Origin of the sequence: Amycolatopsis sp. NPDC024027 (assembly GCF_040638975.1) — a bacterium.
Taxonomy (GTDB): domain Bacteria; phylum Actinomycetota; class Actinomycetes; order Mycobacteriales; family Pseudonocardiaceae; genus Amycolatopsis.
The window spans coordinates 1-57,671 of sequence record NZ_JBEZYY010000037.1; the positions used below are offsets into that span (position 1 = coordinate 1).

Sequence of the window (57,671 nt, forward strand, 5' to 3'; positions counted from 1 at the left end):
AGCATTCGCCCAGCTCGCCTGCGCGGTGATCTGCTACCGCCGAGCCATCAAACTGGACCTGCTCACCCACAACAACCCCAAATGAGATGCGGTCTTAGGCAGCCGAACCTGCAGGGCTTCTTTCACTACTTGCCCGACGTCGTGCGACTCCTGTCCAGATCGACGCTGCGCCCGCTGCTCTTTCAACAATTCAGCCCGGTCGGCCGGTATGTCGAAAGCCGGACCATCCTTCCGGGATCCGCTGCCAGGCTGGTACCGGGGCAAGTCGGGCCGGACCTTCTCCTCGGCCTGCACGTGCTGCGGCTCGCCGAGCAACCGGCGCAGCAACGTCTCGATACCGGCCGGATCGATGCTGGTGACTTTGAACCACGCGACGCGGTGCAGTTCGTTCGGGATGTGCGCGTCCGACTCTCCTGGCAGCAGCACGATCACAGCCTTGCGCTGAAACTCCTGCTGATCGCGGTTGAAGATGCCTTTCAGCGCGTCCATCTCCCGCACCGCACCGGCACCCTCGTCCGGCCGGTTCTCTCCCCTCCAGCGCTCCCAGAATGCCTTGCTGCTGATCATCAGGACGGTGCCAGCCGCCTCGATGGCACGCGGACCGTACTCCGTCCAGTTCATCCCGGCATCCGTGTAGTGGAAAAGGTCCGCTTCGACCTGGACGTACTTCCCGAGCAGGTGCGCGAAGTCGTACACCATCGTCTTCCACGCCTGCGTCTGTTGGGCGGAAGCCCGGTAGTCGGCGTGCGCCCATGTGATGAACACCGGCAGCTGGTCCATGTCTCGCTTCCTATGTCCAAAGTGGATCGGTGAGCACCGTTCGCAACTGCTCGGTGTCGCCGGCGGCAACGGCCGTGGTCGCCCTCCGCAGGAGGGTCCACGGGTGGTATCGGCCATACAACGCCGCGCTTCCCGACGCGGCTTCCTGAAGGGGGAGCTCCGCGTCCGGCAGTTTCGCGATAGCAGCCAGCCTGCCGACGTTCGCCTGCCAGCAGAGCCGTTCGCCCGCGTCCAGGTCTACGACTTCGTCTGCGAGCAGGTGCATGAGCCTGCCCGCCTCCCAGCCAGGTCGTTCCGGATCCACAGGCGGCTGGCCATGCCTCGCCAGATCAGCGTCGAACCCGCCGGACTCCACGCCGCACAGGGAGTCGAGGTTGTCGAGCAGCGGCCGAACCGCGCTGGCCCGCAACGGCCGGCCTGTCGCGTTGGAACGCAGGAGCGCGTGCCTCGCTCGGGAAAGCAAAGTAGTCGGGTGTGCGGCGCCGACGGCAGATTCGCGCATGCGCACGGCGCGCGCCGCCACGCGCACATCGTTCTCGTCCGATTCACCGCTACCGGCCAGTGCCCACGCGGTGTGGAAGTCCATTGCGAGAGCGGCGTGCACTCCTCGATCTCCGAAGGCCGCCGCGAGCTCCTGGGCCAGTTTTCGAGCGGTGACAGGCGGAAGAGCAGCCACACCCGTGACCCACGCCGACTGCACTCGGCGCAGCGGAACCCACACCGACTCCGTCTCGCCGTTCGCCAGGGTGAGGCGGAGGTCGGCGAGCACCGCGTCGTTGGCGGCCGCGAATTCACCGCGGAAGACCTGCAGATCGGCGAGCATCATCCGGCGGATCATCGTCTCGCGGTCGTCCTCGCCGAGCCGGTCCGCCGCGGTTTTCCAGCTGCCGTGGACCAGCTCGAACCCTTCACCGGTAGAGCCCAGGTCGTAGGCGACCAGCCCCAGGCTGCACTGCTGGATCAGGACGCTGCTGTGCTGAGGCGAGTGCCGATCCAGGAGGAAGTCGAGCCCGCGACGGAAGCGTTCGTGCGCGGCTCGAAGAAGCCAGGTGAGGTGCTCGGTTCTGGCGACGTTGTTCCCGATGTTGTGTTCGACACTGGGATCGAGGTGATCGAGCGAAGCCTTCAGGGCGCGAGTGAACTCGGTCCTCGCGTCGACGTAGTGCCCGTTCTCCATGAGCACGAGTGCCCGGTCGTTGACGAGTTCGGTGTACTTGCCGTCGTTCCGCCCGTCCGGGAAGGACCGTTGCAACCGCAGCCCGGCGTCGAAAATTCGCAACGCCTCCTGACGCCGCGGTCCCAGCGAGACCAGGAAACCGAGGTTGTCGAGGATCTCGACGCGAACGCGCTCGCGCCACGGGACATCGTCCGCCGTTTCGGGAGCGGGACCTGGCGCTCGTCGCGGCATGATCTCCAAGGCGCGGCGGCCGTACGCCTCGGCGGCGGGCATGTCCACGTCAGAGATCAGGATCGAGTTCTCGTTGAGCCAGCGCGCCACTGACTGACTGCGCAGCCCGCGGGGGACCTGGCCCAGCTCCGCGGCCGGCACGATCTCCGCCGGCTCGAGGTCGGTGAACGTGTCCGACACATCGCCGGACCAGTCACGTACCGCAGCGTCCGCCGCCTCGTCACCGTGCATGGCGATTCCGAGCAGACGCGCCCGATACGCACCGCGTGCGTTTCCGCGCTCGTGGAGGTAGGCGGCGGGAAGCCACAACGCGTGATTCGCGTACCGCTGTGCGCGATCTGCGGAGAGCAGGCGTGGATCGCGTTCACGTTCACGCTGGACGAGCCGGGACGCCGCGACCGCCGCACTGCTCAGCCCCAGCACGCGGGACCACTGGGTCGTGTCGTCGACATCGAGTTCGCGGATCAGGTCGCCTGCCGCAGCGCCGACCTTCAGCGCGGCGTACCCGACATGGAACTCGGGATCATCCCTGACCAGTTCGGCGAGCAGCGGGTGCACGAGCAGCGTTTCCTCGTCGGCACCGGTGCGAACCAGGCTTTGTGCCCGCAGTTCCGTGACGGCGGCGTCACGTCGCGCCATGTCCCTGCACAACAGCGTGACCTCGTCATCGGGATCTTCGCGAAGCCCGGCGAGCAGTTCGGCGGGTACCGCGCCTTTGCCCGCGCACGAAAGAATCTGCAACACCGCCAGCGCGTCGGCACGGTGTTCTCGCAGGAGGCCGATGCGCACCTCCCAGGCGGAGCGGGGCGCGGAAACGCGCTCGTGATGGCGTTCCAACCACCCGCGCAGGGAGATCCCGTCGACGACAGCGGCAGCGGTCTGCTCCAGTGCGAACGGATGGCCGCTCACCCTCTCCGCGACGGCGCGTGCCAGGTCCTCGTCCTCCGCACCGGTGCGCGCCAGCAGGTAATCGACGGACTCACCAACGGTGAGCGGATCCAGCTCCACGACGTGGGCGACCGACCTCCAGCGCGCCGACTGCGAGGTGACGAGCACGTGCAGCCCCGGCCTCGACGGCAGCGACGTGGCGAACAGCGCGGGCTCCGGGGCGTCGTCCACCACGATCAGGGCCGGGCCGCGCTCGACCAGCGCGTCGAAGACGTGCGTGGGGTCATCCTCCGCCAAGCCGAGCCGTTCGGCGAGCAAGGCGACGGACGTCCGCCACGCGGTGGCGTCGTCGGCGGAGAGCCAGCCGACGACGCGATAGTTCTCCTCCAGCAGATGGCACAGCCGGACGGCCAGCGCGGACTTGCCCATCCCCGATGTGGCGACGATCGCCGCGCGCACCGGACCGCGGGTGTCGGCGAAGCGCGCTACCAGGCCTTCCACCACGGATCGTCGTGTCACGTTCTCGGCGGGGCTACCCAGCTGTGGCACGACGAACACGCGCTCGATGCGGCGAGTCTCCTCGCGGGCCTCGGCGGAGAGGTCTGCGGGGCGAGGCCACTCTCGAACGATCTCGTCGACCAGCCGGCTGACTTTGGCGGTCTGGTCTGGCTGCCCTGGCCGGACCCTGAGGTGTTCCTCGAACTCCACCGGCCGCGGAATCCACATACGGCGAAACTTCGCGTGCAGAAGGCGACGCTGCTGATCAGTGGAGGCCTTACCGTTGAGGACACTGAGAACTCGCTGCGCTGACGATCTTCGATCCGCGCGCAGTATAGCGCCGACGAATTCATCTACCGTTTCCGTGGTACATGCCGTGCGCACCAACAAACGCAGGGCTTTGATCATGGAGCTCGGCACGTCCGAAGGCCCTTCGCCCACCACGGCCAGCACGGTCGCCAGGTCCAGCGGCGCGGAGTCCACCAGCTCGGCGATCGCGTCGTCATCCACTCCCGCGGCCAGGACGCGCACGTCGAGCCTGGCAGGACCCGGTTTGCCGCCAGCGACATCGATGCGGACCGATGTGCCCGCGCCCGCCGGTTCGACACACAACCGGGCCACCGACCCGGCGAGACCGAGGATCGGCTGGCCCGTGACGAGGCTGGTGAGCGCCGTGCGCACAACGCCCAACGCGGGTTCTGGCAGCAGACCGTTCGTGGCTTTCGCGCTTTGCATCGAGTTCAATCTAACCCTTTCGCGGAGCCTTCCCTGGACAATCGCGCCCGTACGCGATCCGCATCGTCGATGCGGTGCTGCGATTGGAAGAGATCGTACGCCACGCGCAGCATTCGGTGTGCTTTCTCCGCGTCTCCCTGGCGTGCGAGGACGTCGGCCAGATGCTCGGTGCACTCGGCTTCAGCGAAGACGTTTCCGAGTTGCTTCGCCTGTCGTGCGGCTGCCGCAAAGTGCTCCACGGCCTGATCCAGGCGGCCGTCCCGGCAAGCGATGTGCCCCAGCGCGTCCAACGTGCTCGCTTGGCCGCTGACGTTGCCATGGGCGCTGTGTAGCTCCAAGGCGCGTTCACAGCATTCACGGGCAAGAACGAAGTTCTCAAGCTGTGCGTGCTGCCAGCCCTGCGCGTTGAGGGCGTGCGCCTCGCCGACGGGATTGCTCTCCGCCCTGTACAACTCCATCGCGGAGATGGCGTGCTGCAACGCCTGCTCGTGCTCACCCCGCAATGATAGGACCCGTTGCAGATCGTGGTGGGTGTGCGCCTGCCCCATCACGAATCCGGCTTCTTCTTCGAGGTTCAATGCCTGCGTAAGGCACCGCCCGGCCTCGTCAAGATCGCCCGCGCGGGTGCAGGCGCGTCCGAGTTGACGCAACGACGACGCGCGCAACCGCACGGAGCCGATTGCCATGGCCGCCTCCAGTCCGAGACGCGACGACGCCACATTCTCCGCCAGTAGACCGAGCCGGTATTGGTAGGTGTCCAGGCCGTGGGCGATGTGCCACACCGCCTCATACCACTTGCGGTCGACCGCGATCCGGTGCATGACGGCAATCAACGCGTGCTCCGCACCAAACCACGCGACCGCCTCGGGTTCATCGGTCAGGCGCAAAGGGTGGCACCCGTCAGGCAGGGCAGGAACTTCGAAGGCGTGCCGGTGCGGGTACAGCAAGATATCGGCGGTCCGGACGGTGTACGCGTAAAACGCCACCAACCTCCGCACCGCCCGCGTCGACTCCGCCCCAGACGGCAGTTCGGCGGCGTGCAGGCGCACCAGGTCGTGCATCTGGAACCTCTGCGGAACGTGCTGGCGTACCAGATTCGCCGCCTCCAGCGAGCGAAACATCGCGGCCGCGTCGCGGGGCGGCACCGCCCACAGGCACGCCGCCGCAGCGACGCTGATCTCGCCCAGCGGTGCGACACCGAGCAGTCCGAAGGCTCGTCCCAGCCGGTCGTTCAGCGACGCGGAGGACCAGGACAGCACCGCCCTCAGGCTCGCGGACTCGTCGTCGGCGTCGAAGGCGCTCAGTCTCGTCGTCTCGTCGTCCAGTTCGTCGGCGAGAACCGACATCGGGAATTCGGGGTGCGCCGCAACTCTGGCCGAGGCGATCGCCAGCGCGAGCGGTAGCCCACCGCACCTGCGCGCGATCGCCGACACGGCTTCGGACTCCCTCTTGGCGGCATGGGTCGGCAACATCCGGTTGAGCAGCGCCGAGGCGTCAGACTCGTCCATCGCCTCAAGCCGCATGACGTGGGCGCCCTGGACGCGCAATGAGGACAGCCGCATTCTCGTCGTCACCAGGACCGCGCACGACGGCGTTCCAGGCAACAGCGGTGCCACCTGATCGGTGTCCCTTGCGTTGTCCAGCACGATCATCATCCGCCGGTCCGCCACCGCGCTACGAAAGAGCGCAGCCGCGGCGTCCGGATCTGCGGGGATCGCCGCGGGCTCGACTCCGAGTACGGTGAGGAACCCCCGCAACACCGTAGCAGGCCTGGCTGGGGCGGCTTGCGGGTCGAAGCCCCTGAGGTTGGCGAAGAGTTGTCCGTCCGGGAACCGGTCTGTGTGGGAATGCGCCCAGTGGAGTGCCAGCGTCGTCTTGCCGACTCCTCCCGCGCCCTCGATGACAACCAGAGGTGGTCGTCCCTCCTCCAACACAGCCGTCAGTTCGCCGAACTCACGCTCGCGGGCCACGTGCCAGCGCGGCGCCATTGGCAGTTGTCTCGGAGTCCTGAGCGGCTGCGCACCGGCCACGTGCAGATCCCCGTGCACGACCCCCGCCTGAATCGCTGTGCCGACCTGGTCCGACCGAACCAGGTTGCGTATGTCGTCGGACATGCTTCCCCAGACAAGTGGCCCCAACCGCGCCTGACGAACTCCATCGTCGTGCCGGGTCGGGCGCGCCGCTTCGGCCTTTCAGGTCCCGTTCACCTCACATGGCTGGCCTATGTGCCTCCGTGACCACTTCATGGATCTCGTTGGCCATTTCTGGACACTCGACCTCATGGTCTCCAACGCGACGACGCCGGCCAGCGTCGCCGTCCAGCTCCTGATCGTGGGCTATGAATGCACGCAAGCCCTCGACTGGGTAGCCCTCAGACGGATCCTCGCCTGGCGCGTTGCGGCAGGCCCAGCTGTTGACAGCCTCGACGTTCGGGGTGAGCCGGTTGCGCGGGAAGCCGTCCGGCCGCTGCCACCGCCGAAGAGTGTCGACACTGACTTCGGCGTGCCTTGCCAGCTGCCGGACACCACCCACTCGATCGATGATCCAGCGCAGCAGCGTCTCCGGCGTCTTCGACTCCCCCTCCATGCCTCAAGTATCGGACCTTCCGCCGGCCCGCAACCGTCAGCAAGCGGGCGTTTACTCACCCTCTGACCCTCCGGCCGATGACCGCACCAACCGAACGGATTAGGCGACAACAAGGCCGATGAGCAGCGATTACGTTGCCGATGTGCGCTCGGTCGGTGAACGTCGAGCTTGTCCACGCAAGCCGCTTCGACCGGAGGAGACATCCCATGAAGCGCACGATCGCCTTGCTCGCCGGCTGCCTCATCGCCGCGACGCTGGGGACGCTCAGCCCGGTAGCCGCCCAGGCCACTTCGACCGAGAGGACAACCGTTCACCTCGTCAGCCGACAGGTGGCCACCACCGCGAGCGCAGCCGAAGATGCCGTGAACTGGGCCCGCGCACAGCTCGGGCAGAGCGCCTATGAAGGCCTGTGCCTGTCCTTCGTCGTCAACGCTTACCGCAACGGCGCGGGCGTCGACATCGGCAGCGCTCCGGCCGCAGTCGACTACTGGAACGCCCGCCCCGGCCAGCAGCACCCGAATGACGGCGCCGCACCGCTCGGCGCCCTGGTCTTCTGGGACGCGACTTCCGCCAACCCCTATGGCCACGTCGGTATCAGTCTCGGCGACGGCACGGTGATCTCGTCCTACGAGCATTCGGATCACACCATCCACGTCTTCGCCATCGCCGATCGCAACGGCGCGGGGTACCCATACCTCGGCTGTCTGCAGGTCGCCTAGGTTCAGGGACCCGCAGGCAAGAGCGCCGCCGTCATCCCTGTCTTCGGAGGCCGGCGGCGCTGTCGTCACTCTGGGTCGAGGACCCACACGCGATATTTCGGTATTTTCGGCCGTTCGAGTGAACTCCGCCAGTACGCGCCCAGTTGATCACCGATGGTCGACTACTGGGTATGCGACTGTCTCGGACCGGGTGTGAAAGCAAGGCGATCGCCGCCCCTGGCCCGAATTTGTCCAAGATTTGACTATAGCCGGTTCTCCGTGCTGGCAGGAAACTGTCGGCGACCCTGACGTGACGACCTCATCGACAGCGGTCAACGGTAGTGGCAAAGCTGGTGAGTGCTGAAAGGCTATCCGAGCGTGGTCGATGATCAACGCGTTTCAAAAGGCAGAAGTCCGCTCGAAAAGAAGTTCGAAATGATATATCCGGTGTTACACGCAAAAGTTCACCGGTTCGCCAGGTTTCGCGCCGGCTGGCTGGACTGCGACGAGATAACGGATACAGTGATAGAGCGACTTTGGGAGCGGGTTCACGGCCGCGGTGTCGCCGTCCGAGAACTGGAAGCGATGGCGATTGCCATCGCTTCGAACGTGGTGAAAGACGCGATCAAGAAGAAACGGCCGGTGTACACGGACGACATCGCGAGCCTCGCCACCGGGTTCGACCTCCTCGGGACAGGCGGCGACCAGGAAGGACGCCTTGACCTGCGGGACGCGATCGAGGCGCTCGAGCCCCACCTGAAGGAAGCGCTCAAACTGGTCCACATCGACGAGCTGTCCACGGTGGAGGCGGCAGCCGTCCTCGGTGTCGGCAGGGGTGTGGTGCGGCGCCGCGTCGACCGAGCGCTCGCAGAACTCCGGCGACTGCTCGAGGATCGTCCACCCGACCAGGGTCCGAGTTTTCCGCGGAAATGATTGGTGGAAGGGGAGTGCGAAGTGAGAATCTCGTGGTGGCGGTCCAAGAATGCGGATTCCGGGTATACGGGTGACCTCGAGAGCCGGCTTGCCGATCTCCGGGAGGCGATGTTCCAAGCGTCGTACGCCCGAAGCAACCCGGCTCGCCAGCGTGAATTCCTGGAAAGGCTCTTCGAAGGAACACGAGGTCAGGACTCCTTCGTCTCGGTCGTCGAGGGCCGGGACTTTCCCGATGAACTACCGGAGACTGTGCGGGTGTCCGCTTCGAACCGCGGCGCGCCGCGGTCGAAGCGCGGAGGCGTGGTCGGTGCTGTCGCCGCCGCGGTGGTCCTCCTGGTGGTGGGCGTGTGTTACGGCGTCGCGCACCTGTCGCGGTCCGGTGGAAGCAAGGAAGCGGCCGGCCAGGCCGTGACGCTGCGGGTCGGCCTGCTCAACGTCGTGGACACCGCCCCGTTCTACCGTGCGTACGATCAGGGCTATTTCAAGGACGAGCACCTCAACATCAAGATCGAGAAGTTCCAAGGCGGCCCCAACGCGATCAGTGAACTCGCCGCCAGGAAGATCGACATCGCCTTCACCACCTACCCCGGCGCCTTGACGGCGCAGGCGAGCGGGGCCGCCGATCTCAAGATCGCCGCAGCGGCCTACACGGCGCGCAACAGTCACCTCATGCTGATGGGGCTCCCCGGCGGTTCGCTCTCCCACGCCCGCGAGGCGCCGGGCAAGCGGATTGCGGTGACCGCGACGGGGTCGATCTCGGACATCGGCACGATGCTGGCTCTCCGCGACGCCGACGTCGACCCGGCGTCTGTGTCCTGGGTTCCCTTGGCCATGGACGACATGCTCGACGCGCTGAAGCGGGGGGACGTCGACGGTGCCGTCATGGCAGAGCCCTACGTGACACAAGCGGAGGAGGCCGGAGCGGTCCCGGTGCTCGACGTGACCCTGGGACGCACGGCATTGCTGCCGCTGTCCGGCTGGTTCGTGACCGCCGAGCAGGTGGAAAGTCAGGCGGAGGCCATCAAGGGGTTCCAACGCGCCTTGGCGCGCGGGGTGCGCGACGTGCAGAAGCGTGACATCAGGGACTCGGTGCTGACCAAGTACCTCAACGTGACCCCAGCCCAGGTCGACGACGTCCGCATCGGGACGTATCCGGAGTCCGTTGATCCGGTCGAAATCAAGAAGGTGGCGGACCTCATGTCGCTCAACGGCTTCCTGCACGTCCCGGTGGATGTCGGAAAGATGGTGATCCGCTGGCCGAGCACCGGCTGATTCGAGCGGGATGGCTCAATGAGCCATCCCTTTCGCTCTTGATCGATTCAATGCGGATTCGAGGAGTGGCTCGTGCCGGTATTCGTCGCTTACGCGCATGACGAACGAGGGAGAGCGCTTGCGAGAGCGCTCGTGTCGGCCCTGCGCAGCAGGAAGGTTTCAGTGGTCTGGGACAGGGACCTCAAAGAGCAGAATGTTCCATCGCAGGCAGCCTGGATGTCCACCGCGATCGCCGAAAACGTGGTGATTTGCGTCCTGTCCGAAGCTTTTGTCGAGCACTTCGGCCGGAGCTCGGATTCGTCCGTGCACCGCGGAGTACGGTTCGAAAGCTTTCTCATCATCCAGAAGTTCTACGACCACGTGCGGTCGACTCACTGTCCGATCATCCCCCTCGCCGACGAGGAGTTCGCCGCGGAATCGGCGCCGGGACTCCTGGCCGGAATTCCCATCAGCCGGCTCGGGGCGGACCCCGGACCGGGGCTCGAGGAGATCATCCAGCGGATCCGGGTCATCGAGGACGCCCCGCCGGACGCGGTCACGCAGCCGCGAAAGCTACCGGAAATCGTCGACGACCTGGAGTCGACCGGGACCACCGAGGTGTCCGGACCCGATCTCGTTCGCGAGTGGTTGCGCTGCCTGATCACGACCCCGGTCGACGCCGGTGAGTTCGTCGGCACGCTCCCCGCGGTGGAGAACGTCCTCCGCGGCGCCGTGGACGACCAGCTGGTGCGGGAAGTGACCGACAGGTGTGTCGCGGCGCTGAACGTGATGCCGGCAGGCTCGCTCGGACCGGACGAAAAGGCGAGAGCCCTCATCGTGGGACTCGCTTGGTTCCTGAGGCGCCGGCGGGAGTTCGGACTGGCAGCCAAAGTCGTGCACGAAGCGGTCGAGGTCGCCGAGGTGGCCGGAGACCACTCGACCGCAGCGCTCGGATATGCCTGCCTGGGACACATCTACCGGGAACTCGCCGAGGACACGGCCGGCCGGCAGCGCGCCGTTCTCCTCCGATCCGCCGAAGAAAACGTGAAGAACGCGGTCGAGCTGCTCCGTCGTCACGGGGATCGCATCGGCGCATGTCACCATGTGCGCGCACACATCCGGTGGACCCGGTACCAACTGCTTGGCGACGTGCTCTCGCTGATGATGGCAGACCGGCTGGCGGAAAAAGCGGCTCGGCAGCTGAGCGCGGCGGACCTGCCGATGCACCACGAGATGCTGCTGCTGCGCGCGGAGATCGCTGTGTCCCGAGGCGAGCTACAACGGGCGGGAGAGCTGGTCGATCGGGTGGTGTGGACGCTCACGACTCACCCCGGCTGCTCCATCGCGTCGTCCGGCATGGCCGGCCGAGCCCACCTGGTGTCGGCCGAGATCTACCGGCACGCGGCGCCGGCGAAAGCCACCCGGCATGCCGAAGCAGCCCTCAAGTTGTTCGATCGCGCGCAGATGTCCCGGTTCGCCGATTCGAGCCGATGGGTGCTCGTGACGCTCGATCCCGGATCTTCGGGCTTGCAGCCGGCGGATGTCCGCTACCTGGAAAGGCACTGTCAGGAGCCTGATGTCCTGCTGCAGGCGGTGGCCGAGCGGCGCCGCCGGGTCGACGACCACGTCCGGCGACGGAGGACGATGCGGGCGGAGTGGCGTGACATCCTCAAAGCGGTCGATCGAGCCGGGTGTTCGAGGGCCACGTGACGAACCAAACGGGGGCCGGTGTTCCGGTCAGGTGTCGTTGCCGGGCTGAGCCGAGCTCAACCTGGCTCGCACCCGTTCCGCTTCCGCGCAGCGATTTTGCCCGGCGTAGAGCTCGTAGGCTCTGCGCAGAGCTTCTGAAGCTGCTTCGCGCGATCCCAATTCGGCCAGCGCGTCGGCGAGGTTTTCGTTGATTCCGGCCTGGGCGAAATAGTTGCGGAACTCGTCGGCGAGGGCCAAGGCATGCTTATAACGTTTCGCGGCACCTTGGGGGTTCCCGGTCTGTGCGGCGATGTATCCGAGAGAATCCAGAGTTGCTATTTGCCCGCTGGTGTTGTCGTTCTCGATGTGCAGTTCCAGAGCTCTTAGGCAGCAGCTCTCGGCGGCGGCGAAGTCACGTAGCTGCGCGTGCTGACGCCCTTGAGCGTTCAGTGAGTGTGCTTCGCCGACGGGGTTCTTGTCGAGCTGGTACAGCGCGAGCGCCGACGTTGCGTGCTCGAGCGCGTCGTCGTATCGGCCGAGCAGGGAGTAAACCCGTTGCAGATCGTGGTGCGCGTGGGCGCGTCCTGCAGTGAATCCGGCCTTCACCTCGAGTTCCAGCGCTCGGAGGAGGTACGATTCGGCGTTCTGCAGATCGCCCACCCGCGTGTGTGCTCGCCCGAGCTGCCGTGTGGCCGACGCCCGGAGCCGTAGTGAACCCGTCGCTTCGGCAGCCGCCAATCCGATTCGCGACGTCGCCACGTTCTCGCTGGAGTAGCCGCGTCGATATTGATAGGTATCCAATCCGTGCGATATGTGCCAGGCCGCCTCCGGCCACTGTTCGTTCATAGCCGTCCGCTGGACTGCGAGCAGCATCTGGTGTTCCTCATCGAACCAGGTCAGTGCCGCCGGCTCGTCGTTCGGCAGGAAACGTTCGGTGCCGCTGGGAGCACGCGACGGAGAAGCCGCTGTCCGGTAGGGGTAGAGCAGGAGATCAGCGGCTCGCGCCGCGGCCGCGTAGAAGTCGACCATGCGATGCAGTGCTTCTTCCCGGTACCGCAGGTTGTTCTCGCTGCCCTGGAGCTCGGTCGCGTAGGCACGCACGAGATCGTGCATGCGAAAGCGGGTCGGTGTGTACCGCTGGACCAGATTGGCGACCTCGAGCGAGCGCAGGTTCTTTCTCGCCTGTTCCGGTGGCCAACCCAGCAGGCAGACGACCGTGACCGCGGTAAACTCCGAGAGCGGGGCGAGGCCGAGGACCCTGAACGTTCGAGCGGCGTCGTCATCGAGAGAAGCAACCGACCATGACAACACGGCTCGGAGATCCGAAGTGTCGTCGCCCGCGTTGAACGCGTTCAGCATCGTGGCCTCCTCGCAGAGCTCGTCGGCGAGAGCGGACATCGGGAAGCTCGGGTAGTCGGCGACCCGTGAGGCGACGAGGGCCAGAGCCAGCGGCAGGCCTCCGCAGTGTTGAATCACCGCGGTCGTCGCCGGAACGTCGGCGTCGAGCACGCGATCGGTGACGTACCGGTTCAACAGGGACCGCGCGCCGGCCGGACTGAGCGTGGCCAATCGCAAGCTGGTCGCGCCCCGGAGGCGGAGACTCGGCAGGTGACGGCGGGTGGTCACGATGACCGCGCACGAATCCGCCCCGGGAAGCAGGGGGAACACCTGGTCCGCATCCCATGCGTTGTCGAGGAAGATCAGCATGCGTCTGGAGGCGACCGAACTGCGGTACAGAGTCGCCGCGGCGTCCGGGTCCGGAGGGATGCTGTTCGGCTCAGTGCGCAGGGCCAGCAGGAAACTGCGGAGGATCGTTTCCGGAGGGGTGGGCGTCGCGCGGGAGTCGAAGCCCCGCAGGTCGGCGTAGAGCTGCCCATCAGGGAAGGCTTCTGCATGCTGATGAGCCCAGCGCAAGGCCAGTGTCGTCTTGCCGACACCCGCGACGCCTTCGACGACGAGCACGGGGGGACCGGCACTCGCTTCACTGGCCACGAGGGTCCTCGTCAGCTCGTCTAATTCCTGCTCCCGGCCAATGCACCAGGGCGGAGCCATAGGGAGCTGTTGCGGTCGTTCGGCGCGCTGTAAAGGCAACTCGAAGCGGTCGTCGCGGGCGAGCTCCGCGTAGCGTAGGGCGTTGGTGAGTTCAGCGAAGCCGAGCGGCTCGTGTGGTGCACCAGCCATGGTTCCCCGATCCGGAGGTCATCCCGTCGTGTTCCGCCTGCAGCGCATCCTTTCCATGGTGCCGTGGTCGTGGCGGTGCCGAGCAGCGCCATTCGAGGGATCCGCGAGCACGTGCGAACCGCGAGCCAGTCCGGGGGCGTAGTAGCCACTTCTGCTCGTTTAAGTAGCTGGGTAGGGCGTCGGCAAGATAGTCATGGTCGAGGAGTGAGAGGGCGCCGATCGGTGCTGGCGAGGTCCTCGGTACGACGCCGCTCGTCGGCACTTAACGCGGCGGACACATGCAGCAAGTCAGCATAGTTGAGCAACCTTCGGTTGCGATGTCACGAGCAAGTTTCCAACATCAGGCGCGGGAGGCCAGTTCAAGCGCGTGTCGGCAAAGCGCGCAGCGCCTTGATCATCACGGTGTCTGGGAACGGGCGCCCAGCCGGTCAGCCGGTGATCCTGCCGAACAGGTGCGCAGCGGGGGCGTCCGGGTTGTCGCCGTAGAAGAACTCCTCCAGTGCCTGGTGGAACTCGGCGCGATCCAGGCCGCCCGAGCCGTCCACGTCCAACGCGGCGAAGACCGCCGAACAGTCCTCAGAGGACACATTGCCCGCCAGGCCGAAGATCTCCCCGAACTCCGCCTGGTCGACCCGGTCGTTGCCGTCGAGGTCGATCAGGTCGAAGTAGCAGTCGGCCACCGGCCCGACCTGCTGCGGGTACAGGGCGGGATCGGCCAGCGCCCGCCGGAACCCCTCGGTCATCTCCCGCAGATCGACCTGCCCGTCGCCGTCCTGGTCCATCGGCGCGATCACGTTGGCCCAGAACGCGTCCAGCCCTTCGGTCAGCCGGCGGGCGGTCGCGTCCTCGGGTGCGGCACCCCGGGCGGCGACGTAGCGCTCGCCCATCAACCGGACGTCCTGACGGGTGATCACCCCGTCGCCGTCGACGTCCGCGCCCTTGAACCACTGGCGGTACTTGAGATCCCGAATTTCGGTCATGGGCCCGCAACGTATGCACGCCCTTGCGTGATGTCCAGCGGCGTCCCCCAAGGAGGGAATCGGATCATTCGTTCGGGTGGCTACCGGGCGGCACGAGGCTCGGTGGCGCGAAGGCGAGCACTTCGGGCAGGGGGCCGTCGTAGCGCTCGACGTCGACCAGCGCGCTGAGGGCACTCGGTCCTTGGGACAGGCGCGAGCACGGCCGGTCCGCAGTGAGAACGTTCGGATTGCCGTGGCGGTCCATGGTTCCGCTCTCCCCCGGCTGAACCGGATCCCACCACGCTCCCGTCGACAGTTGCACGACGCCCGGCATGACGTCGTCCGACAGGATCGCGCCCGCGAGACAGCTGCCGCGGTCGTTGTGGACGCGCACGATCATGCCGCTCTCGATGCCGCGTGAAGCGGCGTCCGACCGGTTGATCGTCACCGGCTCCCGGCCACGGATCTTCGAGCCGAGACTGTGTCCGCCGTTGTCGTATTGGCTGTGCAGGCGTGAGGCGGGCTGGTTCGAGATCAGGTGCAGCGGGAACCGGTCCGACAGATCGGCACGCAGCCACTCCGCCGGCTCGAACCACTTCGGGTGCCCGGCGCAGTCGTCGTAACCGAACGAGTCGATCTCCTCGGAGAAGATTTCGATCCGGCCCGACGGCGTCGTCAGGGGGAACCGCTGCGGGTCCGAGCGGAGGGCTGCGAAACTGCCTGGATAGGGGCCGGTCGACGCCGGCAGCTCAGCGCCGGAACTCTCCCAGAACTCGTCGAAGGCCGGCAAGGCGGCATCGCCGCCGAGCTTGTCCCGCGTCTGCTCGTAAAGGTGCCGGACCCATTCGATCTCCGAACGCGACTCGGTGAATTCCCGCTCGAATCCGAGCCGGGAGGCCAGGGCAGCGAAAATCTCGTGATCGGTACGCGATTCACCCGCCGGCTCCCGGACTTTCGGCATCGCGACGAGGTGGGGATCGGAGAATCCGGCGGCGAAGTCGTCCCGCTCCAGGCTGGTGGCGACGGGCAGGACGATGTCGGCGAACTTCGCCGTCGTGTTCCACCAGGCTTCGTGCACCACCACGGTGTCCGGGAGCTGCCAGGCGCGGGTCAGCCGATGGAGATCCTGGTGGTGGTGGAACGGGTTCCCGCCGCACCAGTAGATCAGGCGGAGCTCGGGCAAGGTGAGGCGCCGGCCGTCGTAGTCGATGACCTTGCCCGGATGCAGCAGGGTATCGGCGATCCTCGCGACCGGGATGAAATCCCCCAGCGGGTTGGCCACCTCCGGCACCGACGCCACGAAAGCGCGGTCTTCGGCCACGCCCGTCGCGTCCATCGTCGCGTAACCCGCGCCCCAGCCGCCCCCGGGCCGCCCCATCGAACCCGCCATGGCGGCCAGCACGACCGACATCCAGATCGGTTGTTCGCCGTGGTCCGCCCGTTGCACCGCGTAGTTGACCATGACGAGAGAACGCCGGCTGGTGAGGCGGCGAGCGAGGTCGACGAGAGCGTCGCGGCCGATACCCGTGATCTTCGCCGCCCAGGCGGCGTCCTTCGGAACGCCGTCGAGCTCGCCGAGCAGGTAGGCGGCGAAGCGGTCGAACCCGGCGCAGCACCGGCGCAGGAAATCCTCGTCGTGCCACCCGTTGACCAGCATCGTGTGGGCGATGCCGAGCATCGCGGCGGTGTCGGTGCCGGGGACGACGGGAAGCCACTCGGCGTCGAGGAAGCCGGCGGCGTCGCTGCGGATGGGGCTGATGTTCACGAACCGCACCCCGGCCGCACGGCACCGGCGTTGCAGCTCCTGCGTCTGGTGCTTGACCAGCCCGCCGGGGTTGATCTGGCTGTTCTTGAGGGCGAGTCCGCCGAATGCCACGACCAGCTCGCAGTTCGCGGCTATTTCGTCCCACATCGGCATCCGGCTCTGGTAGCTCCACGGGTGACCGCCGATCACGTGCGGGAGGATGACCTCCAGAGCCGCGGTGCTGTACGTGTTGCGCGAGTCGGTGTAGCCCCCGCCCAACGCCAGAAACCGGTGGAGCTGCCCTTGCGCGTTGTGGAACCTGCCCGCACTCGCCCACCCGTAGGACCCGCCGAACACCGCGTTGTCCCCGTGCCGGTCACGAACCCGGCGGAGTTCCTCGCTCACCAGGGTGAGCGCCCGGTCCCAGCTCACCTCCACGAAGGCGTCCGCGCCTCTGGCGGCGCCGTGGGTGCGGGGCTCGCCGTTCAGCCAGCCCCGGCGCACGGCGGGGCGCACCACGCGAGCGCTGTCGTCGGCGGCGGTCACCATCCCGGGGCCGATCGGCGATGGCGCGGGGTCGTCGGGCCTCGGCTCGATGCGCACCAACCGGTCCGAATCGACGACGGCGACGAAGCTGCCCCAGTGCGTCGCCACCGGCACGCGTCGTTCCATCACGCATCAGCTCCTTTCCGGGCCGAGACCGCGCGCAAGCCGGCCGACCAGGTTTCCCAGTCCGTCCGCCGCAGGAGCGGCGCGGTGACCACCACCCCGGGGAGGGTGCCGGCGACCAGCCTCGTCAGCGTTCCCTTCGGCCCGCATTCGACGAATTCGCCGACGCCGTCGGCTTGCACCTGCCGCACGGCGTCGAGGAAGCGCACCGGCATGGTCAGGTGGCCGGTGACGATCCGGTCGACGTCGGCGGGGCCGGTCACGTACCGGCCGAGGATCGACGAGTACACGCGCAGCCTCGGCGCGCGCCGAGCGATCACCGTGGCGTCCGTCGCGAACTTCTTCGCCGTTCCGGCGAGGACGGCATTGTGGAAGGGATGGGGAACGCGCAACCGGGTCGCCGACACCCCGAACGCCCCGGCCACCCGACTCAGGTGCTCCAGCTCGGCGTGGGGGCCCGAGACCACCACTTGACCGGGACTGTTGTCCGCGGCGATGCCGAGGTGCCGCTCCCCCACGGCGGCCAGCAGGGCGCGCGCACGGCGGGCGCCGCAATCCAGGGCCACCATGCCGCCCCGGGCCTTCGCCGACCGCCGCAGGGCTTCGTCGCCCAGCACCACCAGGCGGACCCCGTCGTCCAGGGACCACGCCCCGGAAACCGTCAGGGCGATGAGATCGCCGAAGCTGTGCCCCAGCAGCACGTCCGGCCGCACACCGCATTCGGTGAGCAGGCGGTAGGTCACCACGGACGCCGTGAAGATGGCCAGGTGCAGGGTCGTCGGCTCGGCGCCGGCCAGCTGCTGCAGGGAAGGCGCCCCGGAGCTCAGGAGCACCGGCGAGACCGGCTCGTGCCCCAGGCGGGCGACCGCGGCGTCCACGGCCGACAACGTGTCGGCCACCACCGGGCATCGGCCGGCAAGCTGGCCGAACAGCCCGGGCACGTAGCTGCCCTGGCCGGGGAACAGGAAGGCCAGCCGGGCGCTCACCGGTTCCCTCCCCCGGGCGGCTTCCTCGGACCGGGAACGCCGGGGGCGGGAACCGGTGTGCCGGCACGCGGGGCCGGTGTCCTGGCCCGCCCGCACTCGCGCGGGTCCACCAGACCCTCGGACAACGCGGTGAACGCCGCCTTGGTCCGGTTGGTCACGCCGAGCTTGAGCAACAGGGCGTGGACGTAGTTCTTGGTCGTCTTGTCCGAAATGTTTTCGACCTGGGCGATCTCCCGGTTCGACAGGCCTGCGGCCACGAGGGTCAGCACGCGGTGCTCGCGCCTGGTCAGCGCGGGTCCACCGGCTCGACGGCGGGCGGTGGTCCCGGGGTTCCCCGCGGAACCGCCCGGGCCGGGTGAAAGCACTCTCGTCAGCCCGGCCAGGGTCTCCTGCACCTGCTGAAGGCCGTCCACGGCTCTTTCGAGCAATTCGGACAGCTCCTCAGACAGCGGTACCGGCGATCCTGCGCCGGAGTTCGTCGGGACGGTGGTGGTCACAGTGGTTTCTCCCGGGCGCAAGGTGTGCCGGTTTCCCGTGCGCACAGTTTCGGGGCGATTCGAGACCCCGCTGATATCCCTCAGTCAACTGCACGCCCGAATCATTCGCCATAGCCCAAAAGGGAGAGGCCGTTCGTGGCGGCGGAAACGGCCGTCGCTGCTCCTGAGTCCGCCAGGAAGACACCATTCGCGTGCCGATACACGTGCCGATTCCCGTGCATCCAGGTCACATTCGCCCATGTGGTACCCACGCACTAGGCCGAAGGGTTGACGGCCACGGTGATCGACATGGCAAGCAGCGGAAGAGGTTCGCCCGGTCGAGGCCGGAAAACCCCCGAATACCGTCGGTTTATCACCCTTTCGGGGCAGAATCGAGAGACACTTATGGATCTCACCACGAATACGCAAACTGAGCAGTAACCTCAGCCGGTAGGCCGATCGGCCCAGTAGTGTGCAACGAGAGGAAGGCACGGTACGTCGACGCACTCGCCGAACGAGGGGAAGTTCAGCATTCACCACTGGTCCGAGGGGACTCGGCGACTGGGCGCCCGGGTCTTCGGCGGGTCCCGAAGCAGGTCCAGGGGTCGAGGAGGGGCGGATCTGTGCAGCACGAAGAACCGGATGAAGATCAGGTGTCCCCTGGCGAACTGGTCCGCCTGATACGCGCCCACCAAGAGATCGCCCAAGTCCTGCTGTCCAGGTTGGAGCAGCTTTGCCAAGATTCTCCGGCGGCCGGCCCCGCGAACGGAGCACCCGAGACCGAATGGCATTTCACCGATCGTGAGAGAAATGTCGCCGAACTGCTCGCCGAAGGGATGAGCAACCGGCGGATCGCCCGTTCGCTGGGGATTTCCGAACGGACCGTGAAGAACCACCTGCACGCCATCTTCCACAAACTCGGGGTGGGTGATCGCACGCACGCCGTGATCAAATTGCTGCGCGGCGCGTGAGCTCCGCGACCCGGCCACGCGCGACCGGGCCGCGGAGTTCTCAGGTCGGGACCCCGACGCCGGCCGCCTCGACCCGGCCCATCGAGGCGCACCGCGCGTCCTCGATGCGAGCCAGCGGGGTCCCGTCGGGGGCGGTCGCGGAGAACACGCCGGTCGTGGCGTCCCACCGCAGGTGGATGCCCTCCGGGTAGCGCCCGGCCAGCTCGACGTCATCGGCCTCGGTGAACCACTCGAGGAGACCGAGGTGCCGCGGTGCTTCGACCTGGTGGGCGTTTTCGCCGTCCACCGGCCGCAGGGCCCGGGTCCGCAGCAAGCCGTCCAGCAACAGGATCGGCACCGCCGGGCCGCCGAACGCCACCGGCGGGCCGGCGGGGCGCCACAGTGCCGCGGCGCCCCACGGACCGGCGAGCCCCTCGTGCGTCGTCCGGAAGGTGCCGGCCAGCGAAACCCGGGATTCCGGGTGGTAGTACGGCGACTCGACCGGGTGCCCGGTTTCGCCGGCCGGCGGCGGTGCGGCCGGGGTCCGCCGTGGCCCGGTGAGCACGGTCGCGCGGAAGTGTTCGCGGTCCCGCGAGAGCACCTGACCGCGCGGCGCGACGACGTCGGAAGTCAGCCGCACCAGGACGGCCGGGGGTCGTCCCGGGTCGTCCCCGTGCCGCACCTCGGCGCGGACGCGGTACTCGACGGGCCGGTCGGCGCGCGCCCGGACCCAGTGGGTGAAGGACACGCCGCGCAGCGCGTGGATCGCCGCGCCGGGCAGCAGCGCCCGGGCGGCTTCGACCGCGATTCCGGCGAGCAGCGTGCCCGGCACCGTGGGCTTGCCGTCCACGAGGTGCTCGTGCAGGTAACGCTCCCGCCGGCTGTCGAACACCACCGTCCACGTTGCCGTCGCCGCGTCGCGGGTCTCCGGTTCGGCCAGGAAGCGGGCGGCGCGCTTCACGCCCGGGCCGTCGTCGGCGTAACCGGGGAACTTCCGGGCCAGCAGCTCCCGTTCCGCGCGGCCGATGAACGACACCACCGGATCCCGCGGTCCGGGCTGGGCCAGTTCGGTGAGGAAGTGCGCGACGCCCTCGGCCCGGCTCATCGAGCTGAGGCGCCGGCTGCGCGCCAGCGCGGCCCGGGTGGCCGGATCGCCGCTGATCCCGGCTCCGTCCCACACTGTCCAAGCGACGGTGAACTCCTCGGTGCGCGCCTGGTGCTCCGCGGCGCGGACGAGGAAGTCGTTGGCGGCGGAGTAGTCGGCCTCGCCGGGCAGGCCCATGAGGCCGGCCAGGGAGCCGAAATTGCACCACAACCGCGGCGGCGAGTCCTCGAAAGCCCGCTTGAGGTGGTGGTAGCCCCGCAGTTTGACGTCCCGGACGTGGCGGAACCGCGCGAGCTGCTTGCGCGAGAGGTCACCGGGGTGGTGCGCGCCCGCGCCGTTGATCAGCAGGTCGACCCGGCCGTCCCGGTCCAGGACGGTGCGCACGGCCGTCCGCACGGCGTCGGGGTCGGTGACGTCGCAGGTGAGGTGGTGGACCGCGGCCGCACCGTGGTGCCGGCGCAGGCGGTCGAGCGTCAGCCGGCTCTCCCGGGCCCGCAGCAGGCGGTCGAACCGGCGGGTGAGCTCGGCGACGGTGGCGCCGGATCGCCGTCCTTCCGCGATGAAGGCCGCGCGGTGGCGGGGCACGTCCTCCTCGCCCGCGGCGAGCAGGCCGGCGGGGACGTCCTGCGGCGCCGACGAGCCGAGCAGCCACACCCGCAGCGGCAGCCGTTCGAGCAGGCCCTCCACCGCCGCGGCGGTGATGCCGCGCGCCCCGCCCGTCGCCACCACCACGTCGCCCGGTGCCAGTGGCAGCTCACCGGCGCGCGACGGTGCGGGCCGCAGCCGCGGCCGGTACCGGACGCCGGCGCGGCGGACCACCGACGGCAGCCCGCCGGGCCGGGCCAGCTCCGCCTCCAGGTGGCGCCACGAAGTGCCGGCGGGTTCGTCGGTGATCAGGACCCGGCAGACGCAGCCGGGCAGTTCCCACGCCACACTGTTGACGAGCCCGGTGAACAGGCCGGCGTGCGGCTCGGGAACTCCGCGCCCCAGCGGGTCGACCAGCAGCGCGCCGACGGAGCCACCGGCACCCAGCGCGTCCCGGCAGTGGCGGGCGGCCACGAACACCGCCTCCTGCAGGGCCGGCGCCGCCTCCGGCCGGGAGGTGCAGGCGCGGAGGTGCCGGTACTCCCGGTTCGCGTCCAGCACCGGCGCCAGCACCGCTTCGGGATCATCGTCCGGGCGCACGACCACGGTGGCGGCGGCCGCCGCGGCCGCGGGCGCGGCGAGGACCGCCGCGGTCGCCTCGTCGGTCAGCACGAGACAGCCGGCCGGGAGGACGTCGGGGGTCTCCGGCGGAGGCGCCGCCGGCTCGAGCCGGGGGACGCACCGCGTCGTGACCGGGTCTCTTGGCGGCTCCGGCACCACGGGTGACGCCGGAGGCCCGGCGACCGAATCGCCTGGCGCATCCGGCACCACAGGTGCCGACCCCGCAACACCGGCGACATCACCGGAGCCGCCGACGGGATCAACGGTGACAGCAGGACCCGGGAACGGCCCCGCCACGGTGACCGGACCCGCCGGGGGCGACTCCGAAACCACAGCTGCCGCCGACACCGCCACACCAGCAACATCCCCCGAGCCGCCCACAGGATGAACGGTGACAGCAGGACCCGGGAACGGCCCCGTCACCGTGACCGGCCCCGCCGACGGCCCCACGAGAGCGGTGAGCAGGTCGATCGCGCCGTCCGCGCCGAGGTACGTCCGGTCGCGGGGCGGTCGTTCCGCCGCGCTCGCATCGCCGCCGGGTCGTGGTTCGGTGGTGACGGTGGCCAGCACCGGCCAACCGTGGGCCTGGGCGTCCCGCTTGCGTGCCAACGCGAACAGGAACGCGCCCTCGGCCGGTTTTCCGGCCGGTTCGCCCAGCAGCGCGGCCCACTCGGGGGTGCTGTTGCCGTTGAGCGCCAGCACCAGCGCCAGGTCGAGCTCGCCGGTGGCCAGGTACCGCGCCGCCGTGTGCACCGCGGTCAGCGTGGAGGATCGGCCCGTGTCGATCGTCAAGGTGGGGCCGTGCAGGTCGAGGCGGTTGGCCAGCCGCGCCGGGATGATGTTGGGTCCCAGGCCGGGCAGGGTGTCCTCGTTGGTGGCCGGCCGTTCCCGACGCACCTCGTCGAGGCAGTCCCGCAGGGCCTGCTCCAGCGCGGCGGCCGAGATCCCGTCACCCGGCCGCGGGGTCAGGGAGGCCAGATCGCCCGCGTAGCAGCGAAACGCCGTCAGCCCGGCGGCGCTGGTCGGCCCGGTGTGGGCGGCCACGATGCCGGCGCGGTCCCGCACGGCCTCCCACAGCGGTCCGTGTTCCTCGGCGAACCGGGCGGCCACGGCCAGGGCCATCAGCTGGGTGCGGTCCAGGGTCTGCACCGTGCGCGGCGCCATGCGCAGCGCACGGGGCTCGGGCACCGGGTACGGCGTGGGGAACGACGCTTCCGGAGCCGGTGCGGCCCCCGCAGCCAGCCTGGCGCGGACCTCGTCGGCGGACGGCTCTCCCGGCAGGTGGGCGGTCCAGGCGACCAGCACCGTTTCGTCGGCGTCCGCCCGCGGCACCGACCGGGGCACCGGGCCGCCGGGGCGCGGAGCGTCTTGCAGCAGCAGGTGGGCGTCGGTGCCGCCGAAGCCGAAGGCCGACACACCCACGACCCGGGGCCGGTCCTCCCGCCGCGGCAGCGGCAGGTCCGCCGCCGGGATCCGCACGCGCTCCCCCGGCGCGTCGGGTGCCGGCTCGACCGGTGGACGCTGGGCCGGCACCACCCCGTGGCGCAGGCCCAGCAGGGCGTGGATCAGCGACACCGCGCCCGCCGGCCAGCCGGTGTGCCCGACGAGGGACTTGTTGGAGGTGCACGCGTACCCGGCGCCGTCGGCCAGTTCCGCCAGCACACCCAGCTCCACCCGGTCGCCCACCGGGGTGCCGGTGCCGTGGGCGACGATCCAGTCCACGTCCGCGGCCGGGGTCCCGTTGACGTTCCTGGCCCGCCGCACCGCCCGGTCCTGCCCGGCGGGGTTGGGCGCGTAGACGGCCTTGCCCCGGCCGTCGGAGGCCACCCCCGAGCCGCCCAGCACGGCCAGCACCTCGTCGCCGTCGAGCCGGGCCCGCCGCAGGGACTTGAGCACCACCGCCGCCGCGCCGTCGGAGAACAGCGTGCCGTCCGCGTCCCGGTCGAACGCGTGCAGGCCGCCGCTGCGGCTCAGCCCCCGCAAAGCGCTGAACATGACGGAGAACCGCGGGGTGTTGGTGAACACGCCACCGCACACCGCGGCGTCGCAGGCACCCGAAGCCAGGGCCTTGGCCCCGAGGTCGACGGCGTAGAGGCTGGAGGAGCAGGCGGTGTCCACCGTGGTGTAGGGCGACCCCGGGGGCAGCAGCCCGGTGATGGCCGCCTCGGCCACCCGGTCGGGCAGGTGCTGCCGTCCTTCACCGGTGACGAGGGGGTAGTGCCGGCGCAGCAGCGCGCGTAGCCGCCCGGACAGTTCGGACCGGTCGAACCCGCCGTCCGGCCAGTGCGCGATCAGCCGCTGGACGGCGACCTCGGCGAAGAGGGATTCGTCGAGCTGCTGGTTGCCCTCGACAGTGTTGGCGACGAAGCACTCGACCCGGTCGTCCGGCCGGCGGACGACCGGGTCGTACGCCTGCGCGATGCTGTGACGCAGCCACTGGGCCGCGAAGTCGTGGGCGCACGAGCTCGCCCCGGCCTCCTCGTGCAGCCGGGGCCGGCGGATGTACCCCCCGCGGAACGTGTACGCCCGGTCCGGCGCGTCCGCACCGGATTCCCGGAACGCTTCGTCGCGGAAGCGCTCCCGCGGTTCCCCGAACACCGGCTTCCCGCGGCGCAGCAGCTCCCAGAACTCTTCGGGGCTGTCGGCCCCGGGCAGCACGAGCCCCATGCCCACCACCGCGACCGCGCCCACCTCGGCATCGGCGCCGGCATCGGGCCGCTCCTCCCGCGTGGTGACGGGAGCGAGCGGCCGCGCCGGAGCGGGCGGGCCGGGGCGGAGCATGGCGTGCCCGAGGGAAAGGCCGCCGTCGGCGAGCACGCTCTGGCCGGTCACCCACGACATCCGCGGGGACGCCAGCACGGTCACCAGGCGCGCCAGCTCCGCTTCGGTGCCCAGCCGGCCCAGGGGTGCGTTGGCACCGCAGGTGTCGCGCAGGGCGGCGCCGCCGGGGAAGAGATCCGCCGTCGGGTTGTCCAGCAGACCGGCGGAGGCCACGTTGACCCGCACGCCGTGCCGGGCGAATTCGACCGCCAGGTACCGGCTCAACGCCTCCAGCGCCGCTTTGCTGACTCCGACCGTGGCGTAGTTGTCCACCACCATCCCCGCGCCGATGGACGACACGTTCACCACCACCCCGCCGGTGCCGGCCAGCAGCGGCAGGGCGGCCCACGCGCAGCGGCGGGCCCCGTGCACGTTGACGTCGAAGACCTTCTGCCACTCCAGGTCCGACAGAGTGCCCGCCGGGGCCAGCACTCCCCGGGCGGCGTTGTTCACCAGCACGTCCAAGCGGCCCGCCTGCTCCCGCACCCGGTCCATCATCGCCGTGACGTCGCCGGTCCGGGCCACGCTCGCGCGGATGACGTCTCCCGACCCGCCCGCGGCGACCACCTCCTCCAAGGTGCGCCGCGCCGCCTCCGCCGAGTGGAAGTAGTTGATCAGGACGTGCGCTCCCGCGGCGGCGAACTCGCGCACGATCGCCCGGCCCACGCCCTTGCCGCCGCCGGTGACCAGGACGACCCGGCCCGCGAATTCCCCCGCCGTCCCGCGGGGTGCGTCGGAGTTCACGCGTCACTCCCCACCGGGTGCCGGCCTTTGCGCAGCCGCAGGACGAGGTCGACGATCGCGTCCATCGTCGGGTAGTTCGTCAGCCGCGTCCCGGATTCCGCGGGCGGGATGCCGAAGTGCTCCAGGGTCCGCGTGAACGCTTCGGTCTGCTTGATCGAGTCGATGCCGAGGTCCGCTTCCAGGTCGGCGTCGGGTTCCAGGGCATCGGGCGGGTAGCCGAGCAGGTCGGCGTACACCGAACGCACGGTGTCGAACACCGCCTCGCGATCAGTGCCGGCCGACGGGACCTTCGGTTCCGACGGTTCCGACGGCCGCGGATCCGGTTCGGCCCGCCGCGGGGCGGGAGAGCCGGACCCGGGCTCCACGACCGGACCGGCAGTGGTCGCCGCCACCCGGCTCGACGGGGCCCTGCGGAGCGAAACGGTGGCCCGTCCGGCGCGTTCGGACGGAGTCAGGCCGCTCAGGTCGGCCTCGAAGCCCCGCCGGTCCGTCCGCCTGCGCAGCGGGGCGACGGTCGTCGCGTCGGGGACGATCGCGGCCACCAGGTCCACCAGTACCCCCTTCGGGCCGCACTCCACGAACCGCCGCGCGCCGTCGGCGTGGATTTCCCGGGCCGCATCGAGGAACCGGACCGGCATGACCAGGTGCCCGCTGATCACCTGCTCGACTTCCGCGACGTCGTGGAGGTAGCGGCCGAGCAGCGCCGAGTACACCGGCAGCCGCGGGACGCGCTTGGGGACGTCGGCCACCCGGGCCCCGAAGTCGTCCGCCGTGTCCGCCAGGATGCCGTTGTGGAACGGGTAGGGGATGCGCAGCCGCGTCGCGGTCAGCTCCAGTGCGGCGGCCACCTCCTGGAACCGCGCCAGCTCGGCGTCCGGGCCGGACACCACCACCTGGCCGGGGCTGTTGTCCGCGGCGACCGCCAGGTCCCATTCGTCGAGGGCACCGATGATGTCGTGGGCCTGCTTGGCTCCGCAGTTCACGGCGACGAGCCCTCCTCGCGGCGCCTCGATCCGGCGCAGCGACTCGTCCCGCTGGGCCACGAGGTACGCGCCGTCCTCCAGGGTCAGCGCCCCGGCCGCGGTCAACGCGGTGAGCTCGCCGAAGCTGTGGCCCAGCAGCAGATCCGGCCGGATCCGGTACTCCTCGGCCAGCAGCCGGAAGGCGATCACCGAGGACGCGAAGATGGCCAGGTGGAGCGCGGGCGGGTCGTGCTCCACCAGGTCCTGCAGGGTGGGCGAACCCGGGTCCAGGAGCATCGGTGAGACGGGCGCGCGGCCCAGCCCAGCCCCCACTTCGTCCACTATGGACAGGCTCTCGTCGATCAGCGGGTGGTGGCCGGCGAGGGTGCCGAACAGGCCGGGCAGGTAGCTGCCCTGCCCGGGGAAGAGGAAGGCGGTGCGTGCGGGCATCGGTGAACTCCGTGTCATTTCGGTTCGGCCGCCGGGGGCGGTGCGTCGGAAGCGCGGGCTGCGGGCTCGTCTCGCCCTCCGGCGAGGAAGGGTTCGACGATGTCGAGGAAGCGGTCGGCGTCCTCCAGGTGGGGGTAGTGGCCGGCGGGCAGGAACCGGTACCGGCCCCCGGGCACGAGCTGCACCGACCGGGCCTGCCAGGCCGGGGTGATCGGGTCGCCGATCCCCCAGACGGCCAAGACGGGCAGCCGCAGCCGGCGCAGCTCCGGCCGGAAGTCGTACCGCTGGCCCAGCAGCGTCGTGATGTCGGTGATGACGGCCAGGGACGTGGCCGCGAACTGCGGGATCCGGCTGCGCCGGATGTGCTCCTGGTACCAGAGCGCGGGAATCCGCCACGGCTGCCGCGCCGCGTAGAGAGCGCCGGCGACGGTGCTGACGAGGGCCCCGCCGGGCAGGAGCCCGGCGGCCAGGGCGACGCGCCGGACGCCGGGCCGCCCGAGCAGGATCTGGATGGGGTTGGTGGCCCGGCCGAGCCCGCCGGAGCACACCAGGACCATGCTGCGCAGCCGTTCGGGTGCCTCCCAGGCCATCAGGACGGCCATCATGCCGCCGAGCGAGTGGCCCACGACGGCGAACCGGTCGAGCTCGACCGCCGTGGCGAAGGCGAGCGCGAACCGGGCGAACGCCTGCGGCGAGAAGTCCTTCAGCGGCGGTGTCTTGCCGTAGCCAGGCATGTCGAGGGCGACCACGCGGTGGTTCGCCGCGAGCCGGCCCAGCACCGCGATCCAGTCGAAGGCGTCCCCGGTGTTGCCGTGCAGGAGCAGCAGGGGCGGTCCTCCCCCACCGGCTTCGAGGTAGTGGGTGGCCACGCCGTCGACGTCGACGCACCGCTCGTGGACGCCGGCGGGCAGGCGGATTTCGTTCGACATGGGACGGCCTTTCGGAGGTGGCTTCTCGGACAGGGGCTCTTTCAGAGGTGGATGTAGGTTCCGGGCGCCGGGGCACCGGCCGGGTAGCGGTCGTTGCCCATCGGCGGCGGGGCGGCGCGCTCACCCGCCCGTTCGGACAACCAGCTGATCCAGGGCAGCCACCACGACTCCTTCCGGAGCTGGGCGCCCTCCAGCCACTGCGCGGGGTCGTCGGGCAGCGGGGCGCCCGTCCAGTGGGCCGCCTTGGGGTGGGGCGGGTTGACGACCCCGGCGACGTGCCCGCCGGAGGTCAGGTGGAAGCGGACGTCGCCGCCGAGGAGCCGCGCGCCGCGGTAGGCGGAGGACCAGGGCACGATGTGGTCGTTGCGCGCGGCGACGACGAAGGCGTCCTGGCGGGCGCGCTCCAGGCTCAGCGTCCGCCCCGCGACGTTCCAGACGCCGGCGGCGAGCTTGTTGTTCAGCGCCAGCTCGTGCACGTAGTCGTGGTGGGCCGCGGCCGTGACGTTGGTGGTGTCGTTGTTCCAGGCCAGCAGGTCGAACGGCGGCGGGCTCTCGCCCATCAGCCAGTTGCGGGCGAAGTAGTGCCAGTACAGGTCCTTGCCGCGCAGGAGGTCGAACAGCAGCGCGAGGGTGTGGCCCTCGAGGTAGCCGCGTTCGGTCATGAGGCGCTCGCCCGCGGCGAGGGTGTGCTCGTCGGCCAGGGCGTCCCACACCCCGATGTCGGAGAAGTCGATGTAGGTGTTGAGCAGGGTGGTGCTGCGGACGCGCCGGTCGCGGCCCGCGGCCAGCCACGCCTGCAGCATCACCACGAGGGTGCCGCCGTTGCAGGCACCCAGCAGGTTCACCTGCGGGGAGCCGGTGATGTCGAGCGCGGCCTCGCAGGCGCCCAGCAGCCCGTCGTGCATGTAGCCGGCCAGGGTGACGTCCCGCAGGCCGCGGTCGGGATTGCGGTAGCTGATCACGAAGACGGTGTGGCCGTGCTTGATCGCCCACTCCACGAGACTGCGGCCGGGAGCCAGGTCCAGGCCGTAGTACTTGTTGACCCACGGGGGGCTGATCAGCAGCGGGACGGTGTGGACGGCCGGGGTCTGCGGGGCGTACTGGATGAGCTCCAGCAGCGGTGTGCGCAGCACCACCCGTCCCGGGGTGGCGGCCAGATCGCGGCCGAGCTCGAAGGCGGCCGCGGGTACCTGGCGTGGCCGCCCGTGGTTGTGCCGCAGGTCCTCGGCCGCGTTGCGGGCTCCTCTCAGGAGGCTTCGGCCCCGGCTCCGCAGCGCACTGCGGAGGGCTTCCGGGTTCCCCAGCACGGTGTTGGTGGGCGCAAGGGCTTCGCTGAGCAGCTGCACGGCCAGGTGCGCCCGGCGGTGCGGGCTGTCGGGCAGCCCAACGCGGTCGACGACTTCGTGCGCCAGCCCGTCAGACAGCAGGTACGCCTGTTGCAGCAGGTGGAAGTACCGGCGGGTGGTCCACGCACCGTCGCGGAAGCGGCGGTCGCCGTCGGCCGGGACGACCGGGGTGGCGCCGGGGTGCCCCGCTCCGAAGAGCGCCGTGGCCACCGCCGCGGTGGCGGTGTCGCGCGCGGTGCGGGCCACCGCACCTGCGGTACCGGGCCAGTCGCTCAGCGCCCCGCGGGCCACGGGCGCCAGTGAGGCACCGAGCCACCGGGCCGCGATCCACGCCTGCCGGACGGTCGCCGCGACGCCGCGGCCGGGTTCGGCGCCGGACGGGCTGGAGAGGGGGGACATCGGCCTCACGCCGGAACTCCTTCGGTCGGGGGCGGAACCGTTCGGTCACGGCGTTCACATGCGCAGGCCGCCGTTGACGGCCCAGACCTGGCCGGTGATGTAGCGCGACGCGTCCTGGCACAGGAACGCCACGACGCGGGCGACCTCGTCGGTGCCGCCGACCCGGCCCACCGGGATGCTCGCGAGCACCCGCTCCCGGTTGCGGCCGGTCAGGCTCGCCGTCATCGACGTGTCGATCAGCCCGGGTGCCAAGGCGTTGACGGTCACCCCCGGCGCGGATTCCGTGACGGTGCCCGCCTTCGCCGCCAGCAAGGCCGCTTCCTGGGCCAGGCACATCGTCAAGCCGATCAGGCCCGCCTTGGCCGCCGCATACGGCGCTTGACCCACGGCGCCGGCCTGCCCGACCACCGACGACATGTTCACGATCCGGCCCGCCCCGCGCTCGATCATGGCCGGGAGCACGCGCTTGGCGAGGTAGAACGGGCCCGACAGGTTGATCGCCAGCACCTGGTCCCAGTCCTTGTCCGGCACGTCGGGGACCATGGCCGGCCGGGTGGCGCCGGCGTTGTTGACGAGGATGTCGATGCCGCCGTGCCGGTCCGTGACGTCGGCGACCAGCCGTTCGCAGTCTTCGACCGAGGAGACATCCGCGCGGTGGAGGGAAAAGGCGGCGCCCTGCCCGGCGAGCCTTTCGGCCGCGGCGTCGGCTTGCTCGACCGAGGTGTGGTACCCGATCGCCACCGTGGTGCCCGCGTCCGCGAGCGCCTGGCAGATCGCCGAGCCGATGCCCCGGGCACCCCCGGTCACCAGAGCGACCTTGCCCGCCAGAACGCCATCGGAGTGGGGAGAAATCGAGTGGGTCACGGGAACTCCTGCCTGCGGGGGAAGGTTCGACGTCCCGCACGGGCCGGTGCTTCTCGTGGCGGCGGGATCGGGATGGCCTCCATCGTTTTCCACGGGCGGGCGCCCGGGCAATGGTCCGGGCGATACAGATCCTTCGGAGCGGTCCGTTCCGGCCACGCCGGTCCGAGGCCCCCGGTAACCGCTTTCACCGGGCTCGATGCCGGGCCGGAACCCCTTGGGAAGCAAGGGCAACGGGCTTGCCGCCGACGCCGCCGGGGCGCGACGCTCTGGGTCCGGCGGCAGCATCCGGGAGTGCGGCCGCCAGATCCGACGAGGAGGACGTCCCATGACCGAGCGCGTGATCCTTTTCGGCGGCCCGGACTACGTGGCCGCCGCCGACCGCAGCCGCGTCGTCGACGATCTGGCGGACGAGGTCAAACTGCCCTGCTACGGCGGTCACGAACACTTTTCCTTCACCGGTGACTACGAGGTCGTCGACGGCGGCCCCGCGGCGGTGATGCGGTGGTGCGGCCGCACCACCGTGGCCGAATGACCACCCGGGACGGCCCTCGTGGAATCACACCCGGGACGAACCGCGGAACGGCCGGGCGAGGCCGGCACCGTGCTGGACCGCCTCGGTGCGGTACCCGCCGGCGAGTGGCAAGGGTGCCCCGCCTGCCGGTGCGCGCTGCACCGCACCACGTGGAAGCGCTTGCACGGCGCGTGCCCGGGCCGGCGGCTGAGCGCCGGGGACCGGATCGCGCAGCTCGCCGATCCCGGAACCTTCACCGAACACCTGGCGCGGCTGCGCTCCACCGACCCGTTGGGGTTCACCGATTCGAAGCCCTACAGCGCACGGTTGCGCCAAGTGCACGCGGGTACGGAGGCGCCCGAGCCGCGGTCGTCGGCACCGCCGACCTCCGGGGCCGCCCGGTCGTGCTCCTGGTGATGGACTTTCCATCCCTGCGATAGCAGTTCGAAAAACCGCTCGTCGCCGGTTTTGCCACCCTGCGGCTCACCAATGAATATCAGGTCAGTGCCGCCGGATTCCTCAAAATTGATGAGAGCCTTAGAAGCCATGTCACTGCCCCACGCTGGCGGCCAGCAGAGAAATAGGACCGAATCCGCCTGATTCTCTTTGCGCTTCTCGAACTCCTCCAGGCTCCCAACTTTATGCCACTCGCCACGTTGTCCGCGCACACTCGGAAACGAAGGGTTCTGTGCCGCATCTGGCGGTTCGACGTCGTGTGCGTCGATCGACAAGCCGCACCGAGCCAACTGGGCTACCCAATACCCTCGACCGGACCCCAGTTCGAGCAGCGGACGCCCCCCCCCCCAAAAAAAGATGCCGCTACCCATTCAAGAGTCTCCGGCGACGGGATTGCATACGCATAGGCGGATTGCAGGATCATCGCCGCGTAGCCGAGCCGGCTGCTGCCTGCCGCTTGTCCGCCGTTCACGACGCGGCGCCCCTCGTGCTCGAACACGAAGGGCGATGGGGTTGAGGCGCGGGGCGGTTTCGATCACTTGGCCGACGTCGCCGAGGTCCAGAGCGGCCGACAGCCGGTGGAGCTCGACATTGGCCGGCCCGAACCCGGTCTGCCAGTAGTTCGCGTCCACGCCCAGCTGGTCAGCAGCGGTTTTCGCGTGCCCGAGGAAGGTCGTTGGCGGTGGTCCGGTCCTGGTGCCGCGCCGCCGCGACAGCCGTGCGGAGGTAGAGCATCCCGTACAGGCTCAGCGCGGCCGGATCACCTTCGGCCATCCTCGGCAACAGCCACTTCGCCGCGACGTCGCCCAGCTCCAGCGCGTCATCAAACCGGCCCACAGCCAGGAGCGCGTGCGTGCCGGACCGGGCGGCCGAAGCCAGGACCAGGGGGTCATCGGAGTCGTCCGCTGCCTGCATGACGCGTTCGGCGGCGATCCAGGCGAGGTCAGCCTCACCGATCTTGCTTAACGTGGTCGCGGCCAGGTGATGGACCCGCACCGAGATGGCCGCACATGCCCGTTTATACATGGCATCGTCGGCCGAGGCCGCAGGGTCAGGTCGTGCACCAGCCGGAGTCACAGCCGCCGTCGCTCTCGTCGAAGGGCAGCAGTTGCGTGCCTGGGTCGACGGCCTCGCGCAGCGGCCGGCCGAGGCGGGTGAGGTAGACGACGGGGTCCTCACCCAGGACCGCGCGACGCTCGTTGAGCACGTCCTCCAGCGCACACGACCGGGCGAACAGGTCGGGCTCCTCCGCGCGCATGGTCTGCCAGGTCGAGAGCCGATGGAACGGGCAAGTTATGGCGAATACCCGGTAATGATCGGCTGCGACTGAGCACCTCAGCCGGCCGGGACTGAGGGACGCAGGCCGCGCCCTCCGTGCCACCGATGACCACGGGGTCGAGGGGTTTCGCGATCATCGCGTGGCAGACTCCGGCCATGGCTTCTGAGACGATCGATGCGGCGGCAGCAGGCACCTGGACCCTCGGGGATCTGACGGTCAACCGGGTTGGGTTCGGCGCGATGCGCTTGCCCCAGCGTGGTCCGGCGTTCGCGCCCGAGGCCATCCCGGGCGACCGTGACCAGGCGATCAAGGTGCTGCGCCGCGCGGTCGAGCTGGGCGTCAATCACATCGACACCGCTGGCTTCTACTTCTCCTCGCTGCGTTCGGCCAACGAACTGATCAACACCGCACTGTCGCCGTACCCGGACGACCTGGTCATCGCCACCAAGGTCGGACCTCGCCGGGATCCGTCCGGCGAGTGGCTGCCCCAGTCCACCCCGGCCGAGCTGCGCGGCCAAGTCGAGGAGAACCTGCGCCAGCTCGGCCGCGACTGCCTGGACCTGGTGAACTTGCGCCTGTCCGGACTGGACTCGATCGCTGACCACTTCGGCGCGCTGGCCCAGCTGCGTGACGCTGGCTTGATCCGCCATCTTGGCGTGTCCAACGCGCGCCCGGAGCATCTGGCCCAGGCTCAGGCGATCGCGCCGGTGGTGTGCGTGCAGAACTCCTACGGCCTGGGCCACCGCCCCCAGCAGGATGAGTTCCTGCGTGCCTGCGGCGAGCAGGGCGTGGCCTTCGTCCCGTTCTTCGCCATCGCCGGAGCCGGACGCGAGGCCGGCCCCAGCAGCACGGAGCACGATGACGTGCTCGCGATCGCCCGCACGCACCAGGCCAGCCCTGCGCAGATCCGCCTGGCCTGGGCACTGCAGCGTGGATCGCACGTACTGGTCATTCCAGGCACCGGCAATCTCGACCACCTTGCCGATAACATCGCCGCTGGAGCGCTGCAGCTCGCGCCGGACGACCTGGCCAGGCTGGACGCAATCCACCAAGACCAGCACTAAGCCGAACAACCAAGGACGGCACTCACGATGTCCGCTGGGAGCCTGAATACCAGCGGCCTGCACTGACACAGCCCCGATTGTAGGGGTGACCTGTGGTTATGCGACGCAGTCTCAGGCTGAGGCATGGGCAGAGGCAACGGATTCAAAAGCCGCGCAACAGACCGCACTAGGACGGTCCCTGCTATTGCCTCGACCGCGGCAAGTCGAGTCACGGTCGCTTCGCGGAGACACAGCAGACTTCGCCACCGACCCCTACCGACTGCTCAGGCTAACTTGGTGCATAACATCGACACAGTCGTCCGTCAGCACGGAAACGCAACACCCATGGGTGTGGACCGCAGCGCGCGTACCGACTGCCGAGCCGACACCAGCGCCGCCGCCAAGCCTATGTCCTGCCGCGCCCGTCGGCCGAAGTGCTGGTCGACGCCGGCCTGATTCTGCCAGTCGTCGACGGGCTGGACGAGATGGACGCCGACGAAACTCCCGGCTACACCTCGCGCGCCGCCCGCGCCGTCCAGGCCCTCAACGTCTACCAGCGCGGGCGCGAGGCAGCGCCACTGATACTGACCTGCCGCAGCTGGCAGTACCAGGCGTTGGGGGACGTCCAGGTTTGGACACACGACGCGGCGCGCGTCGAGATTCGCCCGGTCGACTCGACCAAGGCCGAACAGTTCATTCGAGCCCGCGTGGACGACGTGACCCGCTGGCAACCGGTCCTGAACGCCATCATTAACCACCCTGGCGACACTTGCCGTCGGCCTGTCCACACCGTGGCGACTGACCCTGGCCACCATCGTCTACGAGCAGCGCGAACGGGAAACCGGGACCTGCCTGCGCGAACCTGTCGCATTGACCAAACTCGGCGCAACCGGCCCCGAGGCGGTACGCGACCATTTGCTGGAACATTTCGTCCCCGCCGCCATTGCCGCCCACATGGCCGCGGCCGAACACCCGGAGCAGCGCTACTCCAAGCAGCAAGTCCACCAGCGGCTCCGAGTGCTTGCCCGCTACCTCGACCACAACGCCAAGACTGGCCGCACCCTGGGCGGCGTGCCGCTGTCCGGCACCGATCTCGTCCTGCACCAGCTGTGGCCACTCGCCGGGGTCAACCGCGTCCGCATCACGGTACTGGCGGCCTTAGCCTTGATCTGGCTCATCGCCGCCCCAGTCCTGCTGGCACACTTCGGAATCGGCTTCAGCGGCCGCCAACTGTTTGGCGCTAGTGGCCCGGCGCTCGCGGTTGCGTTGGTTGCCTATCTGTCATGGTCAGATCTCTGGCCCTCACCAACACATTTCACTGCCAATATGCTTCGCACTCGAAGGGGGCGCCGCCAACTCGCCCGACCGCTGGGGCTTGGGCTCGTACTCGGGCCCGGCCTCGGGGTCGCGGTCGGGCTCGTGAACGAGCGCGAGATCGGGCTCGCGCTCGCGAACGGGCTCATGGCAGGGATCGCGGCCGCGATCGCTGTCGGGGCCAGGGAAAACGACGCGGCAACGCCAATGGACCCACGCGAGATCGTCAGTTCGATCTCGCGTGGGGGCTCGGGTTCGGGCTCTTTGCCGGTCTCGTGACCGGGCTCGTGCTCGAGTTCGCGGTCAGGAGCGGGATCGGGATCGGGATCACCGGCGCTCTCGCGTTCGGGTTTACGGCCATTACCGTGTCCGGGCTCGCCGGGGCCCGTTACGTTGCCTTTCTGGTCTGCACCAGGCGACACTTTACGACCGACCCACTGCCGTGGCGACTCGGTCGGTTCCTCAACTGGTGCAGCCGGCGATGCGTAACCGGAGGCGGGCAACGAGGAACAGGACAGTCCGAGCCAGCGGCGGTTGAGGGCTCGGCCGAGCGGATCGTGCAGGTTTAGAGCCCGCTCATTAACACACCGACATCGGCCGTACAGCTGCGGCGCGTGGACCACCTGTGGACCATCGCTACAGCAACGGCCGCAAAATCTGCAAGTCGAGCACACTTCGACTGACGACTGGTGTTACCGTTTTCGCAGGTCACGCATGCCGTCAAGTCCTGGGGGTCAAGGGGTCGCAGGTTCGGATCCTGTCAGCCCGACAGACAGCGGGTTTTCGCAGCTCACCGCTGCGGAGGCGCTTTTGCGTGGACGCGCGGCGTTCCTCGGCCCCGGCTCCTGGACCGTCGTAGCCCTCTACGCCCTGGGTATCGCCGGCCTGTTTGCCATCGCCGGCTCCTGACCTACGGGCTCGCGATCACCTGCTCCCGCCTGTCGGGGGCACTGGTGACGGGAACCGGGGCGGTACGTGCGACATGACTCCCCATGCCGCTGACCAGGCCGGCTGACGTCGACGCGTCGGCTCCGTGGCTGGTCACGCGGAAAGCCGCGGTCATCCGTCGACAGCTTCACCTTTAGGCCGGGGCAAGGCTTCCGTTAGCGGCTCGGCTCACGATGGTTTCGTGACCGCGTCGGACGAAAGGGGCCCGCGATGTCGGTGAGGGAAGCAACGCTGCTCGGTGGATCGCAGGGGCTTCCCCCGCGGTTGCGCGTGCGATGGGTGACGACCACGGCGGACACCATCAAGGTCCAGTTCGGCTCCGGCTACGAGCACTTCGTCTATGACGAAGAGCGCACGATCCAGGGCGGCGGGGACGTGCTCGTGTTCCATTGGGTGGCGCACACCGAAATCGCCGAGTGACCGCGCGGATCCGCAGCGACGCCCGGCGCAACCGGGCCCGGATCCTGACCGCCGCGGCTGAGGCTTTCGCCCGCTCCGGCACCGATCTGCCGATGGATGAGCTGGCCGGTCGGGCCGGGGTGGGCATCGGCACGCTCTACCGGCACTTCCCGGGGCGGCAGGCTCTGCTCGACGCCGTTGTCGCCGTCGAGATGGATCGGGTGCGTGCTGCGGCCGTGTCCGCGCTGGCCGAGGAACCGACCGTCTGGGCTGCCCTGTGCCGGTTCGTCCGGACGCTCACCGCCTGCCACGCGGGCGCCGTTCTTGCCCAGCTGGAACCCCAGCCGCACGAGGAGTCGGCACTGTCGGCGGCGTTGGCGTCGATGGTGTCGGGGGCGCAGGCCGAGCGTTCGATGCGGGCGGACGTCGGCGTGACCGAAGTCCATGCCGCCGTGGAAATGCTGGTGCGTGGCCGCTCCGATGCGCCGAAAATCGCGGAGATCATCCTCGACGGCCTGCGATCCACGCCCCGCGAGTGACACACCCACGCCGAACCGGCTGACAGGCCTGGAACCGGGTTCCAGGCCTGTCAGCCTTGGGGGTCGCGGCCGATCCGGTGGCTGGGGGGTTGTAGCCACACCGGATCGGCCGCAGGTGCGCCGGCCGGTCAGCGGACCGGCCTTGGTCCCGGTCGCCGCCGGGCCGGGGTCACTTCGCCGCCTCGGCGGGAACGTCCACCGGCTTGCGGGGGAGGAGCATCGCGGTGAACACCGACACCAGCAACAGGCCGGCGGCGACGATGAACCCGAGGCTGAATCCGTCCGTGAGCGCGGTGACCTCGGGTGTTCCGGCGTCGAGCCGGTTGGCGGTGTAGCTCGTCGCGACCGCCGCGACGACGGACAAGCCCAGCGCCCCGCCGCTGACGCGTGAGACGTTGATCAGGCTCGAGGCCACTCCCTGGCGTTCGTCGGGCACGCCCATCCCCGCCGCCAGCGACAGCGGGAGGAACGTCAGCGCCATTCCGACACCGATGGCGATGTACGGCCCGAGGATGTTCACGAGGTAGCTGCCGTCCGGGCCGGCGAAGGCGAACGAGCCGAGGCCGACCATCACCAGGACCGACCCGATCATGACGGTGACGCGCACACCCAGCTTGGCGACGAGCTTCGGCGTCTGCTGGGCCGCGGCCAGCAGGACCACGGTCTGCGGGATGTAGCCCAGGCCGGTCTGCAACGCGTTGTAGTGCAACACGTCCTGCTGGTACAGGGTGGCGACGTAAGTCAGCACGAACATGCCGGCACCGACCAGCGCCTGGGTGAGGTTCGCCCCGGCGACGGTGGGGATCCTGAGCAACGAGAAGGGCAGCATCGGGTCCTTCGCCAGCCGTCCTTCGTGGAGGACGAAGTACGCGACGAACACGACACCGAGGACCAGCGGCACGATCGTGGCCCGCGAGCCCCAGCCCACCTGCCCGGCCTGCACGATGCCGATGGTGAGCAGCGACATTCCCAGCGTGACCACGACGGCGCCGACGACGTCGAGCCGTTTCCGGCGCTCGGTCGACCGGTCGCGGTCGAGCCAGATCAGCGTGCCGACGATGATCAACAGGCTCAGTGGCACGTTGATGAAGAAGATCCAGCGCCAGCCGGGACCGACGGTCAGCAGGCCGCCGAGCACCAAGGCGAGAAAACCGCTGAGCGCGTTGGCCATGCCCCAGACCGCGATCGCCTTGGCCCGCGGGCCTTCCGGGAAACTCCTGGCCACCAGCGCCAGCGTCATCGGGGTGATCATCGCGGCCCCGATCCCCTGCAAGGCCCGCATCGCGATGAGCGTGTTCGCGTCGCCCGTGACGCCGGCGACCGCCGAGGCCACGCCGAACACCGCGAGGCCCGCCAGCAGCACACGACGATGGCCGAAGACGTCGCCGGCTCGCCCGCACAGCAGCAGGAAACCGCCGAACGTGACGAGGTAGCCGTTCACGACCCAGCTCAAGCTCGCTTCGGTGAACCCGAGCTCCGCCTTGATCGTGGGCAGGGCCACGTTGAGGGCCGAAATGTCGATCGTGTCCAAAATCGAGGCCGCACAGATCACGACGAGTATCAACGTGTGGCGGCCTGTCCACACGAATGGCTCCTCCGCCGCCCGCGACGGCGCGCTCTGCGCCTGCTGGGAGTCGGTCATCCGGCTTTCCCCTTGCCTATTGAACGGTCGGTAGGTGACTGGACTGTAGGACGCTTACCGACCGGTCGTCAAGCTGGTCGATCGCGCAGGCGCCCGGCGTCCGCGTACTGCGAACGGGGCCGGCCCCGGGAACGGGACTTCTCACGGGGCCGGCCTTCGGTCGGCGGAACGGCGACCCCGTCAGCTGAGGCCGGTCAAGCTGCGGATGCGCTCCTCCTGCTCCTGGTGCACGTCCGAAGGCTTGATCTGCCCCATCGCCTTGTAAACCGCGAGCGCGTCGACGAATTCGGTGAAGCGCTTGATCTGACCGTTTTCCGTGGTGAAGACGATGAGACCGGGAAGGCAGAGTTCGCCGGTGGTGGAACTGCTCCCGTAGACGTCCTGGTGCACGATGATGGTGTTCGGGTCATCGGTCAGGTAGGCGGCGATCGTCACGTAGCGCTCGTACTTGATGGGACCGTTCCAGTTGGAGGTGGTGAACTCCATGACGGCGTCCCGGCCGACGAGGTGCGGGGGCACGCCCGGCATCGCGAAGGGGAAATCGTGCACCACGTCGTCGGCGTACAGCTTCGCGGTCCCCTCCACGTCCTGCGCGATCGCGCAGGTGCGGAGTTTTTCCAGTACTTTCCCGGGCTCACCCAGAGGCGGCAGGTCCGTGGGCATCTTTCCTCCTGCGAGGTCCATGGTGCTCGTCGAGGTATGGCGCCGCTGACGGTTCGAGCCGAACCGGCAGGGACTGACTTCATGGTGGCCGCCGGGCTTGAGCGGCACTAAAACCGCACGGCCGGCGCGGCGGAGCCGGCACCGCGGCCGAGAGCGCGCGGGCGTGGGCGGGACAACCCGTCCAGGCCGATTAAGCGGGACCTTAGCCCCCTCGGCGAGGCTGCAAAAAGCCGCCGTCCGACAACTGGGGAGAACGGCGGGACCATCATCTGAAAGGGAGGTTTCCGGATGGCGCAACCCGCCCGAGGGACCGGTGACTCGTCCGCGATCGTTGCCGTCGCCCGGCGGTTCGCCGAGGCGAAATGCCTGCTGACCGCGGACGAACTCGGCCTGTTCGGCCTGCTCCAAGCGGGCCCGTCGGACGCCGGCGAGATCAGCGCGAAGCTCGGCATCCGCGACCACGCCGCACCGGACTTCCTCAGCGTCCTGGTGGCACTGGGAGTGCTGGAGACCGCGGACGGCAAGTACGCCAACAGCCCAGACGCCGCACGTTTCCTGGTTCCCGGCAGCGCGGAGTACCTCGGCAGCATGCTCGGGTACTACAACAAGACGCTGTACCCGACCTGGGGAAACCTGACCGAGCTGCTCACCAGGCCGCAAGGGGAAGGGACCGTCGACGGGAACGCACGGGAGAACTTCAGCGAACTCCTCGAGGATCCCGATCGGGCCCGCACCATGCTGGACATGATGGTGCACCTCAACGGTTTCCTGGGCCCGGCGCTCGCCGCGGAGTTCGACTGGAGCGAGCACCGTTCGGTCGTGGATCTCGGTGGCTCCACCGGGCAGCACGTGATCGATCTCGTCTCGGCCCACCCGCACCTGCGCGGCGGGGTGTTCGACCTGCCCCCGATCGGCCGGTTCGCGGCCGAGAAGATCGCCGCCGCCGGGTTGACCGAGCGGGTCGAGTTCCACCCCGGTGACTTCTTCGCCGACGACTTCCCGCCGGCCGACGTCTACGTCTTCGGCCACATCCTGCACAACTTCGCCCCGCAAACGCGCTACGCGCTGGTAGCCAAGGCGTACGAGACGCTGAACCCGGGCGGGGCGGTGCTGGTGGTCGACCGCATGGTCGACGAACAGCGGGCCGATATGGCGAGGCTGGTCGAGAGTCTGCACCTCTACGTGATCAGCGACGGCGGCGGAAGCGACTACCGGCCGTCGGACTGCCAGGAGTACCTGACCGCCGCCCGCTTCACGCGCACGTCCGTGCGGGCCCTCACGGACGCGGAGACCCTGGTAACGGGCTACAAGGAGACACGATGACACGCTCGCTGACCACCGGCCCGGCGCAGGGGCCCGACGACGTACCCGCCTTCCCGATGCCCCGGGCGGCGGGCTGCCCGCTGGACCCACCGCCGGAACTGACCTCACTGCAGGCCGAAGCGCCCTTGGTCCGGGTCCGGTTGTGGGACGGCACCACGCCGTGGCTGGTGACCAGGCACGCCGACCAGCAGGCCGTGCTGGCCGACGACCGGGTGAGTGCGGACACGCTGCACCCCGGGTACCCGCACGTCAGCGAAAGCCTCCGGGACCGCGCGGCCGACTTGCGCACCTTCATCACCATGGACGATCCCGAACACGTCCGCCAGCGCCGGATGATCGCGCCTTCGTTCGCGTTCCGGCGGATCGAGGAACTCCGCCCGGCCGTGCAGCGGATCGTCGACGACCTGATCGACGACCTGCTCGCCGGTCCCAAGCCGACGGACCTGGTGTCGGCGTTCGCCCTGCCCCTTCCGTCGCTGGTCATCTGCCAGGTGCTCGGGGTGCCCTACGAGGACCACGACTTCTTCCAGCGCACCAGCCGCATCCTCATCCACCGCGAGAGCGCGACGGAGACCGCGCTGGCGGCGCAGCTGGAGCTGGCCGGTTACCTGGACCGGCTGATCGGCCGCAAGCTCGACGACCCCGCCGACGACCTGCTGTCCCGGCTGGCCACCGAGCAGCTCAAGACCGGGCGGATGACGCGCCCCGACCTCGCGATGATGGCCCTGCTGCTGCTGGTGGGAGGCCATGAGACCACCGCTAACATGATCGCGCTCGGCACGTTCGCCCTGCTGACGCACCCCGACCAGTTCGCCGTCCTGCGGGACACCGACGATCCCGCGGTAGCCGCCGGAGCCGTCGAGGAGCTGCTGCGGTACCTGTCCATCGTGCACGGCGGCCGCCGCCGGGTGGCCCTGGAGGACATCAAGATCGGCGGGCAGGTGGTCCGCGCGGGTGAAGCGCTGGTCATTCCCACCGAGATCGGTGACCGGGACGAGCGAGTCTTTCCCGACCCGCACGTGCTCGACCTGCGACGTCGTGAGGCGCGGCGCCACATGGCGTTCGGGTTCGGCGTACACCAGTGCCTCGGCCACCCGCTCGTGCGGGTCGAGCTCCAAGCGGTCTACGGCACGCTGTTCCGCCGGATCCCGACGCTGTCGCTGGCCGTCGATCCCGGCGAGCTGGAGTTCAAGCACGAAGGGTTCGTGTACGGCGTGTACGAGCTGCCCCTGACCTGGTAACAGAATCGCGAGAAGGAGGATTCTCATGCGCGTGAGCGTCGACGAGAACAAATGTGTCAGCTCCGGGCAGTGCGCGATGACCGCCCCCGCTGTCTTCGATCAGCACGAAGACAGCGGCGTGGTCTGGCTCCGGACGGACCGCCCCGCGGCGGAGCAGCAGGAGGACACCCGCAGCGCCGCCCTGGTGTGCCCGGTGGTGGCGATCACCGTCACCGAAGACTGATTTCCCTTTCCTCCCCGGCCGCCGGAAACGGAACCGTCCGGCTGAGTTAGGTTTCCACCCGGCGGCCGGCCCGATCCGGTCGGTGGCGCGGGGAGGGAGCGAAAGGGTGCGCAACGTGTTTCGTCCGGCCGCAGGGCCGCATTCGGCGTCACCGGTGCTCGGCGAACTCGCCCGCCTGTGGGACCGAGCCGCGACCGCGGGTGCGGAGCCGACGTTGTCGCGGCTCGCCGAAGCAACAGGCCTGCCGTACCGGACGGTGGATTCGTGGGCCACCGGCACGTCGCTTCCGCCCGACGCCGGTCCGCTGCACACAGCAGGCCAGGCGCTGGCCGGCTGGGCCGGCGAGGAGCCGCCGGCCGCGTGGCAGTGGGAACAGTGGCTGCGCGACGACCGGGCCGCCGTGGACGGTCCGCTGCCCGCCGGACTGACCGATCCGTTCGCGCTGGGCGTGCGCCGCCCGATCGCGGTGTCCCCGGCCGGCGCGAATCCGGCGGATCCGCCGGTGCTGCCGCCCTACATCCCACGCCGGCACGACGAGGAACTGGCCCGGGTGGTCGCCAAGGCCGCCGCGGGCCGCAGCGCGATGGCGGTGCTCGTCGGCCGGTCGGCGACCGGCCGGACCCGGGCCTGCTGGGAGGCCGTCCACCGGCTACCGCCGGATTGGCGGCTGTGGCGACCGTCCCGGCCCGAAGCCGTACCGGACGAGCTGGCGCGGCTAGCACCGCGGACCGTCGTGTGGCTGGACCGGATCCGGACTTATCTGTCCACTTCGGACGGTACCGGTGCACTGGCCGCGGCCGCGCTGCGTGCGCTGCTCACCGGCCCGCACCGAGCGCCCGTGCTGGTGCTGGGCACCCTCGGGCCCGCGGAGTGGGAGGCACTGACCCGGGACGGCACTGCGCACGCCCGGACCCGGGAATTGCTGACCGGAACGGGCATCCGGGTGCCTTCCGCGTTCACCGCGGACGAGCTCCACGACCTGGAACGAGCGGCCGCCGCCGATGTCCGGCTCCGCCGGGCGGCCGAGGCCGGGACCGGCGAGGTGTGCCAGTACCTGGCCGGCGTACCGGAGCTGCTGGCCGCCTATCGCGGTGCCTCACCCGGCGCGAAGTCGCTGATCCACGCAGCGATGGACGCCCGCCGGCTGGGGCACGGCGCGGCCTTGCCGTCCGCCTTTGTCGAAGCCGCCGCACCGGCCTACCTCACCGGGGCCGAACGGGACGGCCTCGGCGAGGACTGGCCGGACCGGGCACTGGCCGACCCGGCGGTGGCGGGCCGGGACGGCCGCGAACCACTCCTCAGCCGGGACGCCGGCTCGGCCTACCGGCTCGCGGACCAGCTCGCCGACCACGGCGAACACGACCGGAGGAGCCAGTACCCGCCGACCGGGTTCTGGGCCGCGGCGGCCCGGCACGCCTCCCCCGCCGACCAGGCCGCGCTGGGCCACGCCGCCCAGGTGCGTGGCCTGTTCCGGACCGCCGCGCAGCTGTACAAGAACGCCGCCGGCCACGGTGACGGCCGCGCCGTTCACCACCTCGCCGAGGCTTCCGGCCCCCTCCGCGCCGACGACCGGCCGCTGAGCTGGGCCGCCGCCCACACCGCGCTGGACGACCCGGCGACCTTGACCACGCTGCTGGACCGCCTGCGCGAGACGGACGAGCGTGCATGGATCGCCCCGCTGCTGCGGCGCGATCCCGCCACGCACGTTTCGCTCGCCGACCCGTCCGCGGTGTCCGGGCTGCTGGTGCGGCTGGAGCAAATCGGGGCGCGACAGCAAGCCGGGGTGCTCGCCGGCCGTGCCGCGGCGGACGTCGCCCTCGGCGACCCGGCTGCCCTGGCCGAGCTGTTCCGCAGTCTGCGGGCGGTGGGCGCCCGGGAACAGCTCGACGCGCTGGCCGGCCGCGCCGCCGGCCAGGTGCCCCTCGACGACCCCGCCGCCGTGGCGGCGTTGCTGGCGGAACTGCCGGGAACCGGGGCGCGGGGACCGGTCACCGCACTGGCGCACCGCGCGGCCGGCCACATTTCCCTCGATGACCCGGCGCGCGTGGCCCGGCTCCTGGTCCAGCTGCGGGAAACGGGTGTGGACCAGGCGGTGGGCACACTGGCGCACCGCGCGGCCGCCCACGCACCCCTCGACGACGCGTTCGCCGTGGCCGGCCTGCTCGACGTGCTGCGCGAACTGGACGCCCGAGAAGAGCTCGACGTACTGGCCGGCCGCGTGGCCGGCGACGCACCCCTCGACGACCCTGCGCTCGTGACCGGTCTGTTCGACGCGTTGCAGGACATCGGCGCGGAGCGGCACATCACCGGACTCGCGGGCCGCGCGGCCCGCGACGCCCCTCTCGGTGACCCCGCACTCGTCACCGCACTGCTGGACAGGCTGCGGGAAATCGACGCACGGGAACACGTCACGGCGCTGCTGCGACGCGATCCCGCCGCCCACACTTTCCTCGATGACCCGGCGCTCGTCGCCGGCCTGCTCGGCGGGCTGTGGGACGTCGGCGCGCAGCGGCAGCTCACGGATCTGGCCGGCCGGGCCGCCGCCCACGCTCCCCTCGACCACCCGGCCGCGGTCGCCCAGCTGCTGGAGGGACTGCGCGGGGTGGGCGCACTGGGCGAGGTCGCCACGCTGCTGCGGCGAGATCCCGCCGCCCAGGTCTCCGTCGCCAGGCCGGCGGCCGTGACCTGGCTGCTGGACGGGCTGCGGGAGATCGGCGCACAGGACCAGCTCACCACGCTCGCCGAGCGCGCCGCCGCCCACGCTCCTCTCGGCGACCCGGCGCTCGTCGCCCGGCTGCTGGACGGGCTGCGGGAATGCGGTACCCCGCACCACATCGCCACCCTGCTGCGACGCGATCCCGCCACCCAGGTGTCCGTCGACGACCCGGCGCCCGTCGCCCGGCTGCTGGGCCGGCTGCGGGAGCTGGACGCACGCGACCAGCTCACCACGCTCGCCGACCGCGCCGCCACCGGCGTTCCCCTCGACAGCGCATCCGCCGTCACCGGGCTCCTCGACCGGCTGCGGGAATCGGGCGCCCGCCAGCAGCTCACCGTGCTGGTCGATCGGCTGCCCGCCGAAGGACGGTTCGACCTCTTCCAGCGGGTCACGGGAACGGAGTCCCGGTTCGGCCGGGATCCGGCCGGCCGGCCGGCCGGACCGTGGGGCTGGGCCGATCTGGCCTGACCGGGAACGCACCTCACACGCGGGGTACGGCCAGGGTGTAGATCTCCTCGAGGTTCGCCGCCTCGAGCACCCGGGACAGCGAGATGCTGCGGCCGGTCGTGCGCTCGACCGCGCCGACCAACGACAGGAGGTGCACCGAATCCCAGCCCGGAAGTTCGTCGAAGCTGCGGGTAGCGCCCTCCGGCGAGACCGACAGGCCCAGCTCGGTTTCGACAAGGGCGAGGAAGTCGTCGAGCGTGTTCACGGTGTGGCTCCTGCGAGGTCGGTCGTGAGAGTGACGTGCTCCGGCGGTCCGGCGATCCGTTCGAGGTCGTGGTGGAAGGTGACCGTCGTGCCGTCGTCGGCCACGCTGCGGAAGCCGTTGCGGCGGTAGAAGTCCTTCACCACGCCGTTCCGCGCGGTCGCCCGGTACCGGCCCACCGCCGCGCGCGCACCGGTGTCGCGCGCCCACCGCAGCACCGAAGCCAGGCAGGCCTGCTCGATGCCGCGCGAGAACACCCGACAGCTCAGCAGGAAGTTGTCGATGTGCGCGACAACCCCGTCCCGGCGCAGGAACACCGCACCGACCAAGCCGTTCTCGCCGAAGCGGTCCGCCGCGTGGATCGCCAGGACCAGCGAGCCGGGTTCCTGACGCCGACCGTCCACATCGGACACCTGCAGGCGCTCGGTCGTCAGGTTGAATTGGTTCGTCCGAAGGGTGAGCTGCGCGACCCGGGCCACCTCGGCCGCGGTGGCCGGCGCGAGCCGGACCCGGACCGCCAGCTCGCGCAGGTAGTCCTCGAGCGAGTCGAAGGTGTCGAGGAAGCTCTGGCGGACCACCTCCTCGCGGTACCGGACCGGCCGCACCCGGTCCTCGTCCGTCAGTTCACGCACGTCGAACCAGCCGTCGTCGAGGAGCCGGGTGATGTGCCGGGACGGCTCGTCGTCCAGAGCGACCACCGCCACGGCCGGGAGTTCGTGCCGCACCAGTCCGCATTCGTACGGGCTGTCGTCGGCGAACACGAGACTGTCGACGCCCAGGCCCAGCGTGGCGGCGAGGTCGGCGAGATTCTGGTGCTTGGGCCGCCAGTTCGCGACCACCTGGACGAAGTCTTCCTCGCGCAGCTGCAGCTGCGGATGATCCCGCAGTGCCTCCCGGACCGGTTCCGGATCGTTCTTGCTGACGGCGGCCAACAGCACGCCCTGCGCCCCGATCTGCTTGACCACTCGCTGGAAGGCGGTGAACGCCTCACCCCGGTAGCTGCCGGCGACCTCGATGCCCGTCACGCCGTCCTCACCCAGCACACCGCCCCACAGCGTGCCGTCCAGGTCCAGCGCCAGCACTTTCTTGGTCATGCCCGCGATCTGCCGGGCCAGGTGCCCGACCTCGCGCGCGTAGGCGGCCAGCACGCCGGCGGACAGGTGAGCCTTGGCGTACAAGGACATCCGGGCGTCGCTGGCGGCGATCCCCTCGGCCAGCAAGGGATCGAGGTCCACCGTGCAGACCGACGGATGCTCGCCGGGCAGGCACAGCAGCCGGGCATTGGCCTCCCGCCAGAGCACGCCCAGCCGGGCGCGGGCGCGGTGATCGATCAGCTGGGCGGTGAAGCGGCGGAGCAGTGGCATCGTGTTCAGCACGAGCGTGCCCCGTCCCCTGCTCGCGAACCTGGCCGCCAGCTGCTCGACGAGCCGGATCTTCTCGTCCAGGACACGGCCGAGGTCCGCCGGCCGCCACGGCGCCGGCACCTCGTCGAACACGACCATGGGATCCAGGACGCACAGCACCAGATCGGGGTCGCTCGCATAGAGCTCACTGCTCAGGTCGCCGAGGTCGAAGACGTAGCTGTCGAAGTCGCCGAGGAACGGGCGCATCAACAGCCCGTGGCGCGCCAGTTCCGCGGTCAGCGCCGGGCGGAGCGCCGACAGGGTGCCGTGCCCGGTGATCGCCACTTTCGTCGTCGGCGTCCCCGGGTGTTCGCGCAGCACCTCGTCGGGTTCCAAAAGTGACAACAGCCGGCCCGCTCGCGTGAGCTCCGGACCGGACACCTCGGCCAGCAAGTGCCGCACCAGGGGATATTCGGCCGAAAGCCGCCCGGACCGGTGCAGTTCCTGCAAATGGTCCGGCTCGTCGGCCGGTGACGAATCGCTCCGCGGCGGCCGAGCCCGGGGACTGTCCATCTCGCTCCTCACCTGAGGTGACCGTGCACCGAATGTTCAGCCGTCGCCCTAAAGGGGCGCTAACAATTTCGGCGGCCACGGCCGGGAATTCCGCGGTCCTCCGGGATCGTCCGGAACCGGGATCGTCCTTTAGCAGCGCTTTGGGCGGGCGGCCCAACGTGGTGCCACCGCCGCCCGGCCGGGCGGCGGTGTCGCGAGAACGAGGAGTTGCCACGGTGGGGACGCGGGACATTCGCCTGGTGTCGACGGGCACGGCCCTGCCGGGCGAGCCGGTCGGCAACGCCGAGCTCGCCAGGGCACTCGGCATGACTCCGGTGTTCCAGCAGTGGATCGACGCGTTCGTCGGCACGCGCAGCCGGTACCTGGCCATCGACCTCGGAACGGGGCAGGTGCGCTGCTCCCTCGCCGATCTGGGTGTGCGGGCTGCTGATCAGGCGATGGCCGCCGCCGGGGTCGGCGCATCGGACATCGATCTGATCGTCATGGCGACATCCATGCCGGACAGACTGCTTCCGACCACCGCCGGCGAAATCGCCGCCAGGCTGAACACCGGCCCGATTCCCGTCCACCAGCTGCAGTCCGGCTGCACCGGTGCGGTGCAAGCGCTCGACCTCGCGCACCAAGCACTCCTCGCCGGGGCGGGCCGCACGGCGCTCGTGCTCGGCGGGGACGTCTGCGCGAAGCACGTCGACCTGGGGCTGGATTACGGCCGGCTGCCACCCGCCGAGATGGTGAACGCGGTGTTGTTCGGCGATGGCGCGGGCGCGGTCGTGCTGGGCACCGGAACCGACTTCCCCGCCTCCCCCATGCTGCACCACGTCCTGGTCCGGCTGACCGGTCTCGGCCGGCCCACCGGCCAGACGGTGGAGTGGTTCGGGCCAGGTGACCCCGACACCTCCCGGCCGGCGGTCTGGGAGGACTTCAAGGCCATCCAGGAAGCGGTCCCGGTCATCGCGGCGGAAATCCTCGGCGAACTGCTCCGGGGCCAGGAGTGGACACCGTCCGACGTCGACTACATCCTGCCGCCCCAGCTTTCCGGCCGGATGACCGAAACCATCACCGGCCGGCTCGGCGTCCCCGCGGCCGAGGAGGTCAGCTGCGTGGCCGACACCGGAAACACCGCGAACGCCCTGCCGTTCACCCAGCTCCAGATGGTCCTCCCGGCGTTGGCCGGCGGTGACCGGGTGGTCGCCGTCTCGGTCGAGTCCAGCAAGTGGATCAGGGCCGGATTCGTCCTGGAGCAGCCGTGACAGCTCGCCATCACCAGCGGAGGGACCCCGTCATGACCTCGACCACGCCCGTGCCTCGCGAGCGACGGCACACCCTGCACTTCCTCAAGTACGCCCGCGCCCACGCGCCCGTCTACCTCGACACCGAGGTGGACATGTCGGCGATCCGCCGGGACCGGGAGCAGACCGGCGTGACCGGACGCCCGCCGTCCTGGGTGGCGTACGTGCTGTACGCGGCCGGCCGGGTGCTCGCCGCCCACCCGGATGCCAACGCGGCCCTGTGCGGCCGGCTGCGCCGGCGCGTCGTCCGGCCCGCCGGGGTGCACGCCAAGCTGGCGTTCGACAAGTCGCTCAACGACGTGCGGGTGGTGCTGGCCGGGCTCGTCCCGGACGTGCACACCGCCAGCCTGCCCGACATCCAGGACCGGATCACTCGCATCCGTGACGGCGACCCGGCGCGGATGGACGAGTTCAGCGGCACGCGCCTGCTGCACCGGCTGCCACCGTGGCTGGGGAATCTGGTGTTCCGGGCGGTGGCACACTCGCCACAGCGGCGGCCGGGTGTCCTGGGAACGCTGGCCGTGACGTCGCTGGGGCACCGGCCCGTGGACGGCTTCCACTCCAACGGCGGCACCACGATCACCCTCGGGGTCGGCCGGGTGATGGACCGTCCCGTGGTCCGCGACGGCGACGTCGTCGTCGCCCCGGTCATGCGGCTCAGCCTGGCCTTCGACCACCGGGTCATCGACGGCGCGGCGGCCGCCGACGTCCTCGGCGACCTGGTCGGCGCACTCGAGCAGTTCCCGGCGTGCGGGCGGAACCGGTGATGGGGGTGGCCGGCCGAGGCAGCGGGATGACCGCGGTCGTGATCGTCGGGGCGGGCCCGACCGGGCTGATGCTCGCGTGCGAACTGCGGACCGCCGGTGTGGAGACCGTCGTGCTCGAAAGCCTCGCCGAACCGTCCGGTCAGTCCCGGGCGCTGGCCTTGCACGCGCGCTCGGCGGAGGTGCTCGACCAGCGCGGCCTGCTCGAACCGTTCCTCGAGGAAGGGGTGGTGTGGCCGAACGGGCACTACGCCGGCCTTCCGCTGGACATGAACCGGCTCGACGGCAGGCACAAGTACACGTTGCACCTGCCGCAGTCGCGCGTCGAGGCGCTGCTGGAGAAAGCCGCCGTAGAGCTGGGTGCGGACATCCGCCGCGGCCACGAAGTGACCGGCTTCGTCCAGAGCGACGAGGGCATCGAGGTGACGGTACGCACGGAGCAGGGCGAGCACCGTCTGTCGTGCGGCTACCTGGTCGGCTGTGACGGCTCGCGCAGCGTCGTGCGCGGGCACGCCGGCATCGGCTTCCCCGGTACGCCGTCCTCCCTCTGGGGCGTGCTCGCCGACGTGGACGCCTTCGACGCGCCGGTGGCCGCCCGCGAGGCGATCATCACGGAGCGAGGCTGGTTCTCGCTCATCCCCTTGAACGACAAGCTGACCCGGCTGATGTTCATCCAGGACGAGCCGCCCGAAGGCGACATCGAGAACCTGACCTCCGACCGGCTTCGCACCATGGTCCACCACATGACCGGGCTCGACCTCGAGATCGGCCGGCCGCACTGGTCGTCCCGGTTCGGTGATGCGTCGCGGTTGGCCGAGCGGTACCGCGAAGGCCGCGTGCTCCTCGCCGGCGACGCCGCGCACATCCATTTCCCGCTCGCCGCGCAAGGCATGAACACCGGCATCCAGGACGCCGCCAACCTGGGCTGGAAGCTGGCCGCCACGGTCAACGGCTGGGCGCCGCCCGGCCTGCTGGACACCTACCATGCCGAACGGCACCCGGTGGGCGACTTCGTCTGCACCAACGTCCGCGCGCAGATCACCCTCACCTTCCCGGTCGACCGGATGGCACCGGCGCGTCAACTGCTTTCCCGGCTGCTGGAGTTCGACGACGTCCACGACTACCTCGCGGGGCGGATGTCCGGCACCGACGTGCGCTACCCCACCGCGGACACGGAACCGGACGAGTACCTCGGGCGACGGCTCCCGGACGCGGTCGTGTCCACGACCGACGGTGAGACGACGGTCCTCGGCGCCCTGCGCCGCGGCCGCGGCGTGCTGCTCGATCTGTCCCGGCGCGCCGACCTGAGCGCCGCCGGGGCGTGGGCCGGCCGGGTCGACGTCGTCCACGCCGAACCGGTCGCCGAGCTGCCACCGGAAGCGTTTCTGCTCCGGCCCGACGGGCACGTGGTGTGGCGTGGGGCCACCGGCGGCAACGCCTTGACCGACGCGCTGCACGCGTGGTTCGGCTCGGCCGCCGTCCGGTCCGCGGAAACGGCGGCCGGCGCGTGACCGGGGTCGCCGACCCGGCGAACCCGGACATCACCGCCACCGGCCTGCGGCGCTGGACAGCGCTCGTCGTCCTGTCCGTCTGCGTGCTCGTGCCCTTCATGGACGTCACCATGATCAGCATCGACCTCCCCGAGATCACCCGGGCGCTGGCGCTGACGTGGGTGGACGCGCAATGGGCGATCGGCGGGTACCTGCTCGTCTGCGGCGTCGGCATGCTCGTCGTCCCGGCGATCGGCGGACGCTGGGGCTACCGGCGCACCCTCGTCGCCGGGATGGCCCTGTTCGGGGTGGGCGCGGTCGTCGCCGCGTGGGCACCGGGCGCCGGCGTCTTCATCGCCGCCCGGGTCGCCATGGGCCTCGGCGCCGCCACCGTGCTGCCTGCGTGGGTGAGCATCACCGCCGCGATGTTTCCCGCGGAAGAGCGGAAGCGGGCCTACGCGGTCAGCGCGGCGTTCGTGTCGGCCGCGACTCCCTTCGGCCCGGTGGCCGGTGGCGCTCTGCTCGACAACGCCTGGTACGGCTCACTGTTCCTGCTGGACGCCGTCGTCGCCGTCCTGGTCGTCCCGCTGATCGGGTGGCTGACGCCGGAGACCCGCCCCGGTGCGGGCCGCCGGCCCGACCTGATCGGCATCGGTCTTGCCGCGTGCGCGGCCGTGGTCCTGTTCTGCGCGTTCACCGCCGCGCAGGGCGCTCAGGTCGCCGTCTGCCTGGTCGCGGCGGCGATCCTGCTGGCCGGCTTCCTCCTGAGGCAGCGCATGGCGGCCGATCCGCTGATCGACCCGGCCGTGCTCCGCCGGCCGAGGTTCGTCTGGTCCCAGCTCACCATCTCGATGGTCAACTTCGCCTGGACCGGACTGCTTTTCCTGCTGCCGACGTACTTCCTGGTGATCCGCGGCGCCAGCGCGCTCGGCGTGGCGCTGCTGCTGGTGCCGCTGGCCGCCATGGCCAGTGTCGCGTCGGTGATCACGGAACGGGTGACCCGCCGGTTGGGCGTGCGCGGAACGGTGATCACCGGTCTGCTGTTGTTCGCCGCGGGACTCGCCGCGCTCTCGCTGCTCACCCAGGAGTCGGGGTACGGGCTCTACGTGCTCGCATTGGCGCTCGCGGGCCTGGGCGCCGGCCTGCCACAGGCGCCCGCCCTCGCCACCGCCATGGGCGAACTCCCGGAACGCTCCGCGGCGAACGGACCCGGCGTGATCAACGCACTGCGTCACCTGGGAGGCGCGCTGGGAGTGGCGATCGGCGGCCTCGCGGTCGCCACGGCCTACGCCGGCGGGCTTCCCGGCACTGCCGGCGTCGCGGCACGGAGCTCGGTGGTCCATGTCGGCGACGACACCGGCGGATTCCGCGCGAGCGCATACGCCGCGTTCACCGAGGGCGTCTCGATGTCCTTGCGCGGCGGCGCTGTGCTGCTTGCCGCGCTCGCCGTGCTCGCGATGATCCTGCGCGAACGAACGCGACACCGTGACGGAACGACCGGGGAGTGAAGATTCGCGTCCGAGGCCGGGCCGCCGATCACGACTTCAGGCAGCGCACGGCAGCGGCCAGGAGTGCCTTCCTCGCCACCGCGGACAGCGTTCCGTCCCCCGCCTGGACCGCCCAGAACGTACCCTGTTTGGCCACCGCGAACGCCGCCCATGCCTTGGCCCGCATGGCTTCGGCGGGGTTCGGCCCCGCGAGCAACTCGACGAAGGTCTGGATGCTGCCCTCGACGTCGTGCAGGCGCTGCAGCAGCGGGGTGATGGACGGGTCGTTGCTCAGCAACGCGAAGACCGTGTGGGTCTCGGCGGTCAGGTCGATCAACGCCCCGAGCACGTCGGCCGGGCCGAGGTGCTCGGCACGGCAGCGATCGGCGAGGTCGGCATAGCCGGAGAGCGGCTCGGCGAGCAACGCGCCGAGCAGCTGTTCCTTCGAGCTGAAGTGGTAGTAGAGCGCCGCCTTGCTGGTACCGAGTTCACGGGCGATGTCCGCAATAGACGTACCGGCGTAGCCGCGCTCGGTGAACAACTCCTGCGCAACTTCGAGAATCCTCGCCCGGGTGCGAATGCCATCACGTTCGGCCACAGCCACAAGATCGACCTCCTCCGCCCAGGATACACGTCTTGCCGACCGGTCGGTAATGCCACGCGGAGGCCCGGCCGCGAGGGTGCCGGAGGCCGGACCGCCCGGCCATCGGTGCCCGGCGGTCCGGCCTCGCAAATCAGCTGCTCAGCGTGCCCGCGGCGGCGGGTCCGGCCCCCTCAGGCGAAGGTGCGCAGTGCGGGAAGGTTGTCGAACTCCCAGCGGGGCCGGGGGACGACCGGCTCACTCCTCCCGGCGTCCAGATCGCCGTCCGCGCGCAGGATCGCGGCGTGCAGCTCCTGCAGCGCACGGCCCGGTTCCAGGCCCAGTTCGTCGACGAGGACCCGGCGCGCCGCCTGGTACACGCCCAGCGCCTCGGCCTGCCGTTCCGACCGGTACAGCGCGACCATGAGCTGCCGGTAGAACGCCTCGCGCAGGGGGTGCTCCGCGACGAGCGAGTGGAGCTGGCCGATGACCTCGCGGTGGCGGCCGAGTTCGAACTGCGCGTCGATCAGCGTCTGGACGCAGCCGATGCGCAGTTCGGCCAGCCAGGAATCGAAACCTTCGAGGATCGGCCCGCCCCGCAACTCGTCGAACGCCGGACCACGCCAGAGGCCGAGCGCGGACTGCAGGCGGGTCACCGCCTCGGCGTGCCGCCCGTCGCGCACGCTTTCCTTGCCCGCCTTCACCAGGTCCGTGAACACTTTCACGTCCAGTTCGTCGTCACCGAGCTGGAGCATGTAGCCCGGCGAACACGTGACGACCTGGCTTTCCCGCTGCTCCGGCCGGCGCAGCACCTTGCGCAGCTGGGAGACGTAGACGTGGATGCCGGCCATGGCTCGCCGTGGTACGCCGTCGCCCCAGATTTCGGTCATCAGCTGACCGGTGGTCACGACCTCCCCCGAACGCACCAGCAGTACGGCCAGAAGTATCTTGATCTTGCTCGCCCGAATGGTCAACCCTTGACCGCTATGCGTGACACGGATTGGCCCCAGCAGTTCATACCTCAACACGTACCCCCACATAATTTCCCGGCAGACGATGCTCAACCGGAGCTTTAGCTCCGGCTGAACCTCGAGTTTCGACTAACCGATAGTCGGCCCGCGCAGGCGCCGCTGTCCACCCCGTGAGCGTGTGGTCGCACGACGGACAGACCCCACGCGCATGGGGTTGACGACCTGCACCACGGGGAGCACTGTGGGGAGGACGCGGCTTCTGGGGGGACTGCATCGCATGCCGGATTCGACTACGGGCCAACCCATATCGAGCGAGACGACACCCGGCCAATGGCCAGAACTGATGAAAGTGGTGAACCAGGCAATCCATTTCTCCCGTTGGTGCCTGCTGATGGGCGATCCCCGGGTCGGTGGATTCTGCGTCGCCGGGGTCACCGGCACCCCCACCGCCATTGACGTGCAGCGGCAGTTCTGGGATATGGGAATGAGTCTCCCGGATACACTCAGAGCCGGCAGGGTCTCGAGGGGCCGCCGCCACGCCTACCTGTTCGACACGGCCACCCAAACCGATCTGGCACGGTGGGTACGGCGCAAGGAGGTCCTCCGCAGCCAGGGCATCGGCGACGAGCTGTGGATGCCCCTGACCAGCGAAGGACGTCACTGGGGGTCGTTGGCGCTCTACCGGGAGAGCGACGAGCCGCTCTTCACCCGCAACGACGCCCGGGCCGCCGCACAATTGGCTCCGACGCTGGCCGGAGCGGCCCGGAACAGCTGGATAACGCCGGTTCGGTCACCTCTCCCCCCGCCGAGCCACGCCGGCGTGTTGCTGCTCGACTCCACGGGCGAGAAAGTCGGCACCACCCTGACCACCGATCAATGGCTCGCCCGGCACGACAGAACCACACAAAGCGAGCAACCCATCATCGACTGCCTCCGCGCCCGGCTGAACGGCCAGCCAGAAGAAGACGGCACAGCGAATACGCTGATCCGCGACGCGCACGGCAGCTGGGTGAATATCTCTGCTTCCCGAATAGTTGACCGAAATGAATCGGGCGTCGTCGCGGTCACCTTCGAGGCTGCGCCACCGGAAGTCATCAGCGACGTGTTGCTCCACGCTTATCCTTTCACCGAACGCGAACGCCAGATCGTCAGCCTGACCATCGGCGAGGCCACGAACAAGGAAATCGGGGCTTATCTCAAGCTGTCCCGCTTCACCGTCGCCGATTACCTCAAGTCGATCTTCGCCAAGACGGGCGCGCATTCGCGGAACGACCTCGCCCGGGTGATGACGGGCCGGTTACCCCTGTAAATTCCGGATGAACACCTTCATCCTGCGGCGCGGTCATCGGGCCGCGGCCGGCCCGGTCTTCCGGCGACGGCGCGACGCTGTTTAGCCGCTCTTCAGCGGATCCGCCGACGATGACGGCGAAGCGGAAGCCGCACGGCTTCTCCTCCTGTCACCCGATGAGTGGAACCGATGACTGAAGAGCTGACTGGAACCACCGCACCGGACAACGCCATCGCCATCGTCGGCATGTCGTGCCGGCTGCCCGGCGCCCCCGACACCGCTCGCTTTTGGACACTGCTCGAGCACGGACGGCACGCCATCACCAGGGCGCCGGAGGACCACCCGGTGTCCGGCGACGGCGACCGCGGCGGGTACGGCGGTTACCTGGACGCGACCGGCGATTTCGACGCGGCGTTCTTCGGCATCTCACCGCGCGAGGCCACCGCGATGGACCCGCAGCAGCGACTGGTCCTGGAATTGTGCTGGGAAGCGCTCGAAGACGCCGGCATCGTGCCGGCCACTCTCGCGGAAAGCACGACCGGGGTGTTCTTCGGTGCCATCGCGAGCGACTACGCGACCCTCCTTTCCCGGCGGGGAAGCGGCAGCATCTCCCCGCACGCGCTGACGGGCACGAACCGGGGCATCATCGCGAACCGGGTGTCGTACACACTCGGCCTGCGCGGCCCGAGCATGACGGTGGATTCTGCGCAATCATCCTCGCTGCTGGCCGCCCACCTGGCCTGTGCCAGCCTGCGCAGTGGCGAGTCCGCCATGGCGATCGCCGGCGGCGTGAGCCTCCTGCTCGATCCACAAAGTACGGACACAGTGGACCGGTTCGGCGCCCTGTCGCCCGACGGCCGTTGCTTCACCTTCGACGCGCGCGCCAACGGTTACGTGCGCGGTGAAGGCGGCGGCGTCGTGGTGCTCAAGACGGTACGGCGGGCGCGGACCGACGGCGATCGGATCCACGGTGTCATCCTCGGCAGCGCGGTCAACAACGACGGGGCCACCGACGGCCTGACCGTCCCCCGGGTCGAGGCGCAGCGGGATGTCATCCGGATGGCGGCCCGCGCGGCCGCCGTCACGCAGGACGACATCCAGTACGTGGAACTGCACGGCACCGGCACGAAAGTCGGCGACCCCATCGAGGCCGAGGCGCTCGGCGCCGCACTGGGCGCGGACCGGCCGGCCGGGCAGCCGTTGCGAGTCGGATCGGCGAAGACCAACATCGGCCACCTCGAGGGCGCGTCGGGCATCGCCGGGCTGCTGAAGGTCGTGTTGAGCGTCAAGCACCGCCGGCTTCCGGCCAGCCTCAACTTCGACGTGCCCAACCCGGCCATTCCGTTCGGCGAACTGAACCTGAGCGTGCAGCGGTCGCTCACGCCGTGGCCGGACGAGCGGAGGCCGCTGGTGGCCGGGATCAGTTCGTTCGGCATGGGCGGCACCAACTGCCACCTCGTCGTCGCCGAGCCACCCGTCCCCGGCCCGGGGGACGAGCCCGCTCACCGGGACCGCGCCGTCGTCGGCTGGCCGGTCTCCGGCCGCACCCCGGCGGCCTTGAGCGCGCAAGCCGCGCGGTTGCGAGCCCACGCGGAAACCCACGCCGGCCTCGCCGCCACGGACATCGCCTTCTCGCTCGCCACCACGCGGACGGCCTTCGAGCACCGTGCGGTCGTGCTCGGCGAGGACCACGCCGAGTTCGTCTCCGGGCTGCGGGCGCTGGAGCGCGGCGAACAGGCGGCGAACGTGCTGCGGGGTGTCGCCCGCCCGGTCGGCGAGACGGTGTTCGTCTTCCCCGGGCAAGGTTCCCAGTGGGCGGGAATGGGGCTCGGTCTGCTGGACACGTCCACCGTCTTCGCCACGCACCTGGACGAGTGCGCGGCCGCGCTCGCCGACTACGTGGACTGGTCACCGATCGACGTCCTGCGCGGCAGCGCCGGGGCGCCGGGGCTCGAGCGGGTCGACGTGGTCCAGCCCGTGCTGTTCGCGGTCATGGTCGCCCTCGCCCGGCTGTGGGAGGCAGCGGGAGTCCACCCGGCCGCGGTGATCGGCCACTCCCAGGGCGAGATCGCCGCCGCCCACATCGCGGGGGCTCTGTCCCTGTCCGACGCGGCCGCCGTCGTCGCCCTGCGCAGCCAGGCGATCACCGCGCTGGCGGGTTCGGGCGCGATGGCGTCGATCGCCGCACCCGCGAACGAGGTCCGGGCGCGGCTCGCCGGGCTCACCGACCGGCTCGACGTGGCGGCCGTCAACGGGCCGGCCGCCACCGTCGTCTCGGGCGACGCCCGGGCACTGGCCGAGCTGCTGTCGGGCTACGAAGCGGCCGGCGTCCGCGTTCGCACGATCCCCGTCGACTACGCGTCCCATTCGCCGCAGGTCGAATCCATCCGCGACCGGCTGCTGAGCGTGCTCGGGGGCGTCCGGCCGCGCCGCTCGGAACTCGCGTACTACTCGACGGTGACCGGCGGCCGCCTGGACACCACCGAGCTGACCGCCGAATACTGGTACCGCAACCTGCGCCGGCCGGTCGAACTCGACGCCGCTGTCCGAGCCGCGCTGGCGGACGGCCGCCGGGCGTTCGTGGAAAGCAGCCCGCACCCCGTGCTGACCGGTGCGATCGGCGA

General features: G+C 70.0%; 43 protein-coding genes and 1 pseudogene (1 of these 44 running past the window's edge). 20 read left to right on the plus strand and 24 right to left on the minus strand.

The features are described from left to right. Positions 1 to 33: 33 nt before the first annotated feature. From AB0F52_RS47490 to AB0F52_RS47505, 4 genes are all read right to left on the minus strand, one after another. Positions 34 to 780, minus strand: coding sequence for a hypothetical protein (locus tag AB0F52_RS47490; protein ID WP_360185865.1), 747 nt, complete (start codon positions 778 to 780; stop codon positions 34 to 36). A 10-nt stretch (positions 781 to 790) separates the two neighbouring features. Continuing rightward, positions 791 to 4,309, minus strand: coding sequence for a hypothetical protein (locus tag AB0F52_RS47495; RefSeq protein WP_360185868.1), 3,519 nt, complete (start codon positions 4,307 to 4,309; stop codon positions 791 to 793). A gap of 5 nt (positions 4,310 to 4,314) precedes the next feature. Then, positions 4,315 to 6,423 carry a tetratricopeptide repeat protein gene (locus AB0F52_RS47500; protein ID WP_360185871.1) on the minus strand — a complete coding sequence of 703 codons (2,109 nt, stop codon included), beginning with the start codon at positions 6,421 to 6,423 and terminating at the stop codon, positions 4,315 to 4,317. A 94-nt stretch (positions 6,424 to 6,517) separates the two neighbouring features. After that, complete coding sequence (locus AB0F52_RS47505; RefSeq protein ID WP_360185874.1) at positions 6,518 to 6,895, minus strand: hypothetical protein; 378 nt, start codon at positions 6,893 to 6,895, stop codon at positions 6,518 to 6,520. A gap of 206 nt (positions 6,896 to 7,101) precedes the next feature. On the opposite strand from AB0F52_RS47505, the gene AB0F52_RS47510 reads away from it, so the two are divergent. The 4 genes from AB0F52_RS47510 to AB0F52_RS47525 all read left to right on the plus strand — a co-directional run bounded on the left by AB0F52_RS47510 (position 7,102) and on the right by AB0F52_RS47525 (position 11,487). Further along, the gene (locus AB0F52_RS47510; protein ID WP_360185877.1) at positions 7,102 to 7,614 is read left to right on the plus strand and encodes a CHAP domain-containing protein; all 513 of its coding nucleotides are present in this window, start codon (positions 7,102 to 7,104) and stop codon (positions 7,612 to 7,614) included. A gap of 336 nt (positions 7,615 to 7,950) precedes the next feature. Beyond that, positions 7,951 to 8,526 carry a sigma-70 family RNA polymerase sigma factor gene (locus AB0F52_RS47515; protein ID WP_360185880.1) on the plus strand — a complete coding sequence of 192 codons (576 nt, stop codon included), beginning with the start codon at positions 7,951 to 7,953 and terminating at the stop codon, positions 8,524 to 8,526. A 21-nt stretch (positions 8,527 to 8,547) separates the two neighbouring features. After that, the gene (locus AB0F52_RS47520; protein WP_360185882.1) at positions 8,548 to 9,798 is read left to right on the plus strand and encodes an ABC transporter substrate-binding protein; all 1,251 of its coding nucleotides are present in this window, start codon (positions 8,548 to 8,550) and stop codon (positions 9,796 to 9,798) included. Between the two features lie 72 nt (positions 9,799 to 9,870). Then, entirely contained in the window at positions 9,871 to 11,487 is a 1,617-nt protein-coding gene (locus tag AB0F52_RS47525; RefSeq protein WP_360185885.1) for a hypothetical protein, read from the plus strand. Between the two features lie 27 nt (positions 11,488 to 11,514). Here the strand turns inward: AB0F52_RS47525 and AB0F52_RS47530 are convergent, their stop codons facing one another. The 5 genes from AB0F52_RS47530 to AB0F52_RS47550 form a co-directional block, all read right to left on the minus strand. Further along, positions 11,515 to 13,647 (minus strand): tetratricopeptide repeat protein, encoded by a 2,133-nt coding sequence (locus tag AB0F52_RS47530; RefSeq protein WP_360185888.1) that lies wholly within the window; start codon positions 13,645 to 13,647, stop codon positions 11,515 to 11,517. A 428-nt stretch (positions 13,648 to 14,075) separates the two neighbouring features. Next, positions 14,076 to 14,627, minus strand: coding sequence for an EF-hand domain-containing protein (locus AB0F52_RS47535; RefSeq protein ID WP_360185891.1), 552 nt, complete (start codon positions 14,625 to 14,627; stop codon positions 14,076 to 14,078). 64 nt (positions 14,628 to 14,691) lie between these two features. Then, positions 14,692 to 17,022: a molybdopterin-dependent oxidoreductase gene (locus tag AB0F52_RS47540; RefSeq protein WP_360185894.1), complete on the minus strand. Its 2,331-nt coding sequence runs from the start codon at positions 17,020 to 17,022 to the stop codon at positions 14,692 to 14,694. Continuing rightward, positions 17,022 to 18,005 (minus strand): acyltransferase domain-containing protein, encoded by a 984-nt coding sequence (locus tag AB0F52_RS47545; RefSeq protein ID WP_360185897.1) that lies wholly within the window; start codon positions 18,003 to 18,005, stop codon positions 17,022 to 17,024. Before AB0F52_RS47545 ends, AB0F52_RS47540 begins: the two co-directional genes overlap by 1 nt. After that, the gene (locus tag AB0F52_RS47550; RefSeq protein WP_360185900.1) at positions 18,002 to 18,433 is read right to left on the minus strand and encodes a LuxR C-terminal-related transcriptional regulator; all 432 of its coding nucleotides are present in this window, start codon (positions 18,431 to 18,433) and stop codon (positions 18,002 to 18,004) included. Before AB0F52_RS47550 ends, AB0F52_RS47545 begins: the two co-directional genes overlap by 4 nt. Positions 18,434 to 19,104: 671 nt before the next feature. On the opposite strand from AB0F52_RS47550, the gene AB0F52_RS47555 reads away from it, so the two are divergent. After that, complete coding sequence (locus tag AB0F52_RS47555; protein WP_360185903.1) at positions 19,105 to 19,452, plus strand: response regulator transcription factor; 348 nt, start codon at positions 19,105 to 19,107, stop codon at positions 19,450 to 19,452. Between the two features lie 40 nt (positions 19,453 to 19,492). Here the strand turns inward: AB0F52_RS47555 and AB0F52_RS47560 are convergent, their stop codons facing one another. The 5 genes from AB0F52_RS47560 to fabG are packed head-to-tail and all read right to left on the minus strand — an operon-like array spanning position 19,493 to position 30,199. Beyond that, positions 19,493 to 25,306: an SDR family oxidoreductase gene (locus AB0F52_RS47560; protein WP_360185906.1), complete on the minus strand. Its 5,814-nt coding sequence runs from the start codon at positions 25,304 to 25,306 to the stop codon at positions 19,493 to 19,495. Continuing rightward, positions 25,303 to 26,718: an acyltransferase domain-containing protein gene (locus AB0F52_RS47565; protein WP_360185908.1), complete on the minus strand. Its 1,416-nt coding sequence runs from the start codon at positions 26,716 to 26,718 to the stop codon at positions 25,303 to 25,305. Before AB0F52_RS47565 ends, AB0F52_RS47560 begins: the two co-directional genes overlap by 4 nt. Before the next feature lie 14 nt (positions 26,719 to 26,732). Further along, positions 26,733 to 27,647, minus strand: a complete 915-nt coding sequence (locus tag AB0F52_RS47570; protein ID WP_360185911.1) for an alpha/beta fold hydrolase — start codon at positions 27,645 to 27,647, stop codon at positions 26,733 to 26,735. Positions 27,648 to 27,688: 41 nt separating this feature from the next. Then, positions 27,689 to 29,392, minus strand: a complete 1,704-nt coding sequence (locus AB0F52_RS47575) for an alpha/beta fold hydrolase (protein ID WP_360185982.1) — start codon at positions 29,390 to 29,392, stop codon at positions 27,689 to 27,691. 54 nt (positions 29,393 to 29,446) lie between these two features. Further along, positions 29,447 to 30,199: a 3-oxoacyl-ACP reductase FabG gene (gene fabG, locus AB0F52_RS47580; protein WP_360185914.1), complete on the minus strand. Its 753-nt coding sequence runs from the start codon at positions 30,197 to 30,199 to the stop codon at positions 29,447 to 29,449. 382 nt (positions 30,200 to 30,581) lie between these two features. On the opposite strand from fabG, the gene AB0F52_RS47585 reads away from it, so the two are divergent. Further along, the gene (locus AB0F52_RS47585) at positions 30,582 to 30,788 is read left to right on the plus strand and encodes a DUF5988 family protein (protein ID WP_360185917.1); all 207 of its coding nucleotides are present in this window, start codon (positions 30,582 to 30,584) and stop codon (positions 30,786 to 30,788) included. 293 nt (positions 30,789 to 31,081) lie between these two features. Here the strand turns inward: AB0F52_RS47585 and AB0F52_RS47590 are convergent, their stop codons facing one another. The 3 genes and pseudogenes from AB0F52_RS47590 to AB0F52_RS47600 all read right to left on the minus strand — a co-directional run bounded on the left by AB0F52_RS47590 (position 31,082) and on the right by AB0F52_RS47600 (position 32,481). Continuing rightward, positions 31,082 to 31,498, minus strand: coding sequence for a hypothetical protein (locus tag AB0F52_RS47590; protein WP_360185919.1), 417 nt, complete (start codon positions 31,496 to 31,498; stop codon positions 31,082 to 31,084). 237 nt (positions 31,499 to 31,735) lie between these two features. Further along, positions 31,736 to 32,270: pseudogene (locus tag AB0F52_RS47595) on the minus strand (transcriptional regulator); the annotation flags it as partial. 4 nt (positions 32,271 to 32,274) lie between these two features. Continuing rightward, positions 32,275 to 32,481 carry a hypothetical protein gene (locus AB0F52_RS47600; protein WP_360185922.1) on the minus strand — a complete coding sequence of 69 codons (207 nt, stop codon included), beginning with the start codon at positions 32,479 to 32,481 and terminating at the stop codon, positions 32,275 to 32,277. A 176-nt stretch (positions 32,482 to 32,657) separates the two neighbouring features. Between AB0F52_RS47600 and AB0F52_RS47605 the strand changes: the two genes are divergently transcribed. Further along, positions 32,658 to 33,566: an oxidoreductase gene (locus tag AB0F52_RS47605; protein ID WP_360185925.1), complete on the plus strand. Its 909-nt coding sequence runs from the start codon at positions 32,658 to 32,660 to the stop codon at positions 33,564 to 33,566. 302 nt (positions 33,567 to 33,868) lie between these two features. Here the strand turns inward: AB0F52_RS47605 and AB0F52_RS47610 are convergent, their stop codons facing one another. Further along, on the minus strand, positions 33,869 to 34,303 hold the full coding sequence (locus AB0F52_RS47610; protein ID WP_360185928.1) for a hypothetical protein: 435 nt from the start codon (positions 34,301 to 34,303) through the stop codon (positions 33,869 to 33,871). Between the two features lie 112 nt (positions 34,304 to 34,415). Here AB0F52_RS47610 and AB0F52_RS47615 point away from each other — a divergent pair, with 112 nt between their 5' ends. The 3 genes from AB0F52_RS47615 (at position 34,416) to AB0F52_RS47625 (ending at position 36,745) form a co-directional block, all read left to right on the plus strand. Continuing rightward, complete coding sequence (locus AB0F52_RS47615; RefSeq protein WP_360185931.1) at positions 34,416 to 35,138, plus strand: hypothetical protein; 723 nt, start codon at positions 34,416 to 34,418, stop codon at positions 35,136 to 35,138. A gap of 879 nt (positions 35,139 to 36,017) precedes the next feature. After that, positions 36,018 to 36,227: a DUF5988 family protein gene (locus AB0F52_RS47620; RefSeq protein WP_360185933.1), complete on the plus strand. Its 210-nt coding sequence runs from the start codon at positions 36,018 to 36,020 to the stop codon at positions 36,225 to 36,227. Continuing rightward, the gene (locus AB0F52_RS47625; RefSeq protein ID WP_360185936.1) at positions 36,224 to 36,745 is read left to right on the plus strand and encodes a helix-turn-helix domain-containing protein; all 522 of its coding nucleotides are present in this window, start codon (positions 36,224 to 36,226) and stop codon (positions 36,743 to 36,745) included. The genes AB0F52_RS47620 and AB0F52_RS47625 overlap by 4 nt, the downstream gene beginning before the upstream one ends. A gap of 169 nt (positions 36,746 to 36,914) precedes the next feature. On the opposite strand, the gene AB0F52_RS47630 is transcribed toward AB0F52_RS47625, so the two are convergent. Together AB0F52_RS47630 and AB0F52_RS47635 are read right to left on the minus strand one after the other, a co-directional pair. Next, complete coding sequence (locus AB0F52_RS47630) at positions 36,915 to 38,387, minus strand: MFS transporter (protein WP_360185939.1); 1,473 nt, start codon at positions 38,385 to 38,387, stop codon at positions 36,915 to 36,917. Positions 38,388 to 38,567: 180 nt separating this feature from the next. Then, the gene (locus AB0F52_RS47635) at positions 38,568 to 39,050 is read right to left on the minus strand and encodes a nuclear transport factor 2 family protein (RefSeq protein ID WP_360185942.1); all 483 of its coding nucleotides are present in this window, start codon (positions 39,048 to 39,050) and stop codon (positions 38,568 to 38,570) included. Positions 39,051 to 39,338: 288 nt separating this feature from the next. Here AB0F52_RS47635 and AB0F52_RS47640 point away from each other — a divergent pair, with 288 nt between their 5' ends. From AB0F52_RS47640 to AB0F52_RS47655, 4 genes are all read left to right on the plus strand, one after another. After that, on the plus strand, positions 39,339 to 40,373 hold the full coding sequence (locus AB0F52_RS47640) for a methyltransferase (RefSeq protein WP_360185944.1): 1,035 nt from the start codon (positions 39,339 to 39,341) through the stop codon (positions 40,371 to 40,373). Next, positions 40,370 to 41,614 carry a cytochrome P450 gene (locus tag AB0F52_RS47645; protein ID WP_360185946.1) on the plus strand — a complete coding sequence of 415 codons (1,245 nt, stop codon included), beginning with the start codon at positions 40,370 to 40,372 and terminating at the stop codon, positions 41,612 to 41,614. The genes AB0F52_RS47640 and AB0F52_RS47645 overlap by 4 nt, the downstream gene beginning before the upstream one ends. A 25-nt stretch (positions 41,615 to 41,639) precedes the next feature. After that, positions 41,640 to 41,837, plus strand: coding sequence for a ferredoxin (locus AB0F52_RS47650; protein WP_360185949.1), 198 nt, complete (start codon positions 41,640 to 41,642; stop codon positions 41,835 to 41,837). A gap of 106 nt (positions 41,838 to 41,943) precedes the next feature. Further along, positions 41,944 to 45,021 carry a hypothetical protein gene (locus tag AB0F52_RS47655; protein WP_360185951.1) on the plus strand — a complete coding sequence of 1,026 codons (3,078 nt, stop codon included), beginning with the start codon at positions 41,944 to 41,946 and terminating at the stop codon, positions 45,019 to 45,021. A 13-nt stretch (positions 45,022 to 45,034) separates the two neighbouring features. Here the strand turns inward: AB0F52_RS47655 and AB0F52_RS47660 are convergent, their stop codons facing one another. Then, positions 45,035 to 45,265, minus strand: a complete 231-nt coding sequence (locus tag AB0F52_RS47660; RefSeq protein WP_360185954.1) for an acyl carrier protein — start codon at positions 45,263 to 45,265, stop codon at positions 45,035 to 45,037. Beyond that, the gene (locus AB0F52_RS47665) at positions 45,262 to 47,178 is read right to left on the minus strand and encodes an HAD-IIIC family phosphatase (RefSeq protein WP_360185956.1); all 1,917 of its coding nucleotides are present in this window, start codon (positions 47,176 to 47,178) and stop codon (positions 45,262 to 45,264) included. Before AB0F52_RS47665 ends, AB0F52_RS47660 begins: the two co-directional genes overlap by 4 nt. Positions 47,179 to 47,393: 215 nt before the next feature. Here AB0F52_RS47665 and AB0F52_RS47670 point away from each other — a divergent pair, with 215 nt between their 5' ends. The 4 genes from AB0F52_RS47670 to AB0F52_RS47685 are packed head-to-tail and all read left to right on the plus strand — an operon-like array spanning position 47,394 to position 52,229. Further along, complete coding sequence (locus AB0F52_RS47670) at positions 47,394 to 48,428, plus strand: 3-oxoacyl-ACP synthase III family protein (protein WP_360185959.1); 1,035 nt, start codon at positions 47,394 to 47,396, stop codon at positions 48,426 to 48,428. Positions 48,429 to 48,460: 32 nt separating this feature from the next. Then, positions 48,461 to 49,234: a 2-oxo acid dehydrogenase subunit E2 gene (locus AB0F52_RS47675; RefSeq protein ID WP_360185962.1), complete on the plus strand. Its 774-nt coding sequence runs from the start codon at positions 48,461 to 48,463 to the stop codon at positions 49,232 to 49,234. After that, positions 49,216 to 50,742 carry an FAD-dependent monooxygenase gene (locus tag AB0F52_RS47680; protein ID WP_360185964.1) on the plus strand — a complete coding sequence of 509 codons (1,527 nt, stop codon included), beginning with the start codon at positions 49,216 to 49,218 and terminating at the stop codon, positions 50,740 to 50,742. The genes AB0F52_RS47675 and AB0F52_RS47680 overlap by 19 nt, the downstream gene beginning before the upstream one ends. Then, complete coding sequence (locus AB0F52_RS47685) at positions 50,739 to 52,229, plus strand: MFS transporter (protein ID WP_360185967.1); 1,491 nt, start codon at positions 50,739 to 50,741, stop codon at positions 52,227 to 52,229. Before AB0F52_RS47680 ends, AB0F52_RS47685 begins: the two co-directional genes overlap by 4 nt. A 28-nt stretch (positions 52,230 to 52,257) precedes the next feature. Here AB0F52_RS47685 and AB0F52_RS47690 read toward each other — a convergent pair whose 3' ends face one another. Both AB0F52_RS47690 and AB0F52_RS47695 read right to left on the minus strand, forming a co-directional pair. Continuing rightward, a complete protein-coding gene (locus tag AB0F52_RS47690; protein ID WP_360185970.1) occupies positions 52,258 to 52,812 on the minus strand; it encodes a helix-turn-helix domain-containing protein in 555 nt (184 codons plus the stop codon). A 170-nt stretch (positions 52,813 to 52,982) separates the two neighbouring features. Beyond that, complete coding sequence (locus tag AB0F52_RS47695; RefSeq protein ID WP_360185973.1) at positions 52,983 to 53,762, minus strand: AfsR/SARP family transcriptional regulator; 780 nt, start codon at positions 53,760 to 53,762, stop codon at positions 52,983 to 52,985. Between the two features lie 340 nt (positions 53,763 to 54,102). On the opposite strand from AB0F52_RS47695, the gene AB0F52_RS47700 reads away from it, so the two are divergent. Beyond that, positions 54,103 to 55,068, plus strand: coding sequence for a LuxR C-terminal-related transcriptional regulator (locus AB0F52_RS47700; protein ID WP_360185976.1), 966 nt, complete (start codon positions 54,103 to 54,105; stop codon positions 55,066 to 55,068). 168 nt (positions 55,069 to 55,236) lie between these two features. Continuing rightward, positions 55,237 to 57,671, plus strand: part of the annotated coding region (locus tag AB0F52_RS47705) for a beta-ketoacyl synthase N-terminal-like domain-containing protein (protein ID WP_360185979.1) (this coding region is incomplete at its 3' end). Its footprint extends 2,160 nt past the window's final position; 2,435 of its 4,595 annotated nt are in view.

Coding starts and splice junctions, on each gene's coding strand:
- AB0F52_RS47490 (WP_360185865.1), bottom strand. CDS start 780: ATGGACCAGCTGCCGGTGTTCATCACATGGGCGCACGCCGACTACCGG.
- AB0F52_RS47495 (WP_360185868.1), bottom strand. CDS start 4,309: ATGCAAAGCGCGAAAGCCACGAACGGTCTGCTGCCAGAACCCGCGTTG.
- AB0F52_RS47500 (WP_360185871.1), bottom strand. CDS start 6,423: ATGTCCGACGACATACGCAACCTGGTTCGGTCGGACCAGGTCGGCACA.
- AB0F52_RS47505 (WP_360185874.1), bottom strand. CDS start 6,895: ATGGAGGGGGAGTCGAAGACGCCGGAGACGCTGCTGCGCTGGATCATC.
- AB0F52_RS47510 (WP_360185877.1), top strand. CDS start 7,102: ATGAAGCGCACGATCGCCTTGCTCGCCGGCTGCCTCATCGCCGCGACG.
- AB0F52_RS47530 (WP_360185888.1), bottom strand. CDS start 13,647: ATGGCTGGTGCACCACACGAGCCGCTCGGCTTCGCTGAACTCACCAAC.
- AB0F52_RS47535 (WP_360185891.1), bottom strand. CDS start 14,627: ATGACCGAAATTCGGGATCTCAAGTACCGCCAGTGGTTCAAGGGCGCG.
- AB0F52_RS47540 (WP_360185894.1), bottom strand. CDS start 17,022: ATGGAACGACGCGTGCCGGTGGCGACGCACTGGGGCAGCTTCGTCGCC.
- AB0F52_RS47565 (WP_360185908.1), bottom strand. CDS start 26,718: ATGCCCGCACGCACCGCCTTCCTCTTCCCCGGGCAGGGCAGCTACCTG.
- AB0F52_RS47570 (WP_360185911.1), bottom strand. CDS start 27,647: ATGTCGAACGAAATCCGCCTGCCCGCCGGCGTCCACGAGCGGTGCGTC.
- AB0F52_RS47575 (WP_360185982.1), bottom strand. CDS start 29,392: ATGTCCCCCCTCTCCAGCCCGTCCGGCGCCGAACCCGGCCGCGGCGTC.
- AB0F52_RS47585 (WP_360185917.1), top strand. CDS start 30,582: ATGACCGAGCGCGTGATCCTTTTCGGCGGCCCGGACTACGTGGCCGCC.
- AB0F52_RS47600 (WP_360185922.1), bottom strand. CDS start 32,481: ATGCGCGCGGAGGAGCCCGACCTGTTCGCCCGGTCGTGTGCGCTGGAG.
- AB0F52_RS47605 (WP_360185925.1), top strand. CDS start 32,658: ATGGCTTCTGAGACGATCGATGCGGCGGCAGCAGGCACCTGGACCCTC.
- AB0F52_RS47620 (WP_360185933.1), top strand. CDS start 36,018: ATGTCGGTGAGGGAAGCAACGCTGCTCGGTGGATCGCAGGGGCTTCCC.
- AB0F52_RS47630 (WP_360185939.1), bottom strand. CDS start 38,387: ATGACCGACTCCCAGCAGGCGCAGAGCGCGCCGTCGCGGGCGGCGGAG.
- AB0F52_RS47635 (WP_360185942.1), bottom strand. CDS start 39,050: ATGCCCACGGACCTGCCGCCTCTGGGTGAGCCCGGGAAAGTACTGGAA.
- AB0F52_RS47640 (WP_360185944.1), top strand. CDS start 39,339: ATGGCGCAACCCGCCCGAGGGACCGGTGACTCGTCCGCGATCGTTGCC.
- AB0F52_RS47645 (WP_360185946.1), top strand. CDS start 40,370: ATGACACGCTCGCTGACCACCGGCCCGGCGCAGGGGCCCGACGACGTA.
- AB0F52_RS47650 (WP_360185949.1), top strand. CDS start 41,640: ATGCGCGTGAGCGTCGACGAGAACAAATGTGTCAGCTCCGGGCAGTGC.
- AB0F52_RS47665 (WP_360185956.1), bottom strand. CDS start 47,178: ATGGACAGTCCCCGGGCTCGGCCGCCGCGGAGCGATTCGTCACCGGCC.
- AB0F52_RS47675 (WP_360185962.1), top strand. CDS start 48,461: ATGACCTCGACCACGCCCGTGCCTCGCGAGCGACGGCACACCCTGCAC.
- AB0F52_RS47700 (WP_360185976.1), top strand. CDS start 54,103: ATGAAAGTGGTGAACCAGGCAATCCATTTCTCCCGTTGGTGCCTGCTG.